This window comes from Streptomyces sp. NPDC002795 (genome assembly GCF_042888725.1).
In the GTDB taxonomy this organism is placed as follows: Bacteria; Actinomycetota; Actinomycetes; order Streptomycetales; family Streptomycetaceae; genus Streptomyces.
This window is the reverse complement of record NZ_JBIAQB010000012.1, coordinates 113,690-161,312: the sequence shown is the minus strand read 5'-3', so window position 1 is coordinate 161,312 and position 47,623 is coordinate 113,690. Positions and strand designations below refer to the sequence as shown.

At 70.8% G+C, this 47,623-nt stretch carries 44 protein-coding genes, 1 tRNA gene and 1 pseudogene (1 of these 46 only partly in view); 20 read left to right on the top strand and 26 right to left on the bottom strand.

Going from position 1 to position 47,623, the window contains the following annotated elements; genetic code table 11:
* Positions 1 to 140 precede the first annotated feature (140 nt).
* A complete protein-coding gene (locus ACFYWS_RS32045) occupies positions 141 to 605 on the bottom strand; it encodes a GatB/YqeY domain-containing protein (RefSeq protein WP_389282274.1) in 465 nt (154 codons plus the stop codon).
* A 77-nt stretch (positions 606 to 682) separates the two neighbouring features.
* On the opposite strand from ACFYWS_RS32045, the gene ACFYWS_RS32040 reads away from it, so the two are divergent.
* On the top strand, positions 683 to 1,648 hold the full coding sequence (locus ACFYWS_RS32040; protein ID WP_389282272.1) for a metallophosphoesterase: 966 nt from the start codon (positions 683 to 685) through the stop codon (positions 1,646 to 1,648).
* Between the two features lie 110 nt (positions 1,649 to 1,758).
* A tRNA-Pro gene (locus ACFYWS_RS32035) sits at positions 1,759 to 1,832 on the top strand.
* A 167-nt stretch (positions 1,833 to 1,999) separates the two neighbouring features.
* Here ACFYWS_RS32035 and ACFYWS_RS32030 read toward each other — a convergent pair.
* A pseudogene (locus ACFYWS_RS32030) lies at positions 2,000 to 2,388 on the bottom strand (VapC toxin family PIN domain ribonuclease).
* A gap of 35 nt (positions 2,389 to 2,423) precedes the next feature.
* Between ACFYWS_RS32030 and ACFYWS_RS32025 the strand changes: the two are divergent.
* The 4 genes from ACFYWS_RS32025 (at position 2,424) to ACFYWS_RS32010 (ending at position 5,596) form a co-directional block, all read left to right on the top strand.
* On the top strand, positions 2,424 to 4,211 hold the full coding sequence (locus tag ACFYWS_RS32025) for a restriction endonuclease (RefSeq protein ID WP_389282270.1): 1,788 nt from the start codon (positions 2,424 to 2,426) through the stop codon (positions 4,209 to 4,211).
* 5 nt (positions 4,212 to 4,216) lie between these two features.
* The gene (locus ACFYWS_RS32020; RefSeq protein WP_389282269.1) at positions 4,217 to 4,720 is read left to right on the top strand and encodes a histone-like nucleoid-structuring protein Lsr2; all 504 of its coding nucleotides are present in this window, start codon (positions 4,217 to 4,219) and stop codon (positions 4,718 to 4,720) included.
* A gap of 187 nt (positions 4,721 to 4,907) precedes the next feature.
* Complete coding sequence (locus tag ACFYWS_RS32015; protein ID WP_058852365.1) at positions 4,908 to 5,153, top strand: type II toxin-antitoxin system Phd/YefM family antitoxin; 246 nt, start codon at positions 4,908 to 4,910, stop codon at positions 5,151 to 5,153.
* Positions 5,150 to 5,596: a PIN domain-containing protein gene (locus ACFYWS_RS32010; RefSeq protein WP_389282267.1), complete on the top strand. Its 447-nt coding sequence runs from the start codon at positions 5,150 to 5,152 to the stop codon at positions 5,594 to 5,596. The genes ACFYWS_RS32015 and ACFYWS_RS32010 overlap by 4 nt, the downstream gene beginning before the upstream one ends.
* Before the next feature lie 333 nt (positions 5,597 to 5,929).
* Here the strand turns inward: ACFYWS_RS32010 and ACFYWS_RS32005 are convergent, their stop codons facing one another.
* The 6 genes from ACFYWS_RS32005 to ACFYWS_RS31980 all read right to left on the bottom strand — a co-directional run bounded on the left by ACFYWS_RS32005 (position 5,930) and on the right by ACFYWS_RS31980 (position 9,058).
* The gene (locus tag ACFYWS_RS32005; protein ID WP_389282265.1) at positions 5,930 to 6,181 is read right to left on the bottom strand and encodes a chaplin; all 252 of its coding nucleotides are present in this window, start codon (positions 6,179 to 6,181) and stop codon (positions 5,930 to 5,932) included.
* 95 nt (positions 6,182 to 6,276) lie between these two features.
* The gene (locus ACFYWS_RS32000; RefSeq protein WP_389282264.1) at positions 6,277 to 6,840 is read right to left on the bottom strand and encodes a vitamin K epoxide reductase family protein; all 564 of its coding nucleotides are present in this window, start codon (positions 6,838 to 6,840) and stop codon (positions 6,277 to 6,279) included.
* Positions 6,841 to 6,929: 89 nt separating this feature from the next.
* On the bottom strand, positions 6,930 to 7,433 hold the full coding sequence (locus ACFYWS_RS31995) for a DUF5949 family protein (RefSeq protein WP_389282262.1): 504 nt from the start codon (positions 7,431 to 7,433) through the stop codon (positions 6,930 to 6,932).
* Positions 7,434 to 7,577: 144 nt separating this feature from the next.
* Entirely contained in the window at positions 7,578 to 7,865 is a 288-nt protein-coding gene (locus tag ACFYWS_RS31990) for a hypothetical protein (RefSeq protein WP_389282261.1), read from the bottom strand.
* Positions 7,866 to 8,040: 175 nt separating this feature from the next.
* A complete protein-coding gene (locus ACFYWS_RS31985; RefSeq protein ID WP_389282259.1) occupies positions 8,041 to 8,280 on the bottom strand; it encodes a chaplin in 240 nt (79 codons plus the stop codon).
* Between the two features lie 367 nt (positions 8,281 to 8,647).
* The gene (locus ACFYWS_RS31980; protein WP_389282257.1) at positions 8,648 to 9,058 is read right to left on the bottom strand and encodes a rodlin; all 411 of its coding nucleotides are present in this window, start codon (positions 9,056 to 9,058) and stop codon (positions 8,648 to 8,650) included.
* A gap of 280 nt (positions 9,059 to 9,338) precedes the next feature.
* Here ACFYWS_RS31980 and ACFYWS_RS31975 point away from each other — a divergent pair, with 280 nt between their 5' ends.
* Positions 9,339 to 9,749 (top strand): rodlin, encoded by a 411-nt coding sequence (locus tag ACFYWS_RS31975; RefSeq protein WP_389282255.1) that lies wholly within the window; start codon positions 9,339 to 9,341, stop codon positions 9,747 to 9,749.
* 262 nt (positions 9,750 to 10,011) lie between these two features.
* Positions 10,012 to 10,419, top strand: coding sequence for a rodlin (locus ACFYWS_RS31970; protein WP_389282253.1), 408 nt, complete (start codon positions 10,012 to 10,014; stop codon positions 10,417 to 10,419).
* A gap of 123 nt (positions 10,420 to 10,542) precedes the next feature.
* On the opposite strand, the gene ACFYWS_RS31965 is transcribed toward ACFYWS_RS31970, so the two are convergent.
* The 5 genes from ACFYWS_RS31965 to ACFYWS_RS31945 all read right to left on the bottom strand — a co-directional run bounded on the left by ACFYWS_RS31965 (position 10,543) and on the right by ACFYWS_RS31945 (position 21,205).
* Entirely contained in the window at positions 10,543 to 10,806 is a 264-nt protein-coding gene (locus tag ACFYWS_RS31965) for a hypothetical protein (protein WP_389282251.1), read from the bottom strand.
* 381 nt (positions 10,807 to 11,187) lie between these two features.
* On the bottom strand, positions 11,188 to 14,580 hold the full coding sequence (locus ACFYWS_RS31960; protein ID WP_389282250.1) for an ATP-binding protein: 3,393 nt from the start codon (positions 14,578 to 14,580) through the stop codon (positions 11,188 to 11,190).
* Between the two features lie 63 nt (positions 14,581 to 14,643).
* On the bottom strand, positions 14,644 to 17,541 hold the full coding sequence (locus ACFYWS_RS31955; RefSeq protein WP_389282248.1) for an FG-GAP repeat domain-containing protein: 2,898 nt from the start codon (positions 17,539 to 17,541) through the stop codon (positions 14,644 to 14,646).
* A complete protein-coding gene (locus ACFYWS_RS31950; RefSeq protein ID WP_389282247.1) occupies positions 17,541 to 20,078 on the bottom strand; it encodes a S8 family serine peptidase in 2,538 nt (845 codons plus the stop codon). The genes ACFYWS_RS31955 and ACFYWS_RS31950 overlap by 1 nt, the downstream gene beginning before the upstream one ends.
* Before the next feature lie 74 nt (positions 20,079 to 20,152).
* Positions 20,153 to 21,205, bottom strand: coding sequence for a murein hydrolase activator EnvC family protein (locus tag ACFYWS_RS31945; protein ID WP_389282245.1), 1,053 nt, complete (start codon positions 21,203 to 21,205; stop codon positions 20,153 to 20,155).
* A gap of 358 nt (positions 21,206 to 21,563) precedes the next feature.
* On the opposite strand from ACFYWS_RS31945, the gene ACFYWS_RS31940 reads away from it, so the two are divergent.
* From ACFYWS_RS31940 to ACFYWS_RS31910, 7 genes are all read left to right on the top strand, one after another.
* On the top strand, positions 21,564 to 22,151 hold the full coding sequence (locus ACFYWS_RS31940) for a TMEM165/GDT1 family protein (protein ID WP_389282243.1): 588 nt from the start codon (positions 21,564 to 21,566) through the stop codon (positions 22,149 to 22,151).
* A 68-nt stretch (positions 22,152 to 22,219) separates the two neighbouring features.
* On the top strand, positions 22,220 to 22,459 hold the full coding sequence (locus ACFYWS_RS31935) for a hypothetical protein (RefSeq protein ID WP_389282242.1): 240 nt from the start codon (positions 22,220 to 22,222) through the stop codon (positions 22,457 to 22,459).
* Positions 22,456 to 22,851, top strand: a complete 396-nt coding sequence (locus ACFYWS_RS31930; RefSeq protein WP_389282240.1) for a type II toxin-antitoxin system VapC family toxin — start codon at positions 22,456 to 22,458, stop codon at positions 22,849 to 22,851. Before ACFYWS_RS31935 ends, ACFYWS_RS31930 begins: the two co-directional genes overlap by 4 nt.
* Positions 22,852 to 22,950: 99 nt before the next feature.
* Entirely contained in the window at positions 22,951 to 24,630 is a 1,680-nt protein-coding gene (locus ACFYWS_RS31925; RefSeq protein WP_389282238.1) for an FAD-binding dehydrogenase, read from the top strand.
* Positions 24,627 to 25,427 carry an SDR family oxidoreductase gene (locus tag ACFYWS_RS31920; RefSeq protein ID WP_389282236.1) on the top strand — a complete coding sequence of 267 codons (801 nt, stop codon included), beginning with the start codon at positions 24,627 to 24,629 and terminating at the stop codon, positions 25,425 to 25,427. The genes ACFYWS_RS31925 and ACFYWS_RS31920 overlap by 4 nt, the downstream gene beginning before the upstream one ends.
* A 317-nt stretch (positions 25,428 to 25,744) precedes the next feature.
* Positions 25,745 to 27,574 carry a prolyl oligopeptidase family serine peptidase gene (locus ACFYWS_RS31915; RefSeq protein ID WP_389282234.1) on the top strand — a complete coding sequence of 610 codons (1,830 nt, stop codon included), beginning with the start codon at positions 25,745 to 25,747 and terminating at the stop codon, positions 27,572 to 27,574.
* A 68-nt stretch (positions 27,575 to 27,642) separates the two neighbouring features.
* On the top strand, positions 27,643 to 28,410 hold the full coding sequence (locus ACFYWS_RS31910; protein ID WP_389282232.1) for an SURF1 family protein: 768 nt from the start codon (positions 27,643 to 27,645) through the stop codon (positions 28,408 to 28,410).
* A gap of 90 nt (positions 28,411 to 28,500) precedes the next feature.
* Here the strand turns inward: ACFYWS_RS31910 and ACFYWS_RS31905 are convergent, their stop codons facing one another.
* The 7 genes from ACFYWS_RS31905 to ACFYWS_RS31875 all read right to left on the bottom strand — a co-directional run bounded on the left by ACFYWS_RS31905 (position 28,501) and on the right by ACFYWS_RS31875 (position 35,026).
* Positions 28,501 to 29,613 (bottom strand): hypothetical protein, encoded by a 1,113-nt coding sequence (locus ACFYWS_RS31905; protein ID WP_389282231.1) that lies wholly within the window; start codon positions 29,611 to 29,613, stop codon positions 28,501 to 28,503.
* On the bottom strand, positions 29,610 to 30,284 hold the full coding sequence (locus tag ACFYWS_RS31900) for a SigE family RNA polymerase sigma factor (protein ID WP_389282229.1): 675 nt from the start codon (positions 30,282 to 30,284) through the stop codon (positions 29,610 to 29,612). Before ACFYWS_RS31900 ends, ACFYWS_RS31905 begins: the two co-directional genes overlap by 4 nt.
* A gap of 308 nt (positions 30,285 to 30,592) precedes the next feature.
* On the bottom strand, positions 30,593 to 31,672 hold the full coding sequence (locus tag ACFYWS_RS31895) for an aspartate-semialdehyde dehydrogenase (RefSeq protein ID WP_389282227.1): 1,080 nt from the start codon (positions 31,670 to 31,672) through the stop codon (positions 30,593 to 30,595).
* Positions 31,672 to 32,970 carry an aspartate kinase gene (locus ACFYWS_RS31890; protein WP_389282226.1) on the bottom strand — a complete coding sequence of 433 codons (1,299 nt, stop codon included), beginning with the start codon at positions 32,968 to 32,970 and terminating at the stop codon, positions 31,672 to 31,674. The genes ACFYWS_RS31895 and ACFYWS_RS31890 overlap by 1 nt, the downstream gene beginning before the upstream one ends.
* Before the next feature lie 280 nt (positions 32,971 to 33,250).
* Positions 33,251 to 34,009, bottom strand: coding sequence for a DUF5063 domain-containing protein (locus tag ACFYWS_RS31885; RefSeq protein ID WP_389282225.1), 759 nt, complete (start codon positions 34,007 to 34,009; stop codon positions 33,251 to 33,253).
* Positions 34,002 to 34,601, bottom strand: a complete 600-nt coding sequence (recR, locus tag ACFYWS_RS31880; RefSeq protein ID WP_389282223.1) for a recombination mediator RecR — start codon at positions 34,599 to 34,601, stop codon at positions 34,002 to 34,004. Before recR ends, ACFYWS_RS31885 begins: the two co-directional genes overlap by 8 nt.
* 80 nt (positions 34,602 to 34,681) lie before the next feature.
* Positions 34,682 to 35,026, bottom strand: a complete 345-nt coding sequence (locus tag ACFYWS_RS31875; RefSeq protein WP_389282222.1) for a YbaB/EbfC family nucleoid-associated protein — start codon at positions 35,024 to 35,026, stop codon at positions 34,682 to 34,684.
* Between the two features lie 347 nt (positions 35,027 to 35,373).
* Between ACFYWS_RS31875 and ACFYWS_RS31870 the strand changes: the two genes are divergently transcribed.
* Positions 35,374 to 36,138: an SLATT domain-containing protein gene (locus tag ACFYWS_RS31870; protein WP_389282220.1), complete on the top strand. Its 765-nt coding sequence runs from the start codon at positions 35,374 to 35,376 to the stop codon at positions 36,136 to 36,138.
* 77 nt (positions 36,139 to 36,215) lie between these two features.
* On the opposite strand, the gene ACFYWS_RS31865 is transcribed toward ACFYWS_RS31870, so the two are convergent.
* From ACFYWS_RS31865 to ACFYWS_RS31855, 3 genes are all read right to left on the bottom strand, one after another.
* The gene (locus ACFYWS_RS31865; RefSeq protein ID WP_389282218.1) at positions 36,216 to 36,866 is read right to left on the bottom strand and encodes a hypothetical protein; all 651 of its coding nucleotides are present in this window, start codon (positions 36,864 to 36,866) and stop codon (positions 36,216 to 36,218) included.
* Positions 36,867 to 36,991: 125 nt separating this feature from the next.
* Positions 36,992 to 37,675 (bottom strand): GntR family transcriptional regulator, encoded by a 684-nt coding sequence (locus ACFYWS_RS31860; RefSeq protein ID WP_389282216.1) that lies wholly within the window; start codon positions 37,673 to 37,675, stop codon positions 36,992 to 36,994.
* A gap of 1,363 nt (positions 37,676 to 39,038) precedes the next feature.
* Positions 39,039 to 40,394 carry an aspartate aminotransferase family protein gene (locus ACFYWS_RS31855; RefSeq protein WP_389282214.1) on the bottom strand — a complete coding sequence of 452 codons (1,356 nt, stop codon included), beginning with the start codon at positions 40,392 to 40,394 and terminating at the stop codon, positions 39,039 to 39,041.
* Between the two features lie 152 nt (positions 40,395 to 40,546).
* Between ACFYWS_RS31855 and ACFYWS_RS31850 the strand changes: the two genes are divergently transcribed.
* The 3 genes from ACFYWS_RS31850 (at position 40,547) to ACFYWS_RS31840 (ending at position 43,152) form a co-directional block, all read left to right on the top strand.
* Positions 40,547 to 41,050 (top strand): hypothetical protein, encoded by a 504-nt coding sequence (locus ACFYWS_RS31850; RefSeq protein WP_389282212.1) that lies wholly within the window; start codon positions 40,547 to 40,549, stop codon positions 41,048 to 41,050.
* A gap of 87 nt (positions 41,051 to 41,137) precedes the next feature.
* Complete coding sequence (locus tag ACFYWS_RS31845; protein ID WP_389282211.1) at positions 41,138 to 41,836, top strand: response regulator transcription factor; 699 nt, start codon at positions 41,138 to 41,140, stop codon at positions 41,834 to 41,836.
* Complete coding sequence (locus ACFYWS_RS31840; protein ID WP_389282209.1) at positions 41,836 to 43,152, top strand: sensor histidine kinase; 1,317 nt, start codon at positions 41,836 to 41,838, stop codon at positions 43,150 to 43,152. The genes ACFYWS_RS31845 and ACFYWS_RS31840 overlap by 1 nt, the downstream gene beginning before the upstream one ends.
* Before the next feature lie 252 nt (positions 43,153 to 43,404).
* Here ACFYWS_RS31840 and ACFYWS_RS31835 read toward each other — a convergent pair whose 3' ends face one another.
* Complete coding sequence (locus tag ACFYWS_RS31835) at positions 43,405 to 44,211, bottom strand: polyphosphate polymerase domain-containing protein (protein WP_389282207.1); 807 nt, start codon at positions 44,209 to 44,211, stop codon at positions 43,405 to 43,407.
* Positions 44,208 to 44,894, bottom strand: a complete 687-nt coding sequence (locus ACFYWS_RS31830; RefSeq protein ID WP_389282205.1) for a DUF4956 domain-containing protein — start codon at positions 44,892 to 44,894, stop codon at positions 44,208 to 44,210. The genes ACFYWS_RS31835 and ACFYWS_RS31830 overlap by 4 nt, the downstream gene beginning before the upstream one ends.
* A 182-nt stretch (positions 44,895 to 45,076) precedes the next feature.
* Between ACFYWS_RS31830 and ACFYWS_RS31825 the strand changes: the two genes are divergently transcribed.
* On the top strand, positions 45,077 to 46,759 hold the full coding sequence (locus ACFYWS_RS31825; protein WP_389282203.1) for a serine/threonine-protein kinase: 1,683 nt from the start codon (positions 45,077 to 45,079) through the stop codon (positions 46,757 to 46,759).
* A gap of 303 nt (positions 46,760 to 47,062) precedes the next feature.
* Here the strand turns inward: ACFYWS_RS31825 and ACFYWS_RS31820 are convergent, their stop codons facing one another.
* A protein-coding gene (locus ACFYWS_RS31820) for an adenylosuccinate synthase (protein ID WP_389282201.1) crosses the window boundary here: on the bottom strand, positions 47,063 to 47,623 show its end. 723 nt of this gene lie beyond the right edge of the window; 561 of the gene's 1,284 nt are visible here — the last part of the coding sequence; its start codon lies beyond the right edge, outside the window — the gene reads right to left on this strand; it ends in the stop codon at positions 47,063 to 47,065.

Below are 47,623 nucleotides of genomic sequence, written 5' to 3'. Positions count from 1 at the left end.
ACGGCCTGGCTGTGGCGCCAGGCTGAAGGCCTGGCTGAAGGGCCTGGCTGAAGGGCCTCCGCGCCCTGCCACAACCCCCTGACGCGACGGAGAGGGCGCACCCTGCGGGGTGCGCCCTCTCCGTCGTCTCGTCGGTGCGGTCAGCCCGCCAGGAGGCGCTTGACCGTGGAGGCCACCCGGCCGCCCTCGGCGCGGTCCGCGACCTTCGGCTTCACGATCTTCATGACCTGGCCCATGGCCCTCGGCCCCTCGGCGCCGGCCGCCTTCGCCTCCTCGACCGCCTGCGCGACGATCTGCTCGAGCTCGGCGTCGGACAGCTGCTGCGGCAGGTACTCGGCGAGCACCACGCCCTCCGCCTCCTCACGGCTCGCGGACTCGGTGCGGCCCGCCTTCTCGAAGGCCTCGGCCGCCTCGCGGCGCTTCTTCGCCTCCTTGGCGATCACCTTCTGCACCTCGTCGTCCGTCAGCTCACGCTTCTCCGTTCCCGCGACTTCCTGATTGGTGATCGCGGAGAGGGTCAGCCGGAGCGTCGAGGAGCGCAGCTCGTCGCGCTTCCTGATCGCGGCGTTGAGGTCGTCCTGCAGCTTGGACTTGAGCGTGGTCATGACGTGATTGTCGCAGGTGCCCGAGCCCCGACGCCCGCTGATTTCCGGGGCGTGGCCGGTCTGACACGATGGGACACATGCGCGCTCGATACGGGACTCCCCTGAAGGCTTCTCTGAAGACTCCCCTGAAGGTGACGGCAGGCATCGCGGCGGTGGGCGCCGCCGGGCTGATCTACTCGGCGGGCTTCGAGGCCCGCTCCTTCCGCCTCCGACGGGTCACGATCCCCGTACTGCCTGCGGGAATGCGCCCGATGCGGGTGCTCCAGGTCTCCGACATCCACATGGTGAGCGGGCAGAACAAGAAGCGGCGCTGGCTGCAGTCCCTCGCGGGCCTGCGCCCCGACTTCGTCATCAACACGGGCGACAACCTGTCCGACACGGAGGGCGTCCCCGAGGTCCTCGACGCGCTCGGCCCGCTGATGGAGTTCCCCGGCGCGTACGTCTTCGGGTCGAACGACTACTACGGCCCCAAGCTCCTCAACCCGGCCCGCTACCTGAAGCAGCAGATGTCGGGCAAGCACGGCCTGAACGGCAACGCCCCCGTCGTCGGCGCCATCCACAACCCGTGGGAGGACCTGCGCGACGCCTTCGACGCGGCTGGCTGGCAGAACCTCACGAACACGCGGGGCTCGCTGAAGGTGGCGGGCGTCGAGATCGGCCTCACCGGGCTGGACGACCCGCACATCAAGCGCGACCGGTACGCGGAGGTGGCCGGCGGCCCCGTGGCGGGCCCGGACTTCTCGATGGGCGTGGTGCACGCCCCGTACCTGCGCACCCTGGACGCCTTCACCGCGGACGGCTACCCGCTGGTCCTCGCGGGCCACACCCACGGCGGCCAGCTCTGCATCCCCTTCTACGGGGCCCTCGTCACCAACTGTGACCTGGACACGGACCGCGTGAAGGGCCTTTCCACCCACGAGGCGGAGGGCAACACGTCCTACCTCCACGTCTCGGCGGGCTGCGGCACCAACCGCTACACCCCGGTCCGCTTCGCCTGCCCGCCCGAGGCGACCCTGCTGACGCTGACTCCCGCGGCGCCCTGAAGCCTCGCACGGGCGGCCCCGAAAACCGGATTTCGTCTCAGGCCGACAGTCCGCTAAAGTAAACGACGTCGCCGCGACCTGCAGGACTGCAGGAGACGGAACAACGACATCGGGGTGTGGCGCAGCTTGGCAGCGCGCTTCGTTCGGGACGAAGAGGTCGTGGGTTCAAATCCCGCCACCCCGACAGCTGAAACAGCAGATCAGGCCCGGTACTGAGAAATCAGTACCGGGCCTTTTGCGTTGCGCGCGGGGCCGTTTTGGGAGCCAACTCGCTCCCCAGCCCTCACGAGACCACGCCACACCCACGTCAACCGTCAGAGCCAGCCTGGCACATCTGTGAACCGGCCCGCCTCAGATAGGCGGGCCATCGGGCATGATGCGGAACGCCTTGTGCCGCCCGAGTGGACGCACGGCTCGACAGCCGCGCCGGTCGAGCGTGAGGACGGCATCGGTGTCGTACTGGGCGGCCGAAGCCACGTTCGCAGCGTCGGCCAGGTCGAGGTTGAGGTTGAGCCCCGCGTATCGCGGTCGCACAGACTGCGCGGCTGCCACCCGGCCGCAACTTCACGGCCGATTTCACGAGTCACGACGTGGTCGATCTCCGCCAACACTGGGAGCCATCTGGGAGCCGACTTGCTCACCAACTCCCTGCCCGTCGCCTCCGACTGGCGGCGCAACACGGGGTCTAATTCACCCACCGCGCCTGATTGATCACATGCCGTAGTGATTGCAAGGCTCATCGAGCATCAAAGCCTGTCCATCACGAGGACGATCATTGAACTCATCGTGGCAGTCAGATCCCCAAAGAGGCTTCCCGGCACCGCTCTCATGGCTGACACGAGCCGGGGCCTCACCGCACGTCCCCGGCAGCCCACCAGAGATCATCAGCAATCTCCGCGCCCTCCTGGCGGAGATCGCGAGGGACGGAACGATCGATCGCCCGTTCACCTGGCCCGATGCCGGCACCTCGATTTCCTTGCGGAAGGCGGTGCATGCACTCGGCACCTGCGGGCTGGTGAAACGGGAGGGGCGCCCGACACGCCTATCCCTCACGGACGAGGCCAGTTACTTTCTGGATTCCGGCGACGAGCTCTATCTCGTCGCTCTTTTCCATGCGCACATCAGATTTTTCGGCGAAGCACTTGCTGCATTGGGCGAAGGGCTCGCCCACAACGAGCTGAATGAGATCGCAGCTGAGGTATACGGCCTTAGGTGGGACTCGCTCGACCAAGTCCGTCGGCGCGTGTACTGGCTGCGCGCAGCCGGGCTCGTGGACTACTGGACCAACGGCAAGATCGTCCCCGCGGAACGCGGCCTGAGGTTCCTCGAACGTCTGAAACTGGTAGTCCCCGATCAGCTTCCTCACCGCCATTCTGGGCAGATCCTCGAACTTCCCCCGCCACCAGCCCTGTTGGCCGTCGAACTAGCCGAGGTCGATCAGGCCGCACTGAGGTCACGCAAACGTTCACTGGGCTATGTCGCGGGTGGCACACGGATAGAAGCTCTCGCCCGCCTCGTGAACGCCGCCGTACCTGCGATCAAGCGAAGTGACTTCAGAGCCTTCTGTTCCGGAGAATTCGGCGTTCTGGAATCTTCCGCCGAACAAACGCTCGGGACCTTGCGTTCCCTCGGTCTCCTGACTCAGGTAGGCACCGATACTTTCGCGGCGACGGAACTCGCCAAGAGCTGTCTGGCGTCCGACGAGGCTCTGGACTTCGTTCGTCTGCTGCACCTCAACGTCGCCTTGCTGGGAGAGTCCCTCGACGCCTTGGACAACGAGGCACACACGGCCACACTCCTCCGCGTTCTCGCGGAGCGATACCCCGACGTGCAGCTCTCCCGGGAAGACGTCACACGCCGCATCGCACTCCTCCTGGAGACCGGCCTCGCCGAACGCATCGGACTCACGGTCCGGCGAACGGAGTTGGGGGCCTCGCTGGTCAACACTTTGCCGCTCCTCGACCGCGTGACCTCTGGCCTCCCGGAGAACATCGACCAAGGCATTCCCCGGGGAAGCTCAGCCGCAGAGCCACATGCCGTGACCGATACTGGCCAGCGCAGCTTCGGCTCGCTGGCCACCGAAGTCGTACAGGCGGCCACCGACAGCGCTGACTACCAGCGATTCGAGCAGGCTGTTGCGGCTGCCTTTCATGCACTTGGTGTCGACGTCGAGACGCACGGCGGGCCGAAGAAGACAGATGTGGTCATCGAGCTATGGCAGTCGCCGACTGATCGGCAGCGCGTCGCAGTGGAAGCCAAGACGGACGGCGCCGGACTGGTGACTGATCAGGACGTCAAATTCTGGAGGCTGGGCGAACACCGCGAACGCCACATGGTGCAGAGCACACTCTTGGTCGGACCCCAATTCGACGCCCGGGTCACCCAGGAAGCGGCAAGGGAAAAGGTGGCTCTGATCACCGCGCGAGAGCTTGCGGATGCCGTCATGCGCCACAGCCGCACACCACTCTCACCGCGCGAGATCGCCGCCATGGTGACCGCAGGAGAAGATGCAGACCGCTGGCACTCACCTGGCGGGCGGCGGAGCGACGGCAGGAAGCCCTGAGCCTGGTGCTGCACACCCTGTGGAAGAGCGGGAATGATCCCGTTGACATCCGCTACACCACCGGGGTGCTGGGGGTCAGCGACATCTGGCGAGAAACCAAGGGAGTACTTGAGACCCCTCTGGACAGCAGCGAGATTGAGGAGGCTCTGACCTTCCTGGGGTCTCCCCTCATCGCCGGAGTGGAACGGCACGGCGGCAACCATGTCGTCACGGCGCCACCCTCTTTGGCCGCCGCCCGTCTGCGGGCGCTGGCTGCTGTCATTGAATCGACCGGCCTAGAGGGACCGCCAGGGAAGCCTGGTGGAGAGGGACCACCCACTCCTCCCAGGCGATCAAGCCCTGAGTCATCTGGGAATCCGTCCGTGCCGCGGCAACAGGATTCATGTGCAGACGTCACGCCGTCTCTTGTCCGTGCATGGGCCAAGGGCCAGGGACACGCCGTCAACGAGCGGGGCAGGCTGCCACAGGACCTGATCAAGAAGTACAAGCAGGTCCACGGCCATGGATGAATGACCGAACAGGGTCGGCTGTGTCTGCGCAAGAACCTGAGGGGCTTACGCTCCGCCGTCAGCAGGCCGCTCACTTGCCGGCCGGAGGTCGTCCTGCCGTGAACAAGGCTGCCCAATGATCGGCACCGACCGGGCCCCCTGCGCCAGCAACGGATGAACGCCGCCACGAAGTAGTAACATGTAGTACATGGAAACCACTGCTCGCGATTTCAACCAGAGGTCCTCGCAGATACTCGCCGCCGCTGAGCGAGGCGAGACCATCACGGTGACCAAGAACGGCCGCCCCGTCGCCCGTGTCGTGCCGATCGACGCCGACGAGGTTCCGCCCTACTCGACTGAGCCCATGGGGGATATGGAGATTCCGGACATCGGGACAGGACCCGATCTCACCGATGAGGACATCGAAGAAGCCCTGAAGGGGATGGGCTCTTGAGCTCCGTCGTCATCGCTGACACCAATGCCCTCTATCGGCTTCTCGTCTCCTCGACGGACGACAGCGCCATCCACCGCAAAGCCTTCTCCACCGTTGGACATATGGTGATCTCACCCATGGTCCTGGCTGAACTCGACTACTTGGTGACCACGAAGATCAGTGCGCAGGCCGCATACAACGCGCTCGACTTCCTCGCCAAGGGCACTGAGAGGCGGAAGTTCTCCATCCCCGACATCGCCCCCCATGTGCGCACGGCGATGACAGTGCTCGAGGGCTACCGGGACGCAGACGGAGGGAAGGGCATCGGCATGACGGATGCCATGAACGTCGCTCTGGCCGCCGCCTACCGAACCGAGGTCATGTTCACCTCGGACCGGCACTTCCGCATGGTTCGGCCGCTGACGGGACACGGAGCATTCCGGCTGCTGCCCGATGACTTGTAGGCCCACCAATCGGACGCTTCCGTAGGGGATCACGCTCACGGCGAGGCCGGCTACCAGCAGGTTGGGAGCCATTTGGGAGCCGACTTGCTCCCGCGGCCCCTTCCGCACCACGCGGGACCACACCCCTGAGCAGGGGAAACGCCAGCCGTGCAGGCAGGATCGGCGGCCGAACCTCATTCGGAACGAATGAAACAGCAGATCAGGCCCGGTACTGAGAAATCAGTACCGGGCCTTTTGCGTTGCGGGGCGGGGCCCCCGGGGCCGATGGCAGAGAACAGCGCCCGGAACGGCCGAAGCCGTTCCGGGCGCTGTTTGTCCGAACTGGCCAGGTGACTAGCCGTTGGCGCAGACGTTGCCGGCCGCCGGGTTGAGCAGGGCGACCAGGTTGAGCGAGTTGCCACAGGCGTTGACCGGGACGTGGACCGGAACCTGGAGGATGTTCCCGGACAGCACACCCGGGCTGTTCTGGGCTACGCCGGTGGCGCTGGCGCCGTCGGGGCCGTCCACGGCGGAGGCCATGGCAGCGGATCCCAGAACTGCGGTCCCGGCCAGCACGGCCGCGGCCGCGAAGGTACGAAGACGCATCGTTGCTCCCTTGAGAGGTGAGGGGATATGACGTGCCAATCACACCGTCAAACCGTCCCGAAACCGGAGAATTGAGCCAACGGGGGGCGTGTCCGTCAACTCGTCCAGAAATCCCACCAGCGGGTCAGGATCAGCACGCCGACGATGCCGATGTGGGCGGCGGTCGGCACCCAGGGGAAGTCCGTGAAGAAGACCCGTACGCCCCGGGACGCCGGGAGGAAGCCGCTGCGGACGTTGAACGCGACCAGGTGCCAGAACATGGCGATGGTGGCCACCCAGGCCAGGCAGCACCACAGGCACAGTGAATTGATCCGGTACAGCGACTGGAACTGCAGCCAGGTCACGAATCCGACGCCGAACGCCGTGCCCGCGTTGAAGGTCAGCCAGTACCAGCGGGGGAAGCGGGACCCGGTCAGCAGACTCACGCCGACGCCGGCCACCAGCCCGTAGGCGACGAGGCCGAGCAGCGGATTGGGGAAACCGAACGCGGCGGCCTGCTCGCTCTTCATGATGTTGCCGCAGGACACCACCGGGTTCAGGCTGCACCCGGGTGTGAAGTTCGGGTCCTCAAGCAGCTTGAACTTGTCGATGGTGATGACCCACGACGCGAGCACCCCGGCGGCGCCCGTGACGACGAGGAGCCATGCGAGCGTCTTCACGCCCCCGACGCGAGGGGCCTCATCGGTGCTCCCGGTGCCCGCGGTGCTTCGGTGCCGGTTGACCAGCCGGTGCGCGGCAGGGGCCGTCGTCACGCGCGCACGCGCCGGACGGGCAGCAGGCAGTGCGCGGCGGCCATGAGGGTCTCCTCGGCGCCCGCGAACTCCTCCAGCTCCTCCTCGGTGACCGGGGAGCCAGGCGTCGCGGTGGGCCAGACGCGCGTGGTGAACAGGAAGTACGCGCTCTTGCGGGCCTCCGCCGCCGCCAGCCACTCGGGCGGCACGGGGCACTGGGCGTTCAGGAGCGGCATGGTGACGACCGCCTGGCCCGCCTCGACCAGCAGGGACACGGGGAACCGGGGGCGGCTCGCCGCGTCGTGGACGGTGGTGCCCACCGTGAGGCCGTTGGTCTCCAGGAGGCCCCGCACGGCCGCTTCCGCTGCCTCGGGTCCCGCCGGCGAATCGCCCATGGAATAGGCGAGGAGAAAGGGAGTGTCACCTTTCCCGTCGGGGTGTTCTCCACTCCAGGCGATGACCGCCAGAGTTCCCAGATCGGCTGCTCGAAATGCCGGGCCATTGCTCACTGTTGAAGTCACCGAAGAAGCCTAGCCAGACGCGGTCGGCACACCGGCCACGGTTCACTCGCTTGGCGGAACGCATTCCGAGGATGAAATACCGAAGGCTGACTCGGGAACCCGGAGTCCCGAACCAGCCTTCGACGAGTGGCCCGACGTACGAACCTACTGACCGGCGGGGAGACCGCCGAGCAGGCTGCCGGAACCGGCGCCCGAGCCGCTCTCGTTCAGCCCGTTGACGGCGCCCGAGACGGTGCTGACGGCGCCGTGCTCGTTGTTCGGGTCCAGCGCGTTGGTGTCCACCGGGGCGACGTCGAGCGTCGGCTGGCTGGTGATCGTGTTCACCGCGCCGTTCAGGCTCATCGGAGTGAGGTCCGAGGCGAATGCCGGAGCGGCGGCACCGACCATCGCGATCGATCCGGCGACAACGGCAGCGGTCTTCAGAACCTTCATTGTTTATGCCTTCCCTCGACAACTCGCGTCGTCGGTTTGGAAAATTCGCTTCTGTTTACTCAACGAGCGTCTCCACCTGGGGTTGTGCGGAATTTCCCACGACCCGAAGGAGCCGCACAACGGAAACAGCCGCCCCTCGGGGAGGGGCGGCTGCGGAAGAGTCGGGCTGTGCCCGTCAGTCGTTGACGCAGGTGTTGCCGAACGTCGGGTTCAGCAGGCCGATGACGTCGACGGTGTTGCCGCAGGCGTTGACCGGCACGTGCACGGGAACCTGCACGTTGTTGCCCGAGACCACGCCGGGGGAGTTGGTGGCAGCGCCCTGCGCGCCGGAGTCGGCGGCGGCCACGCCGGCCGAGCCGGCCATGGCAGCGGCGGCCATTGCGGAAAAGACGACTGCCTTCGCGGTACGCGACATGAAGCATGCTCCTTGGAGGTCGTTCTGTTCGGCCAGCGCGGGTGCCTGGCACGTGGTGCAACGGGGCGGCCGTGCAAGGGGTTGCGGCTCCGAACGGGTGACTGCCCGTCGCGGCGGCCCCTTTGGGGTGACGTCGTGAGCGAACGAGTGAACCGGTTCTTCCGGGGCGAAGGGCCGGTGGTCCACTGGGGGCCGTCATGAGATTGGCCGCGCCGCCTTCCTGTCAGCCGTCGGCTCCACGCCGTTGGGAGGGCGGCCCCCGACCCGGGCGCCCCGTGATTCCTCCGGCCCGGCGCCCCATGACAGAGCTCGGGCCGCCGGCGAATGAGGAAAGCCGGCGGCCCGAGCCATGTGCGCGTTGGGCCGATCAGCCGTTCTGCACACCGTTGCCGGAGAGGATCGGGAGGTCCTCCAGGATGTGCGACAGCGGCTCGTCACCCTTGGCCTGGGTGGAGTTCTCGGTGCACTGCTGGTTCTGCGGCGCCGACAGGATCGGCACGTCCTGGACGGACACCGGCACGACGCCGACGAGCGAACCGACGTTGCCCTTGACGGGCAGGCCGATGCAGGGCTTGTTCAGGGAGCCCTGGACGAGACCGAGCTGCGGGCTCATGTCACCGGCGGTGGTGGAGTTGCCGTAGCTCTGCGACGAGCCGTTGCCGCTGGTGGACGTGGTGCCCTGGTCGTCGCCGATGGCGAGCGCCTGCGGAGCGGCTGCGGCGGAGACACCGACGACGGAGACGGCGACCGCTGCGGCGGCCATGGCCTTCTTGAGCATGGTTCTGTTTCCTTTTCTGACGGGCACCGGTTACTGCACTGAGCGCAACTGCTCCGGGCCGAAATGGTTCCGCATATCCACCCGATCGGACAGACATGGGCAACCGCTCGATCACCCGTGCCCCCGCCATGCAGCCCAGACTGGCGAGATTTTCATTTCATCCAATCCGGGCCGGAAGCGGAATCGATCGGATCCACGTCCGAGTGAACGTGAGCAACCGATGGCGAAGTACGGAGTTGATACAAGTGCTCCCAGACGGAAAAAGAAGGGGAATTTCCTCATGCTGAAGAAGGCCATGGCTGCCGCGGCGGCCACCGCTTCTCTCGTCGGTATCGCGGCCGCCGCCGCCCCGCAGGCCCTGGCCGTCGGCAACGACGGTGGGACCACGTCCGAGAGCGGCAACAACGCCTCGCAGACGTACGGCAACTCCGCCACGTACGGCGACATGAGCCCGCAGATGGCGCTGATCCAGGGCTCCCTGAACAAGCCCTGCATCGGCCTGCCGGCCAAGGCCAACGTCGGCTCCCTCGTCGGCGTCGTGCCGGTCTCCGTCCAGGACATCCCGATCCTGTCGGCGCCGCAGAACCAGCAGTGCACCGAGAACTCCACGCAGGCCAAGGGCGACGAGCCGCTGTCGCACATCCTCAGCGACATCCCGGTTCTCGCCGGCAACGGCGTCGGCAACAACTGAGACCCCGTTGTATGAATCGGGCCGCCGCCCCGGCGGCCCGGTTCGCTGTTCCGGCCCCGGCCGGAAATTCAGGTAGCTGTACGAGCCTTTTGATCCGCTGCGTCCGGATGTTCGGGAGGTCGCGCACAGTGCCGAATTTCCTGCGATTGGCTCGCGCGGGAATGGTCCGAACGGGTTTCGGTCCGCAACTGCCCGGAATGCAATCCAGTTGACCACACGTAGCTCCGCATCCGGAGCGCGCGTATCGAAAGGGAACCACCCCATGAAGAAGCTCTTCGCAGCCGCCACGATCGCTGTCTCCGTCGCCGGCCTGTCGGCCGTGGCCGCCCCGTCGGCCCTCGCCATCGGCGACGACCAGGGCACGACCTCGACCAGCGGCAACGGCTCGTCGCAGACCTACGGCAACTCCGCCACCAAGGGCGACATGAGCCCGCAGCTCGGCCTCGTCCAGGGCTCCCTGAACAAGCCCTGCGTCGGCCTGCCGGCCAAGGCCAACGTTGGCTCCCTCGTCGGCCTCGTGCCGGTCGCGGTCCAGGACATCCCGATCCTGTCGGCGCCGCAGAACCAGCAGTGCACCGAGAACTCCACGCAGGCCAAGGGCGACGAGCCGCTGTCGCACATCCTCAGCGACATCCCGGTTCTCGCCGGCAACGGCACCGCCAACCACTGAGCGGTCTGAGGGGCGGTCGCCACGGCGCGCGACTGCCCCTCTCCGTACGGCATCCCGTACGCCAGGCATGACAAAGGCGGTGGACCGATTTCCGGTCCACCGCCTTTGGCGTGCGTGCTCGCGCTACTGGACCGCGGGGATCAGGCCGGTGACCGGCGCCACGAGGTCGGTGACCTGGTGCAGGTCGTTCAGGTGGTTGAGGCCGGAGAGCTGCTCCGCGGTGCTGGGCAGTTGCTCCTGCATGTCTGCCGGAACCGCCATCGTGGACAGCGAGTCGAGGGTTCCGGTGGGCGAGATGGGTTCGGCGGCCTGGGCCGCGGGGGTGGCGGTCGCCGCGGCTCCGACGGCGAGGAGGACGGCGGTGAGGGCGCGTCGAGTTGAGATCATGTCGGGTTTAACGGTGGGTGGGTGGTGGCGGATACGGGGTTGCGGGGCGCCCACCCGTGAGGGGCAATCGTTCGAGTGGGCGTCGTCCTGGTGCGGTCGATGGGTGCCTACGTCTCGGGGCTCCGCCCCGGACCCCGCTGCTCAATCGCCGCAGGGGCTTGATTTGGCTCACCCGCCGCCGGAGCCTGATTTGGCTCAGCCGTCGCAGGGGCTTGATCGGCTCAGTCGTCGCCGGAGCTTGAATTGGCTCAGCAGCCGCCGGAGCCTGATTTGGCTCAGCCGTCGCAGGGGCTTGATCGGCTCACCCGCCGCCGGAGCTTGATTTGGCTCAGTCGTCGCAGGGGCTTGATCGGCTCAGTCGTCGCCGGAGCTTGGATTGGCTCAGTCGTCGCTGGGGTTTGAATGGGTGGGGGCCGCCGGAGGTGGAGTGATGTTCAGTGACGCTTGGACCTCCGCTGCTCTCGACAGGCCCGCCGGGTACGGGAGTGTCTGGGCCAGGGCTGTCGCGTGGGTCAGGGCGTGGGTGGCTGCTGTGGGGAGGGACAGGTGGGAGAGGGTGGCCGCGTGGGCCAGGTGGGCCTCTACCTCGGCGAGGCGTTCGCCGGTGCGCGCGGCGCGGGTGGCCTCCGCCGTCGCGAGTTCCAGGGCGAGCCGGGGGCGGCCCGCGTGGAGTTGGGCCCAGGCCGTCAGGGACGGTGCCGCGTCGGGGCAGTCGGCGAGGGCGCGGAGGGCGGCTTCGGGGTGGCCGGTGTGCAGGGCGAGTTCGGCGCGCGCGGTGCTGACCTCGTAGCGGGCCTGGCGGTCGCCCAGGTGGTCGGCGGCGGGGGCCGCGCGGTCCAGGAGGTCCGCGGCCGCCGAGGGGTCCGCGGTACGCAGCCGGACCAGCGCCAGCGTGGCGAGTGCGTACGGCAGGCACCAGGCGCCGTCGCCCTCCGCGAGTGCCACGGATGCCTCGGCGAGTGCGGTGGCGTCGTCGAACTCCTCCAGCAGGAGGTGGAGTTCGGCCAGGTTCAGGCGCTCGAAGGACGCCGCCGTCGGGTTTCCCGAGCGGTCGGCGAGGTCGAGGGCGCGTTCGCCGCTCTCGACCGCCTCGCGCAGCCGGCCGTGGCGGCGCGCGTTCTCCCGCAGCGTGGACAGGACCGTGCCGAGCAGCGTCGGGTCGCCGTACGCCTCGGCCGGTGCGAGCGCGCGGTCGCCGGCCTCGCGGGCCTCGGTGAGCCGGCCCGAGAGGCCAAGGTTGGTGGCCTGGAGGGCATAGGAGCGGGCGAGCAGGCCCTGGCCGTGCGGGCCGGGGACCCGGCGCGCGGCGTCCAGGGCCCGGCGGGCGGCCGCGTACCCGTCGTCGTAGCCACCCCTGACGCTGTGCAGCATGGCGCGGGACAGGTGGTGCACGGCGAGGGGTTCGGGGGCGGTTTCCGGGGCGGCCGGGTGGGTGCGGAGCGCGTCGGCGGCGGAGTCGAGGGCGCCGGTGCGGACGAGGGACTCGGCGAGCCGGGCCGCCGTGAGCACCGCGTCGTCGTGTGCGCCGCGGCGGACGAACTCGGCGAGGGCCTGGCGCAGTGCGTCGGCCGCGTCCTCGAAGTGGCCCATTCTGGCGAGGACCTGACTGTGGGCCAGGCGGGCGCGGGCCGCGTCGACGTCGAGGCGGGCGACGAGGTCGCGGTAGTAGCGGTCGGCGGTGTCGTTGGCGTAGAGGGCGGCGGCGCGTTCGGCGGCGCGGCGCAGGTACTCGGCGGCGCGCGGGTCGTCGGCGCGGGCGAAGTGCGAGGCGAGCGCGTCGACCGCGTCGGGGCGGCGGGCGAGGACGGCCTGCGCGAACGCGCCGTGCAGCTGTCTGCGGCGGACCGCGGTCAGCCGTTCGTAGCAGGTGAGGCGGACCAGCGGGTGCCGGAAGGCGAGACCCGGTTCGGGCCGGCCGGCCACCACGACCTGCCGCTCCTCCACCAGTGAGGCACCGATGGCCCGCTCGACCCCGTCGGTGGCCGCGGCCCCGGTCACCGGCGGGTGCAGGCCCCGCTCGGCGACGTCGAGGAGTTCGGACAGGGCCGCCTCTCCCCCGGCCACGGACAGCGCCTCGACCAGGCGCCGCGCGTCGGGGTCGAGGCGTACGAGCCGGTCCGCCACCAGTTCCCGCACTCCATCAGGCGCCCGCGTCCCGGCCGGTCCTTCGGCCAGGTCGCGGGCCAGTTCCAGGGCGAACAGCGGGTTGCCGAGGGAGAGTTCCCAGACGCGGTGCTCCTGCCCGGGGCGCGGTGCCGCGTCGCGGGCCACCGCGAGGCACGCCTCGCGGTCCAGGAGCCCCAACTCCTCGCGTACAGCCAGCCGTTGACGTATCAGGAAGCTCAGAATGGCGCGCCGCGCGTCGCCCTCGGGGAGTTCCTCCTCGCGGTACGTCACCAGGAAGCGCAGCCGGATCCCGCGGTCCGCGGCGCGCCGGGCCAGATGGCTCATGAGCTGGTACGAGCCCGTGTCGGCGGCGTGCAGGTCGTCGAGGACCGCGAGGACCGGGCGGGCGCCCGCCAGGTCGCCGAGCAGGGCGGCGCTCGCCCGGAAAAGCCGGTCGCGTTCCTCCTCGGGGCTGCGTTCGCCGGATGTGCGGATCTGCCCCAACGACGGGAGGAACACCGCCAGTTCGGGGTACTCCGCGCCGACCCGGGCGCGCTCCGCCGCGTCGTGCTCGGCCAGCCACCCGTCGAGCGCGTCGGCGAACGCCCCGTACGGCGTGTGCCCCTCCGCGTCCTGGCCGCCGCCCCACAGCACGGCGGTGCCGGACGCCGCGGCCCGCCGCGCCACCTCGCCGACCAGGCGCGTCTTGCCGATGCCCGCCTCGCCGGTGAGCAGCGTGACCGGCGGGCCTTCGGCGGCGAGGAGCCGGTCGAGGACCGCGTCGCGGCCGTGCAGCGCGGTGGCGGGTGCGGCCCGCAGCGGTGCGGGCAACGTTGTCGTGACCGGCACCGGGGCGGGCGCCGCCGCGAGGGCCGTCCGGTGCAGCCGCTCCGTCTCGGGCCCGGGGCGGACGCCCAGTTCCGCGTCGAGCGCCTCGCGGCACACGTGGTACTGGTGCAGCGCGCGCCGCCGCAGGCCCTGGCGCAGCGAGGCGTCGATGAGGACGCGGTGGGCCAGCTCCTCGGCGGGGCTGGTGGCGAGGACCTGCTCCGCGGTGGCCGCCGCCTCCGCTGCCGCGCCCTGCGCCAGGTGTGCCTCGGCGAGGGCGAGCAGCAGCCGCTCCCGCAGCAGGGCGAGCCGCTCGCGGTGCTCCTCGGCCCAGTCCGCGTACCGGTCCTCGGGAAGCAGTTCGCCGGTGAACAGGCCGAGGGCGGTGGCCAGTTCGGCTCTGCCGCCCTCGGTGAGCGCCGCCTGCGCCGCTGTCTCCGCCGCGTCGGCGTCGATCCACACGGCCGCCGGGTCGAGGAAGAGCATGCCGCCTTCGGACAGGAGGTACGACGAGGCGGCGCGCGGGGCGAGTTCGGGTTCCAGGGCGTGCCGGGCGGCGTGCAGGGCGACGCGCAGGCTGCCCGTGGCGGAGGGCGGGTCGGCGTCCGGCCAGCAGATGTCCATGGCCTGTTCGCGGTGGAGGCGGTGGCCGGGGGTGACGGCGAGCAGCTTCACCAGGGTCCTGGCGCTGGGCCGCGACCAGCGTTCGGCGGGCTCGGGGCCACCGTCACGGGTCACCCGGAAACCGTCGAAAAGGTGCAGACGCAGCAGCGGGGCGCCGGAGTTGGGGCTGTTGTCCGTGCGTGCCGCGTCCATGAGGGCGACAGCGTAACCGAGCATGCCGAGGACCCCCTGGGCGCGGGCCCAGGGGGTCCCAGGGGGTCGGCTGCGGAACGGTTCGGGTCAGGACAGCTTGAACGTCGTCATCTGGTGGATGGCGTTGTTCAGGGAGAGGACTCCGCCGCCCAGCTGCTCCGCCGCCCGGTTGACGCCGAAGTCGTCGAAGTTGAGCGAGACCATCTCGTCCGTCCCGTCGCCGTCGAGGTCGGCCGCGATGTAGTTGCGGCCGCCCGCGAGCGTGGCGCTGCCGATGCTGGACTGGAACGACCAGCCGGTGGTCAGCACCGACGGGTCGTACGCGACCACGCCGCCCTCCTGGCCGCCGGCCAGGAGCTTCCGGCCGCCGGGGCCGTTGATGAACTGCACGGTGCGCAGGGGCGCGGCCACCGAGCTGCGCGTCTGGGTGCCGTCGCCGACGAAGCCGTTGAGCGTGCCGAAGCTGAGGCCGTACAGCGGGTCGCCTTCGCCGTCGATGAAGTAGTTGCCGTGCGACCAGGGGCTGCCGCCGACGAACTGGCGGAGCAGCTCGCCCGTGCGCCCGTCGCGGATCTCCGTCACGACGCGCGGCGTGGCGGTGGAGATGTCGCCGGCCGTGGTCGGGTCGGCCTTGATGATCCAGGTGTGGACGACCGCGTGCCCGTCCGCGTAGGGGATCTTCGGCGAGGCGAAGACGCCGTGGTCGAGGACCGCGCCGTGCAGCTTGCCGTCGGCCGCCCGGTCCGGGGCCTTGGGGTCGGCGGTCCACTGGACGGCGCCCTTGCCGTCGAGGGCGACGCCGTTGACGGCGGCGTCGGACGTGTTCAGCGCGTTCGTGCTGCTGTACTGCGTGTGGATCCGCCCGCCGGAGACCACCGTGTCGGAGAAGACCACCTCGCCCGCGCTCGACGGCGCTTCGTACGACCACAGTTGGGCGCCGCTCGCGTCGTACACGCGCAAGGCGTCGGTCGGGACGATGATCTCGTCCTTGCCGTCGCCGTTCACGTCGGCGACGGCCACGGTGCGGACGTAGGCGCCCTTGCCGTCGATGGTCGTGAGGACCTTGCCGGTGGCTCCGTCGAGGACGGCGGTGGCGTTGTCCGCGGCGACGACGACATCGGTCTTCCCGTCGCCGTTCACGTCACCGGTCTCGATGTTGTGCACCTCGCCGGGAACGGTCGCCTGCCACAGCTTCTTCGGCTCGCCCTTGACCAGCGACGTACCCGAGTAGGCCCACACTCCGTGCGAGGAGCCGCCGACGACGACGTCCTTCTTGCCGTCGCCGTCGAAGTCGGCCGCCTTGCCGTGGTTCAGGTCGCCCTGTAGCGGCGTCAGGCGCTTCTGGGCGCCGTTGCCCAGGGCGTAGCTGCGGATGTTCTGCGTCTGGTCGAGGACGCGTACGTAGGCGCTGCCGCCCGAGGTGTACAGCTCCTGGTACATCGGCGACGCGTCGAGGCCGGCGCGGCGCCACTTGACCTTGCCGCCGCCGGTGAACACCGTCAGCGAGCCGTAGCGCCCGCCGCCGGGGTTCTTCGCGTTGCTCATGTCCGCGTCGTCCTGCGCCGAGGCGATCAGCGAACCGCCCTTGACGGCGAGGTTCCAGGTGCTGGGCCCGTCCGCGGCGTTGTCGGCGTCGCGCTTGGTCGTGTACGTCCACCGGGGCGTGGCGCCGTCCGAGCCGTCCAGCACGCGGATCGTGCTGGAGTTCACGCTGAAGTACGCGCTGTACGTCGACTCGCTGACCGCGTACTCGGCGCCGCCGCCCTTGGCCGCGTCGCCGACGGTCAGGGCCGTGGGCAGCACGTTGACGCGGGTGTCGAGCGTGCCGCGCTTCCCGTCGGCCAGGTCGTACGTGGCGATCTCGTACTTGACCGCGTCGCTGGTGTCGGCCTGCTCCAGGGCGACGATCCGGTCCCGGGAGGCGTCCAGGCGCAGCTGGCGGCCGTACAGGGCGCTGTCCGTCTGCCATGTGACCGAGCCGTCGGCGGCGTCGAGGACGAGGGTGCGTCCGCGGGCGGCCTGGGCATCGGTCTTGCGCAGGTCCCAGACCGCGGCGAGCCTGCCGTCGCCGACGCTCTCCAGCGCGCCCCAACTGACCGCGCCGGTCTCCTTCGTGTCGTACGTCCACGTCTTCGACGGGGTCAGCGCGCCGTCGGCGTACGAGAAGCGGATCCCGGTGAGGGTGGCCGTCTCCGTGGCGTCCGAGTTCTGGTTCAGGCGCGGCGCGTTGGCGACGATCAGGGTGCCGTCGACGACCTTGACCATCGAGGCGTACGAGTACAGCTTCGACCACACCGTGTCGCCGGTCCTGCCGTCGAGGACCGTCACGAAGGTGCCGGTGGGCAGCGAGGAGCCGGGCGAGGTGAACGGGCGGTAGGGGCTGTCGCCGACGCTCGCGGAGAAGACGATGTCCTTCGTGCCGTCGCCGGTGAGATCGGCGGTGTCGTAGCCCTGGTCGGAGTACGGCGCGTGCGGGGCGACGGCGTTGTAGCCCATCACGATGCGCGCCGGGTACGGCTCCTTCTGCCACACCCGCTGGGGCTTGACCTGCCAGTCGTCGTACAGCGAGGCGTTGGTGCGCGCCCAGGCGGTGGAGCCGTCGGCCTTGTGCAGCTGGACGTTGCCCAGGCTGTGGACGGTGTAGTAGCTGCCGTCGGAGCCGGCCGGGACGGTGGCGCCGACGCCGCGGACGCCTTCGAGGGTGGACTTGCCGGTGAAGGCGACGGGGGTGCTGGGGTCCGTGGGCGCGGCCGAGTCGTCTTCCGAAGGGGTGTCGTCCGCGCCGGGCGCGTTGTCCCCGTACACGTCGACGTTGACGTTCTCGGCGAGCTTCTTGGCCTCGGCACTGGTCAGCGTCGTCGCCGTGGTCGAACCTCCGTCGGCCAGGGCGTGCGGCGCCGAGGTCAGGGCGAGTCCCGCCGCGACGAGGGCGGAGGCGAGCGTCAGGGCACGCCGGGAGGTGCGGGTACTTCTCACGTGGCTCATCACTTGGCTCCCTGCGCGATACGGATCGCCGAACCGGCCTTCAGGACGGCCTGGTTGTACGAGTACTGGAGGGCGTCGGTGCCGGCCTGGTCCTCGATGCCGACCGTGGCGGAGGCGCCGGCGCCGGGCACGGCCTTGTACTGGAAGGTGATCGCGCCGGAGGCCTCGTCGAAGACGGCCTCGAAGGTGGCGCGGCTGCCGTTCGAGAAGAGCGCGTTGTTCCAGACGACCGCGAACTTCCGGTCGCCCGTGCTGCCGGTGGTGGCCGTCTGCACGCTCGACTTCTTGTCGAGGCTCAGGTCGTCCCAGAGCGGGGCGACGATGCCGTTCGGCTCGGTCTCGGTCGGCAGCGCCTCGTTCTCGTAGTCGCCGATGCGCGGCGAGAGGAAGTTGACCAGGCCGTTGGTGGTGACGGCGGCGCTGGTGTACTTCACGCCGTAGAAGGAGACCGGGAACGGCAGCGGGACCGTCTTGGCGTCCTCGTCACCGGTCAGCGCGACCTTGCTCGAGCCGGGGATCCAGGAGTACGTGGCCGGGGCGCAGCTGTTGCCGGAGGCGTCGCTGCGGGCGGGGAGGCGGACGGTGCGGGTCTCGTCGCCGTCGACCTTCAGCTCGGCCGTGTACTCGCCGTCGCAGAGGACGGGCGCGGCGGGCGTCACCTTCAGCGTGTACGTGCCCTCGGCGACCTTCGGCAGCGTGAACGTGCCGTCGGAGCCGGAGGTGACCGGGTCGACCGGGGTGTCGGTGACCTCGACGGCGGCTTTCGCCAGCGGCTTGCCGGTGATGTCGAGGACGGTGCCGGTGACGGCGTGACGCGGGAGTGAGGTGAGCGCGATGTCCTGGGTGAGCGGGGCGCCGCCGGCCACCTCGACGCCGGAGAGCGTCTTGCTGGCGTAGCCGTAGATGCCGATCGTGAAGTCGTACGTGCCCGGGGTCAGCGACATCTTGTACGTGCCCTGGGGTCCCGTGGTCGCCGTGTGCGTGCCGTCGGCGCCGGTGGCCTTGACCGCAATGGCGGGAAGGGCCGCTCCGGTGTCCTCGTCGGTGATCTTGCCGGTGACGTCGACGGCGTCGTGCGGCGCCTTGTCGACGGAGGCGAGGATGTCGAGCTTGCCCTCGCCCCACACGTTGTTGGCGTCGGCGGTGCCGCCGCAGTGCGTGTCGTCGACGTCGCGGGCGCCCTCGTCGAGGACCTCGCGCGTCTCTTCGATGTTGCCGACCAGCGAAGGGGCGGCCGACCACAGCAGGGCCACGGCGCCGGCGACGTGCGGTGTCGCCATCGACGTACCACCGAGGCTGTTGTACGCCGAGCCGGGCCACGCGGACCGGATGTCGACGCCCGGCGCCGTGATGTTCGGCTTCATCGAACCGTCGATCCGGGACGGGCCGAAGCCGGAGAAGCCGGCGATCTTGCCGGTCGAGTCGTAGGCGCCGACGCCGTAGGCCGAGACCTGCGCGCCGGGCGGGTCGGTCGTCGAACAGGTCGCGCCGTCACCGAAGTTGCCCGCCGCGAACGCCTCGAAGATGCCCGCGGAGTTCCAGGCGTCGATGATGTCCTCGTAGAAGGGGTTGACGCCGTGCTCGTTGCCCCAGGAGTTGTTGACGATGTTCGGGGCGAGGTCGGGGCGCGGGTTCTGGCCGTTGTGGTCGGTCGGCGCGAGGATCCACTGGCCGGACGCGAGCAGGTTGCCGGACGAGCACTGGCCCGACTCGCAGCCCTTGGCGGCGATCCACTTCGCGTTCGGCGCGACACCGATGCCGTTCTTGCCGACCATCGTGCCCATGGTGTGGGTGCCGTGGCCGTTGTTGTCGCACGGAGTGCCGTCGGAGGGGCAGTTCCCGGACGGGTCGTAGAAGTTGTAGTCGTTCGTGAAGGTGCCGTCGCCGTTGTTGCCGCGGTACTGCTCCACCAGGTCCGGGTGGTCGTACTGCACGCCGGTGTCGACGTTGGCGATGACGATGCCCTCGCCGCGGTCCTGGTACTGGTCCCAGACCTGGTCGGCCTTGATGTCGGAGACGCCCCACTGCGGCGCGGCCTCGTCGCTCGCGGACTCCGCGGTGACCTCGGCGTCCGACGTCTCGATGTCGTCGAGCTCGAACGTCCGCTCCTTGACGAGCTCCTTGACGTCGGAGCGCCCGGCGAGCCGGTTCACCAGGTCCTGGTCACCGGTCACCTTGACGGCGTTGGTGATCCAGAAGTCCTTGTGCCCGACCTTCTCCTTGTCGAGGAAGGCGGTGAGCGACTTCTGGCTGTCGTCGGCGTTCGTCCTCAGCGCCTTGTACGCGGCCGTGGCGGCCTTCGCGTGCGTGCGCTGCTTCTTGGCCGTGGCCAGGTCGGCCTTGTCCTTGAGGACGACGAAGAAGGTGGCGTCGCCGCCCTGGGAGACGGCCTTCGTGAGCGCGGAGTCGACCGTGGTCGACGCGGGGGCGGGGGCGGCGACGGCGGGTATCGCACTGGTCAGCAGGGCGGTGGCCACGGTGAGCGAGGCCGCCGCCCACGCGGAGCGTCTGCGCCAGGGCGGTCGGGGGTGGGGCATCGGGCACTCCTCGGGGAAGGTACGGGGTGCCCGAAAGCTAGGAAGAGGCCGTTACTGCGCCATTACTGACCCGGTCACAGATTCAGCCCCCGCGCCCGCAGCCACGGCAGCGGGTCGATGCCCGAGCCGAACTGCGGTGTGACGCGGACCTCGAAGTGCAGATGCGGGCCGCTGACGTTGCCGGTCGCGCCGGAGAGGCCGAGCGTCCCGCCCGCGTCGAGCCGGGAGCCGACCTTGACGCCGATCCGGGACAGGTGGGCGTACTGCGTGTAGTAGCCGTCGGCGTGCCGGACGACCACCTGGTTCCCGAAGCCGTCGCCGCAGCCTGTGAAGACGACGGTGCCCGCGCCGACCGCGCGCACCCGCGTCCCGGTGGGCACGGCGAAGTCCTGGCCGGTGTGCGTGTGCGACCACAGGCGGCCGCCGGAGCCGAAGCCCGCCGAAAGCGTCGCGGGGCTCACCGGCTTCACCCAGGTCCGGCCCTTGCCGGCGCGCTTGTGCCCGCTGTGCTTGTCCATGTCGCCGCGCGCACAGTTCCCGCCCCCCGTCGGCATCGGCCCGGCGGCCGCGAGGGACCGGGCACGGGCGCGCTCCACCTCCGCCTCGGCCTTCGCCAGTTTCGCCTCGATGTCGTCGCGGGCCGCCGACCTGCGCCGTTCCTGCGCCTTGAGCCCCTTCACCAGGCGGGCGGACTCGGCGCGCCGGTCGGCGACCCGGTCCCTGGACTCGGTGACGCGGTCGGTGAGCTGCCGGGCGGCGCGGTCGCCGCGGCCCGCACGGACGGTGGCGTCGAGGGCCCGCTGCGGGGAGGACGAGGTGAGCAGCGGCAGCATCGTGCCGAGGCCCGAGGCCCCGCGGTACTCGCTGCGCGCCTGGCGGCCGAGGGTGGCCCTGAGCGCGTCGAGCCGGCGCTGCTCGGTGGCCTGCCGCCGGGTGACGTCGGCGAGCCGGCGCTCGCCCTTACGCACGGCGTCCCGCGCCTTCTCGTGCGCCGCGACGGCGCTCGACGCCTCCCGCATCAGCCGGTCGGCGCGCGCCGAGATCCGTCCGATGTCGGGCCCGTCGTCCGCGGATGCCGGGCCCGTACCGGTGCCGGGGACGAGGAGCGCGGCGATCACCGCGGCCACGCATGCGGCCGTCCCCGTACGCCCCGTTCCGTTCCGTCGTACACATCGCATCGACCGACTGTCGCAAAAAGGGGCGTATCGGGTGGGAACCCGGGGGTCGATCGGGCTCCGTGTACCCTTAATGGAGCAAGCGAAGGGGAGTAGCCCCGCAAACCGGTCGTCGACACACTGGAACCCCCGGGTTCCCGGTGGCCGGGCTCGGACCGTCTCGGCGGGCCGGGTGGGCGAGACCTTCGACCAGGCAGAAGACCGCACACGTACGCATCCCGCTTACGTGTGTCCGCTGCCGGGTCGAGTGGTCCTCCCTACGCAGCGGGGCGGGGTTCACCACGACCCGGCCCGCACAGAAAGCATCCCCATGGATCTCGATCCCCTGGCGATTCTCACCGCCTTCGGGCTGATCTTCCTCGCCGAACTCCCGGACAAGACCATGTTCGCCTCACTGGCCATGGGCACCCGGATGAAGCCCCTGTACGTATGGTTCGGCACGTCGGCGGCCTTCCTCGTACACGTCGCGATCGCCGTCGGCGCGGGCTCGCTGCTCGGCCTCCTCCCCGGCTGGATCGTGAAGGTCGTATCCGGCCTGATGTTCCTCTTCGGCGCGTTCATGCTGCTCCGCGGCGGCGACGACGAGGACGGCGAGGACTCGGCGGGCGCGAAGACCGTCACCGGTTTCTGGCCGGTCTTCGGCACGGCGTTCATGGCCGTGTTCATCAGTGAGTGGGGCGACCTCACGCAGATCACCACCGCCAACCTGGCCGCCACGAACGGCACCTGGTCGACCGCGATCGGCTCGTGGGCGGCCCTGATGTCCGTGTCGGCGCTGGCCCTGGTCGCCGGGCGCTTCATCGCCAAGCGGGTGCCGCTGAAGACCGTTCAGCGGGTGGGCGGTTTCTGCATGCTGGCGCTGGCCGTGTGGTCGTTCGTCGAGGTGTTCACCGGCTGACGCACCCTGGCACGCTTGACCGGACACCGTGCTTGACCGGACACACTGCACGCATGCAAAATGCATGCATGGTGGCTCTGCAGATTCGTGACGTTCCGGACGAGGTCCGCGCCATACTGTCCGACCGCGCCCAGCAACTGGGCCAGTCCCTCCAGGCGTACCTCCTGAACCTCGTCACCGACGAAGCGAAGCGAGCGGAAAATCTCGCGCTCCTCCGGGCTTTCGAGGGCCGTACGGACGGCAGCACCGAGCCCATGGCCGACAACGTCGCCGAGATCGAGGCCGCACGCGAGGAGCGGCTCCGGTGATCGTCGTCGACGCGTCCGTGCTCACCGAGGCACTGACCGGCGACGGCACGGCGGGCACAGCCGCGCGCGCCCGGCTCATGCGCGACGACCACTGGGCCGCGCCCGAGCACCTCGTCGTGGAGACCTTCCACGCGGTCCGCGGCCGACGACTCGGCAGCAAGATCACACAGGAGCGGGCCGACGCCGCGATCGCGGCGCTGGCCCGCATGTCGATCGAGACCGTTGACGTGCAGCGCCTCCTGCCGCGCATGTGGGAGTTGCGCGCCAACGTTTCCGGCTACGACGCCGCGTACATCGCGGCAGCCGAAACCTTCGCGTGCCCCCTGGTCACGGGCGACGCACGGCTGAGCCGCTGCAAGGTCGCCCGCTGTGAGGTCGAGGTCATCAGCTGACCGGATTCGACCGCTCTCCCTCTTGCCCCGGCCCCGATCGATGGCAGAACGTGACGTCCTGACGCCGCAACCACGGCGCACCGCACCGAGGGAGAATCCGTGAGCGCCACCAGTCGCACGAGCCAAGCCGATGTCATCGTCGTGGGAGCCGGCCTCGCCGGGCTCGTCGCGACGTACGAACTCACTCGCGCGGGCAAGCGAGTCGTGCTGGTCGACCAGGAGAACGAGGCGAACCTCGGTGGCCAGGCGTACTGGTCGCTCGGCGGGCTCTTCCTCGTCGACAGCCCCGAGCAGCGCCGGATGGGGATCAAGGACTCCTACGAACTCGCCCTCGCCGACTGGCTCGGCTCCGCCGGATTCGACCGTGAGGACGAGGACCACTGGCCGCGCAAGTGGGCCGAGGCCTACGTGCGGTTCGCGGCCGGGGAAAAGCGGGACTACCTGCTGGGGCTCGGGATGAAGGTGACCCCGAACGTGGGGTGGGCCGAGCGCGGCTCCGGGACCGCGACCGGGCACGGCAACTCCGTGCCGCGCTTCCACATCACGTGGGGAACCGGCCCCGAGGTCGTGCGGGTCTTCCGCGAGCCGGTCCTGGCGGCCGCCGAGCGCGGGCTCGTCGACTTCAAGTACCGGCACCAGGTGGACGAGTTGATCGTCGAGGACGGCGCCGCCGTCGGCGTGCGCGGCTCGCTGCTCGAACCCTCCGACGAGGCGCGCGGTGTCGCCTCTTCCCGCGAGACCGTCGGCGACTTCGAACTGCGCGCGAAGGCCGTGATCGTGACCTCCGGCGGCATCGGCGGGAACCACGAACTGGTCAGAAAGAACTGGCCTGTTGAGCGGATGGGCGGCCCCGCCCCCGAGTCCATGGTGACCGGCGTCCCCGCGTACGTCGACGGGCGCATGCTGGAGATCACGGAGGGCGCCGGCGCCTCCCTCGTGAACCGCGACCGCATGTGGCACTACACCGAGGGCCTGAAGAACTGGGACCCGATCTGGCCGGGCCACGGCATCCGGATCATCCCGGGACCCTCCTCACTGTGGCTGGACGCGGAGGGCAAGCGGCTGCCCGCGCCGCTCTTCCCGGGACACGACACCCTCGCGACCCTCAAGCACATCACCGGGACCGGGCACGACCACACGTGGTTCATCCTCACGCGCGCCATCGTGGAGAAGGAGTTCGCGCTCTCCGGATCCGAGCAGAACCCCGACATCACCGGCAAGGACCTGAAGCTGGTCCTGCAACGCGTGAAGAAGGGGGCGCCAGGACCGATCCAGGCGTTCCTCGACAAGGGCGAGGACTTTGTCGTGCGGCGCAACCTGAAGGACCTGGTCGCCGGGATGAACGAGCTGACGCCGTCAACTCCCGTCTCCTACGAGCAGGTTGAGCGCGAGATCGTCGCGCGCGACCGTGAGACCGGCAACGGGTACTCCAAGGACCTCCAGCTGATGGCGGTCCGCAACGCCCGCTCGTACCTCTTCGACCGCCTCACCCGCGTCGCCAAGCCGCACCGCCTCCTCGACCCGGCGCAGGGCCCGCTGATCGCCGTACGCCTGCACGTCCTCACCCGCAAGACGCTCGGCGGTCTGGAGACGAACCTCGACTCGCAGGTCGTGCGGCCCGACAAGTCCGTCTTCGAAGGGCTCTACGCGGCCGGGGAGGTCGCCGGATTCGGCGGGGGCGGCGTGCACGGGTACAACGCGCTCGAAGGGACCTTCCTCGGCGGCTGCATCTTCTCCGGACGCGCCGCAGGGCGCGCGCTCGCCCGGAGCCTCGCGTGAGTACGCGGGGCACGGCCCTCGTGACAGGGGCCTCTTCGGGCATCGGGGCGGCGGTCGCGGCGGCGCTCGTGCGGCGCGGCTACAAGGTGTACGGGACCAGCCGGGACCCCCGGAAGGTCGCCTCGCCGGTGCCGGGCGTGGAGTACCTGCCGCTCGACCTCGCCGACGAGGAGAGCATCGAGACCCTCGCGCGCTCCGTCGGCGAGGTCGACGTGCTCGTCAACAACGCCGGGGAGTCGCAGAGCGGCCCGTTCGAGGAGCTGCCCATGACGGCGGTGCGGCGGCTCTTCCAGCTCAACGTGTTCGGGGCGGTGCGGCTCAGCCAGCTGCTGCTTCCGGGCATGCGGGAGCGGCGGCGCGGCCGGGTCGTGATGGTCGGCTCGATGCTGGCCAGCTTCCCGCTCGCGTACCGGTCCTCCTACGTCGCGTCGAAGGCCGCGATCAAGGGCTTCGCGCACGCGGCGCGGCGCGAGTACGCCCCGTTCGGCGTCGGGATCACGACGGTCGAGCCGGGCTCCATCGCCACCGGCATCAGCGAGCGGCGCACCCAGTACGTGGCGAAGGACTCGCCCTTCCGCGCCGCCTACGACACGATGCTCGCCGCCCTCAACTCCAATGAGGCGCACGGGATCTCGGCCGAGAAGGTCGCCGCGAAGGTCGTCTCGGCGATCGAGGCGGGGCGGCCGAGGCCGCTGTACGCGGTGGGCAGCAACGCGCCCCTCGTGTTCGCGCTGCGCCGGGCTCTGCCCCGCGCGGCGGCCGAACGCATGGTGGCCAGGAGGCACGGGCTGAAGTAGGGACCCGAGGTTCCGGCGGCCACGGCCACCTGGACGCGACCGCCGGAACCGCTCCCACGGATATGCGCGAGGGCTATTCCGGGGCGGGGCGCTCGGGCGTACATTCGCTTCACCGTCGCAGCACGCACGGTCGCCCGGATGAATTGCGTCGGTGCTGTTCATCCGACGCTCGCGCGCTGCCGGAGACGGCAAGCAGGCGCAGCACAGCGGGAGCACCTGCGAAGGACGGCCCGGCCGCTCCCCTCGGAACGCACCATTGGGGCCGGGCCGTACCTGCTCCCCGGCGGATTGTCGGTGGGGGCAGGCACACTGGGGCCATGACTGAGAGCAACGGGGTCACGCCGCCTGCCACCGAATCCATGCCCGACTGGGAGAAGCGGTTCCGGGCACCGCGCGTCTCCCTGCCCGACTGGGCCGAGGACGCCCCGGACCGCTCCCTGTTCGTGTCGAACGCGACGGGGACGTACGAGCTGTACGCGTGGGACCGGGCCACGGGCGAGCAGCGCCGCGCGACGGACCGGGCGAACGGGACGACGGACGGCGTGCTCACCCCCGACGGCGCGTGGATCTGGTGGTTCAACGACACGGACGGGGACGAGTTCGGGACCTGGCTGCGCCAGCCCTTCGAGGGCGGGGACGACACCGAGGCGGTCCCCGGTCTCGCACCGTCCTACCCCGCGGGCCTCGCCCTCGGCCGCGACGGGCACACGGCCGTGATCGGCTGCTCCACGGACGAGGACGGCACGACGATCCACGTCGTACGCCCCGGCTCCGACTCCCCCGCCGAGATCTACCGGCACCGCGAGTCGGCGGGCGTCGGCGACCTGTCGCACGACGGGACGCTGATCGCGATCGAGCACACCGAGCACGGCGACGCGATGCACGGGGCGCTGCGCGTGCTCCGGCTCGACGGTTCGACGCTCGCGGAGCTCGACGACTCCAAGGGCGGCACGGAGGAGCTCGGCCTGGAGGTGCTCGGCTTCGCGCCCGTGACCGGCGACACCCGGCTGCTCGTCGGGCATCAGCGGCGGGGCCGCTGGGAGCCGATGGTGTGGGACGTCGCCACCGGCGAGGAGCGGGACCTGGCGCTCGACCTGCCGGGCGACGTGTCGGCGGAGTGGTACCCGGACGGCTCGGCGCTCCTCGTCGTGCACGAATTCGAGGCCCGCGGCGAGCTGTGGCGCTACGAGTTCGCGACGGGCGCGCTGACGAAGGTCGACACCCCCGTCGGCTCGGTCTCGGGCGCCTCCGCGCGGCCCGACGGCAGCGTCGAGTACCTGTGGTCGTCGGCCGCCGAACCGTCGGTCGTCCGCTCCACAGCTCTTGCCGAAAAGGGCGGCGTCGTCCTCGACCCGCCCGGCATGAAGGCCCCGGCCTCCGTCCCCGTCGAGGACGTGTGGGTCGAGGGTCCCGGCGGCCGTATCCACGCCCTCGTACAGAAGCCGGCGGGCGCGAGCGGGCCGCTGCCGACCGTCTTCGAGATCCACGGCGGGCCGACCTGGCACGACTCCGACGCGTTCGCCTCGGGCCCGGCGGCCTGGGTCGACCACGGGTACGCGGTGGTCCGGGTCAACTACCGGGGCTCGACCGGATACGGGCGGGAGTGGACGGACGCGCTCAAGCACCGCGTCGGCCTGATCGAACTGGAGGACATCGCGGCGGTGCGCGAGTGGGCCGTGGACTCCGGGCTCGCCGACCCGGACCGGCTCGTCCTCGCGGGCGGCTCCTGGGGCGGCTATCTGACACTGCTCGGCATCGGTACGCAGCCGGGCGCGTGGGCCGTGGGTCTCGCCGCGGTGCCGGTCGCCGACTACGTGACGGCGTACGAGGACGAGATGGAGGCGCTCAAGGCCCTGGACCGCACGCTGTTCGGTGGCTCCCCCGAGGAGGTGCCCGAGCGCTTCGAGGTGTCCTCCCCGCTCACGTACGTCGACGACGTGAAGGCGCCGGTCTACATCTCGGCGGGGGTCAACGACCCGCGGTGCCCGCTCCAGCAGATCGACAACTACGTGGACCGGCTCGCGGCGCGGGACGCGATCCACGAGGTGTACCGGTACGACGCGGGGCACGGCTCGCTCGTCGTCGAGGAGCGCATCAAGCAGGTCGCGCTCGAACTGGACTTCGCGAAGCGCCACTTGCCGAACTGAGCGGTGAGGCAGGTCCTAGGGAGGGGCCGGTGGGCGGGTCTTTATTTCGGACCCCGTACCGTGAGGGTGTGTACCGGTTCCTCCTGACCCCGCGCTGGTGGGGGATCAACATCTTCGTCCTGCTCGCGATCCCCGTGTGCATCTTCATGGGCTCGTGGCAGCTCAGTCGTTTCGAGGACCGGGTGCAGGACCACAAGACCGCGTCCGAGCAGACGAAGGTGAACGAGACGGCGGCGCCCGAGCCGCTCGCCTCCGTGCTGCCCGTGGACAAGAAGACCTCCGGGAAGCGGACCACCGCGACCGGCCACTACGGCAAGCAGCTCCTCGTGCCCGGCCGGGACCTCGACGAGCGCAGCGGCTTCTACGTCGTGACGCTCCTCAAGGTCGAGGACTCCGGGAAGGCGCTGCCCGTGGTCCGCGGCTGGGTGCCCGGCGAGGCCTCCGCCGCGAAGGCGCCGGCCGCGCCGAAGGGTGAGGTCACGGTCGTCGGCGCGCTCCAGGCCTCGGAGTCCGCGACCTCGAACGGGGTGACGGCGGCGGGTGGCCTGCCGGCGGGGCAGGTCGGCGTGATCAGTGCGGCGTCGCTGGTGAACCTGGTCCCGTACGACGTCTACGACGGGTGGGTCACGCTCGACAAGGCGGACTCCGGGATGACGGCGGTTCCGGCCACGGCGCCCGAGGGCAGCGGGCTCGACCTCAAGGCGTTCCAGAACCTTGGGTACACGGGTGAGTGGTTCGTCTTCGCGGGGTTCGTGGTGTTCATGTGGTTCCGGCTGGTGCGTCGCGAGGCGGAAGCGCTTCGCGATGCGGAGTTGGGGATCGCGGCGTCGGTTTAGCGGCGCCGTCCCGTTTGCGGTCGACCGTGCTCACGACTCGGGGCTCCGCCCCGGACCCCGCGCCTCAATCGCCGGCGGGGCTTGAAAGGCTCACGACGCGGGCAGCAGGCCCGTCCGGTAGATCGTGCCCTCGCAGGCGTTCGAGATGGTTGTCGCCGCCACGGGCGCGCCCGGCTCCGCCGTGTGGGACACCGCGACGCTGCCTTCGTCGCCGCCTTCCGAGCCGAGCTGCGTGGTCGTCTGGGGGGCGGCGCCGGTCGTGGCGTCACCACTGTCGGTCCCGTCCCCCGTGGGCGAGGGCGAGGGAGTCGGGTCGCCGCCGCCACTGCCCCCGCTGCTCCCACCCGTCGCGGAGCAGGACGCGGAGGGCACCCACGCGAACCGCACCTCGTACGCCTTGCCCGGTTCCAGGATCACCTGGCTCGGCTCGGTCGACGGGTCGGGCAGCCCCGAGCCGTCGCCCGAGGTGTGGTCGACGACGCTCACCTTGGCCGGATCGGCCGCGCCCTGCGCGACGGTGACCACGGACCCGGCGCTGTCCATCGTGCAGTTGGAGCCCGAGACGTTCGCGACGCGGAACGTGCCGTAGACCTTGCCGTCCCCGTCGGGCGCGCCGACGGTGGCCTGCGGCCTGCCCAGCTCGCTCGCCTCGCAGGTGGGCGAGGTGGCCGCCGCCGTGGAGGCCGGGTCGGCCCCCGCTGTGGCGCCGCCCGCGGCCCTGCGCCCGTCGCCCTTCTTGCCCTTCTTGGCGCCCTTGTCCTTGCCCTTGGCGTGCGACGGCTTGCCCGCGTCGCCCTGTCCCGCGCCACCGGACGCCGTGCCCGAGGTCGCCCCGCCGCGCGTGGCGTCGCTGCTGTTGCCCGCGATGGCCGGCCGGTCGCCGGAGGGGTCGGGGTTCGTCACGTGCAGCACCGCGGGCACCGCCATGGCCGCGAACACGCCCACGGCGATCGCGCCGACGGCGGCCTGCCGCTTGCGTGCGCGGCGGGCCGGGACGGCACGGTGCAGCTCGTCGAGCGACTGCTCCGAGGGCTCGAGATCCGCGACGGCCTGCCGCATCATCCGCCGCACCGCGAGCTCGTCGTCACCGAGTCCGGGGTCATCGGATCCGGCGTCATGGGGGCCGATGGATCCGGGAGCGTCCACAGGATCACTCACTTCGTCGGCCGCCCGGCCCGGGCCGCCGTCGAGATGGTGGTTCATGCCGGCTCCTCCATGGCGACGCGCAGCGCCGCGATCCCACGCGATCCGTACGCCTTGACCGAGCCGAGCGATATCCCGAGCGACTCGGCCACCTGCGCCTCCGTCATGTCCGCGAAGTACCGCAGGACGAGGACCTCGCGCTGGCGTCGCTGCAGCCCGCGCAGCGCCTTCTTCAGGGCATCCCGCTCCAGGAGGTCGTACGCGCCTTCCTCCGCGCTCGCCATGTCCGGCATCGGCTTGGTGAGCAGCTTCAGGCCGAGGATGCGGCGGCGCAGCGTGGACCGCGACAGGTTGACGACGGTCTGCCGCAGATACGCGAGCGTCTTCTGCGGGTCGCGGACACGCTTGCGTGCCGAGTGCACGCGGATGAACGCCTCCTGCACGACGTCCTCGCAGGAGGCGGTGTCGTCGAGAAGCAGCGCCGCGAGCCCCAGCAAGGAGCGGTAATGGGCGCGATAGGTCTCGGTGAGATGGTCGACGGAGGTACCGGCCTGCGTCATCGACTCGTCAGCACCCTGGGCCGGAATGTGCGCCGGCCGCGCCGCTGGCATGGGGGCGATCACCGGCATGCCGCCGGCCACCCGGGCGCGCCGGGTGCCAAGGGGTGCGAGGGGTGGACGAAGAGCCGCGCCCGTCGCCCGTACTGCTGTGAAGTCCAGTACTTCTGCCACGCCTGTTGGACAAGCTTCCCCCCGTCAAGGTTGTACGCGTCAGGCGCCCTCTTTGCGACGGGCCTCGTCATCCCCACCGATGACGCCGTCTCCCATGCCGACATGCGCACCACACTCTTCCCCTATGCCCCGTAATGCCCGATGCCGGTCGACGCTTCAGCAGGCGACCGCAAAGACGCTCCCCGCCCTGCGCACGGTTGCAGGACGGGGAGGAAAACCCGCTTACACAAAACTCACACAGAATCTTATGAGCGGATCCACGCTTGGGAAGGGTCTTGCCGCATCGCGGACACCGAAAGAGCCGCAGCTCACATCGCGGTGAGCTCGGCCGCCACCAGTTCGGCGATCTGCGCGGTGTTCAAAGCCGCGCCTTTACGCAGATTGTCCCCGCACACGAAGAGTTCGAGCCCGGCCGGATCGTCGAGCGAACGCCGCACGCGGCCCACCCACGTCGGATCGGTGCCCACCACATCGGCCGGCGTGGGGAACTCACCGGCGGCCGGATTGTCGAAGAGCACGACGCCCGGCGCGGTCGCGATGATCTCGCGCGCCCGGTCGACGGTGACCTCGCTCTGGAAACGTGCGTGCACGGTGAGGGAGTGCGTGGTGACGACGGGCACCTGCACACACGTGACCGCGACCTTCAGGTCCGGCAGGCCGAGGATCTTGCGGGTCTCGCCCCGCACCTTCATCTCCTCCGACGACCAGCCGTCCTCGCACAGCGTGCCCGACCAAGGCACGACATTGAGCGCCACGGGCTCGGGAAAGGGCCCCGTCCGGTCGCCCACGGCCCGCCGCAGGTCACCGGGGGTGGTCCCGAGTTCGGAGCCGGACACGAGGGAGAGCTGCGCCCGCAGCGTCTCGACCCCGGCGCGGCCCGCCCCGCTCACCGCCTGATAGCCGGACGCGACCAGCTCACGCAGGCCGAACTCGGCGTGCAGCGCCCCGATCGCCACGATCATCGACAGCGTCGTGCAGTTGGGGTTGGCGATGATGCCGCGCGGCCGCACGCGCGCGGCGTGCGGATTCACCTCGGGCACGACGAGCGGCACTTCCGGGTCCATCCGGAAGACGGGCGAATTGTCCACCACCACGACGCCCTTGGCGGCGGCGATGGGCGCCCACTGCGCGGCCACCTCGTCGGGTACGTCGAACATCGCGACGTCGACCCCGTCGAAGACGGACTCCGTCAGGGCGACGACCTCGACCTCCTCGCCGCGCAGGGTGAGCTTGCGCCCCGCCGAGCGCGGGGAGGCCACGAGCCGGATCTCGCCCCAGATGTCCGCGTGCTGCGAAAGGATCTGCAGCAGAACGGCGCCGACGCTCCCGGTCGCTCCCACGACCGCGAGCGTCGGACGCCGCACGGGGGCCCCTGAAGGAGCGCCCATCAGCGGCCGGTGCCTCCGTAGACCACGGCCTCGTCGGAGTCCGAGTCGAGCCCGAAGGCGGAGTGCACGGCGCGCACGGCCTCGTTCACATCGTCGGCGCGCGTGACGACCGAGATACGGATCTCGGAGGTCGAGATCAGCTCGATGTTCACGCCCGCGTCGGTGAGCGCCTCGAAGAAGCCGGCCGTGACGCCCGGGTTCGTCTTCATGCCGGCGCCGACGAGGGAGATCTTGGCGATCTGGTCGTCATAGCGCAGCGAGTCGAAGCCGACGCTCGCCTTCTGCTTCTCCAGGGCGTCGATGGCCTTGCGGCCCTCGGTCTTGGGAAGCGTGAAGGAGATGTCGGTCAGGCCCGTGGACGCGGCCGACACGTTCTGCACGATCATGTCGAGGTTGATCTGGGCGTCCGCGACGGCCCGGAAGATCTTCGCGGCCTCGCCCGGCTTGTCCGGTACTCCGACGACGGTGATCTTCGCCTCGGAGGTGTCGTGCGCGACACCGGAGATGATGGCCTGCTCCACGCCCATTTCCCCTTGCTGGTTCTTCTGCTGGTTCTTCTCGATCGGCTCGTTGCTGACCCACGTGCCCTTCAGCCCACTGAAGCTGGAGCGTACGTGGATCGGGATGTTGTACCGACGGGCGTACTCCACGCAGCGGTGGAGCAGCACCTTCGACCCGGAGCTGGCCAGCTCCAGCATGTCCTCGAAGGAGATCCAGTCGATCTTCCGCGCCTTCTTCACGACGCGCGGGTCGGCGGTGAACACGCCGTCGACGTCCGTGTAGATCTCGCAGACCTCGGCGTCGAGCGCGGCGGCGAGGGCGACAGCGGTGGTGTCGGACCCACCACGACCCAGGGTCGTGATGTTCTTGCCCTCCTGGCTGACGCCCTGGAACCCGGCGACGATGGCGACATTGCCCTCGTCGATGGAGGTCCGGATGCGCCCCGGCGTGACATCGATGATCCGTGCTTTGTTGTGGACCGAGTCGGTGATGACACCGGCCTGACTGCCCGTGAACGACTGGGCCTCGTGGCCCAGGTTTTTGATCGCCATCGCCAGCAAGGCCATGGAGATCCGCTCTCCGGCGGTCAGCAGCATGTCGAATTCGCGCCCGGCAGGGATCGGAGATACCTGTCCGGCGAGATCGATCAACTCATCCGTCGTGTCACCCATCGCGGACACCACGACAACCACCTGGTTGCCGTTCTTCTTGGCGTCGACGATCCTCTTGGCGACCCGCTTGATGCCCTCGGCATCGGCTACGGAGGAGCCTCCGTACTTCTGCACGACAAGGCCCACGTGCGCTCCTCGCTCAGTCCGTCTGTCACCGCACGTACGTATGCGCACTGCGGTCGGCTCAGTTTAACGAGCGGCCGAAATCCGCCCCGGCTATATCACATCGTGAGATGTCCCGCCCACGACCTGATCACCAGGTTTTCCGTTTGCCGACGTCCGGCCGCTCGGACAGTCGCATGCCCGACCCTCGCCGGGGTAACCGGGGAAGTGGGACGGGTCACACTCATGGCGCGGTCGGCCGGGGTGGGCGTTGCGCAGTTCCCCGCGCCCCTGTCGAAGCCGGTTACTTGACCGGGCGCAGCCCCAGGGGGCCCGCGATCTCCTCGGCCATGACCTGGCCCGCCTCTTCCTCCAGGGTGCCTTCGGCCGTCGACAGGTCCTCGTCGGTGTCGAGGCCGTCGAGGTCGTCGAGCGGCTGGTTGAGGCGGACGTGGGCGACAAGGGACTGCAGGGCGCGCAGCGTCGCGGACGCGGTCGACCCCCAGTTGGAGAAGTACGAGAACTGCCACCACCACAACGCCTCGGTGATCCGGCCCGCGCGGTAGTGCGCCATACCGTGGCGCAGATCGGAGACGACGTCCGCCAGGTCGTCCGAGATCCGCGCGGCGACCCGCGCCTTGCGCGGCTCGTACGGGTCGAAGACCTCGGAGTACACGTCGACCGGGTCGAGCATCGCGGCGAGCCGCTCCCGCAGGTCGTCGGCGTCCATGTCGTCCTGCTCGGCGCCCAGGTCCGGCTCGTAGCGCTCGTCCGGGAGGATGTCCTCGTGCGCGCCCAACCGGCCGCCGGCGAGCATCAGTTGGGAGACCTCCAGCAGCAGGAAGGGCACGGCCGAGTCCGGCTCGTCGCCCTTGGCGATCTCGGTCACGGCCACGATGAACGACTCGACCTGGTCCGAGATCTGGACGGCGAAGTCGTCGGGGTCCTGGGTGGTGGAGTGCAGCGTGACCGCGTCGGGCGCCGACGGCTGCTGAGCCTTCGGCGGCTGCTGGGCCGGCGACGGCTTCGCTTGCGCCGGCGACTTCTGTGGCGTCTTAGACATCTAGGAGTCTTCTCCCCTCGAAGGCGCGGCCGAGGGTCACCTCGTCCGCGTACTCCAGGTCGCCCCCGACGGGGAGGCCGCTGGCCAGGCGGGTGACCTTCAGGCCCATGGGCTTGATCATGCGGGCGAGGTACGTCGCTGTGGCCTCGCCCTCGAGGTTCGGGTCCGTGGCGAGGATGAGCTCGGTGACCGTGCCGTCCGCGAGGCGGGCGAGAAGCTCCCGTATCCGCAGATCGTCAGGGCCCACGCCCTCGATCGGGCTGATCGCGCCGCCGAGCACGTGGTACCGCCCGCGGAACTCACGGGTGCGCTCGATCGCGACGACGTCCTTCGACTCCTCCACGACACAGATGACGGACCCGTCACGCCGCTGGTCGCGGCAGATGTTGCACAGCTCCTCCTGCGCGACGTTGCCACACGTCGCACAGAAGCGGACCTTCGCCTTGGCCTCCATCAGGGCCTGCGCGAGCCGCCGTACGTCGGTGGGCTCGGCCTGAAGGATGTGGAAGGCGATCCGCTGCGCGCTCTTGGGACCGACGCCGGGCAGCCTGCCCAACTCGTCGATGAGGTCCTGGACCACGCCTTCGTACACGGATTGCCTTCGCCTTCAGGTCGTCTTCTGCTGGTTGTGCCGGTGCTGCGTCTTGGTACGTACGGTAGTTGGCGGCGGGGTCAGAAGGGGAGACCCGGAATGCCGCTGCCGCCGCCGAGCCCCTGGGCGAGCGGGCCGAGCTTCTGCTGCTGGAGGTTCTGCGCGTTCTCGTTCGCCGCCTGGACCGCCGCGACCACCAGGTCGGCGAGGGTCTCGGTGTCTTCGGGGTCGACCGCCTTCGGGTCGATCACCAGATTGCGCAGCTCACCGCCCCCGGTCACCGTCGCCTTGACGAGACCGCCGCCCGCCTGGCCCTCGACCTCGGTCTGCGCCAGCTCCTCCTGAGCCTGCGCGAGGTCCTGCTGCATCTTCTGGGCCTGCTGGAGCAGCTGCTGCATATTGGGCTGGCCACCACCGGGGATCACGATCAGCTCCTGTTCCGGTCCGCTTCCGGTCCGTGCACGTCGTCGGTACGGGGCGGAAATCCACGGCGGTCGTCCGCCGATGCCCCTGGATCCGAGCCTACGTGGTCGGGGGTCCGCCTGCCCCGGTGACCTGAAGCCTCCTGGGGCATGCGCGGCCTCATTTCCGGTCTGCACTCTTTCGAGTGAGATGGGTTGCTTTCTATACCTGATGCGGGACCACTTCCGGGCGGAGATCCGGTGAAAACTGGGGTTCGGCCACCCGTTGAGCGGTAGGAAGATGCTGCACATCAGGCCCTGACGACGAGTGCGGGCCTGGCCCCAGCCGTGATCTGTCGAGGGAGTTCCGGGTGAGTCAGCCGGAGATGCAGCCCGAAGGTGCACCCCAGGAGGGCTCGGGCGCCGGCGAGGACGGCGACCGGGGCGGCCGCGGCAAGAAGGCCCCCCGGCAGAACGATCTCACCGGCCGCACGCTCCCCCTCGGTGACTGGGGCGAACCCGCCGAGCGGCTCGACGAGCTGTACCGCTGGGTCGAGCAGGGCGCCCTGCGCACGGCGGACTGGTACCTCTCGGACCGCGTGTGGAAGCGCAGGGGCGCGCGGGCGCTGCGTACGGGCACGGTGCTGGGGGCGGTCTGCGGCGGTGTGCTGCCGCTGCTCGACCTGACGGGCGTGCTCGCCGGTGCGGCTCCCTGGGGGTATCTGTCGCTGCTGCTGGCGGTGGCGTGCGTCGGGTGCGACCGGTATTTCGGTCTGACGTCCGGCTGGATACGGGATGTGGCCACGGCGCAGGCCGTGCAGCGGCGCTTGCAGGTGCTCCAGTTCGACTGGGCCTCGGAGAACGTACGAGAGGTGCTCGGGCCCACCGAGGGCACCGCCAGTGAGGCGGCTGAGCGGTGCCTCGGGGTGCTGCGGCGGTTCTCGGACGACGTGACGGAGCTGGTGCGGGCCGAGACGGCGGACTGGATGGTCGAGTTCAAGTCCGGCCCCGCGCCCCTGACCATGCAGGCGTCCGTGCCGGCCGCCCGCCCGGCGGACCAGCCGAGCAGCCGCTTTCCGCTGCCGCCGGGGACCCGCCCGAACATGCCGCGCCAGCGTCCGCCGGAGCCCCGATAAAGCCCCGCCGGCGATTGAGGCGCGGGGTCCGGGGCGGAGCCCCGTGGCGTGGGGACGGTCGGCCGCAACGGTTCCGGTCAGCTGAAGATGAGCATGGAGCTTTGAGCCAGGCTCCGGGTAGCCGCCTGGTGCAGCCCCAGCCACACGTGCCGCTCCCGGGCGAACGGACTGTCATCCAGGGGCACCGCCGCCGCCGGCTCCTCCAGGGACGTCGGCGCGACCGGCGGAGCGGGCGGCCGCGGCGGATTGGCCGGGTCGATACCGATCGCAGGGCCTACGAACTCCAGCTCCCGGAGCAGCGCGTGGGACGAGCCCAACGGGCCGCCTCCCGCCAGGAGTTCGTCGTTGGAGAGCGGCTCTGGGAAGTCCACGGGAACGTACGCCCCCGCGTGGTCGTAATGCCAGACCAGGTGGGAACCCTGGGCCGTCGACTCGAACATTTCCAGCAACTGCTCGTAGTCACCGCCCAGTTCGTCGACCGGTGTCACCGCGAGGCCACAGATCTGCAGGAGGTACGCCCGGCGCAGGAAGTGCAGCGCGTCGTAGTCGAAGCCGGCGATCGGCGCCACGTCCCCGGACAGGCCCGGCATGTACGCGTGGACCGGAACCGGCGGCAGCCCCGCCTCGTTCAACGCCTTGTCGTAGAGCGCGAGTTCGTCGGCGAACGGATTGTCGGGGCTGTGGCACAGCACGTCGACCAGGGGGACGAGCCACAGGTCACAGGCCAAGGGGGCTCCTCAGTGCTCCGGAGTGCTCCGGCGCGGTGGGCGGTATCGGCGTCGTATCCAGGGTAGTGCGATGCGCGGCAGGGTTGACCTGTCTTGCGCCTACCCGTTGCCCGCGCTCCACCCGCTCAATGGCCTGTCAGAGCCTCGATCAAGGAGAGCGAGTCGTCGTTGTACGAGGCGATGAGCGCGTGCGCGGCATCCGGGTCGCGGCCCACGAGCGCGTCGACCAGGTCGCAGTGGCCCGCCCACAGCCGGCCCCTGAGGTCGCCCGCGGCGCGCAGGTGCGGGACCGCGCACATCCAGGACTGGACGCGCAGGCGGTGGAAGAAGTCGGAGAGATACGGGTTGCCGAACAGGGCGGAGAGCTCGCGCCAGAACCGCAGGTCGTAGCCGATGAGCACGTTCAGGTCACCGGCTCCCGCCGCACGGGACGCCTCCTCGCCGCGGCGGCGGACCCCGGCGAGATCGGCGGCGGTCTGCGGGGCGCGGGACGGGTCCGCGGCGAGGCCGCGGAAGATTCCGTCCGCGACGAGGCTGCGGGCCTCGATCATCGCCCGGTAGTCCGTGAACGAGTACTCGTGGACGCGGAAGCCGCGGTGCTGCGCGGAGTCGAGGAGCCCCTGGGCGCTCAGGTCGACGAGGGCCTCGCGGACGGGGGTGGCCGACACCCCGTAGCCCTCGGCGATCTCCTTGACGGTGAATTCCTGGCCGGGACGGAGGCGTCCCGCCAGGATCTCGTCGCGCAGCGCGTCCGCGATCTGCTGGCGCAGGGTGGAGCGGGTGACGGCGGGGCCGTCAGATACGGGCACGGATCGGGTCCCCCGGTTCGGCTGGCGTGGTCGTACGGTCTGGTGTGGCTGGTCAGGTTACGCCTGCGGGGTTTGGGGCGGGGGCGGGGTTGGCGTCTTCGGTGATCGTGGCGGGGGGCCGGGGTTTGGGGCGGGGGCGGGGTTGGCGTCTTCGGTGATCGTGGCCGGGCCGGGGTTTGGGGCGGGGGCGGGGTTGGCGTCTTCGGTGATCGTGGCGGGGGCCGGGGGTTTGGGGCGGGGGCGGGGTTGGCGTTGTCGATCCGCGGCACCGGGGTTCCGGACTTGCCGGGGCCGGCGTCTGCCGTCATCCATGCGCCGTACCGGGGTTCCAGGGGTTCGCCGGGGCCGACGCCTGCCGTGATGGGCGCACGGCACCGTCCCTTACCCGGCTGCGCCGGCCCCGCTCATCTCCCACCCACCCGCCCCCTCCGGGGGCTCCGGCCCCGAGCGGGGTGACGCCTGGGTGCGCAGCACCGCGGGGTGTGGGCTGTGCCGGGGACGGCGCCTGCGGCCATCGATACGCCGCACAGGGGCTCCGGAACGTGTCGCCGGGGACGATGCCTGCGGCCGTCAAGACGCCGCACCGGGGCTCCGGAACGTGTCGCCGGGGACGATGCCTGCGGCCGTCAAGACGCCGCACCGGGGCTCCGGAACGCGTCGCCGGGGACGACGCCTGCCGCCATCGATACGCCGCACTGAGGTTGCGGGGCCTGATCGTGCCCTGTCCGGCTGGGCCGGGCCTCGGTCATCTCCCACCCGCCGGCTCCCGGAGGGGGAACCTGTTGTGCGGCACCGGAGTTGTGGGGATTCGCCGGGATCGGCTTCCGTGGTGCTGGGCCGCGGCGCCGGGTCTTGTCCGACCGCGCTGGTTGCGCGGTCGTCTCCCTGCCGCCCGCCCAGTCGGTCTCGGAGGTTGCGGTGCCTGTTGCTTCGTGGGGCGGGAGCCGGGCCGGTGGCCGTAGGCCTGAGACGGGGGCGGGGGCGGGGACGGTGTCGACCGTCGTGGGCGGGGAGCCGAGGTGCCCGAGGCGGGGTGGCCCCCCCGCTGGGCCGCAGCCCCCGGAGGGGGCGGGTGGGTGGGAGATGGGCGAGGAAACCGGGCCAAGCCCCGGCCCCCGATCAAGCCCCGGCCAACGCCGGTCACTCCCCCGGCACCCCGCCCCCGGCGCCGAAACCCGGCACCCGGCCCCCGGCCCCGGTCACCCGGCACCCCGGCCCCTGGTCACCCCGGCACCCGGCCCCCGGCCCCGGTCACCCGGCACCCCGGCCCCTGGTCACCCCGGCCCCCGGTCACCCGGTCACCCGGCACCCAGGCCCTCGGCCCCCGTCACCCGGTCGCCCCGCCCCCCCGGTCACCCGAGTGTCACGCCACGTGCTCGTCCGCTACAGCCAGCGCAGCGTCCAGCGCCGAGAGGCCCTCCTTCGTCTCCGACTCCGTGATGTTGAGGGCCGGGACCACGTGGGTGCGGTTCATGTTGATGAAGGGCCACAGGCCGGCCCCCTTGGCGGCGGCGCCGAACGCGGCCATCGGCGCGTTCGCCTCCCCCGCCGCGTTGTACGGGACGAGGGGCTCACGCGTGGAGCGGTCACGTACGAGCTCCAGCGCCCAGAACATGCCGACGCCTCGCACCTCGCCCACCGACGGGTGCCGCTCGGCGAGGTCGCGGAGGGCCGGTTCGATGACCTCGGAGCCCAGCTTCGCGGCGTGGTCGACGATGCCCTCCTCCTCCATCACGTTGATGGTGGCGACCGCGGCCGCGCAGGCCAGCGGGTGCCCCGAGTACGTCAGGCCCCCCGGGTACGGCCGCTTCGCGAACGTCTCCGCGATCGCGCCCGAGATCGCCACGCCGCCCAGCGGGACGTAACCCGAGTTCACGCCCTTCGCGAAGGTCATGAGGTCCGGCGTCACGTCGTAGAGGTCGGCGGCGAACCACTTGCCCGTACGGCCGAAGCCCGCCATGACCTCGTCGAGGATGAAGACGATGCCGTAGCGATCGCAGAGTTCGCGGACGCCCGCGAGGTAGCCGGCCGGCGGGAGCATGATGCCCGCCGTGCCCGGCACCGTCTCCAGGATGATCGCCGCGATGGTCTGCGGGCCCTCGAACTGGATCGTGGACTCCAGGTGCTCGAGCGCGCGCTCGCACTCCTGCTCCTCCGTCTCCGCGTAGAAGCGGGAGCGGTACAGGAACGGGGCCCAGAAGCGGGTCACACCCGCCGTACCGGTGTCGCTGGCCCAGCGGCGCGGGTCACCCGTGACGTTGATGGCCTGCTGGGTGCCGCCGTGGTACGAGCGGTACGCGGAGAGCACCTTCGGGCGGCCCGTGTGCAGGCGGGCCATCCGCAGGGCGTGCTCGACGGCGTCGGCGCCCCCGTTCGTGAAGAAGATCTTGTCGAGGTCGCCGGGAGTGCGCTCGGCGATGAGGCGTGCGGCCTCGGAGCGCGACTCGATGGCGAAGGCCGGGGCGAAGGTCGTCATCTTCCCCGCCTGCTCCTGGATCGCCGCGACGACCTTCGGGTGCTGGTACCCGATGTTCGTGTAGACGAGGCCGGAGGTGAAGTCGAGGTAGCGGTTTCCGTCGTAGTCCCAGAAGTAGGAGCCTTCGGCGCCGGCGACGGCCAGCGGGTCGATCAGCTCCTGTGCCGACCAGGAGTGGAAGACGTGCTTGCGGTCCGCGGCCTTCACGGCGGCGCCGACCTGGGGATTCGGCTGAGGGGTCATGAGGCCGAGGGTAAGGGGGCGATGCATCGGCACACCATCGGCGTCCTGTCTGTGGGACGCCGCCGAACCCGACACCCTGTCGCCCCGCTCCGGCCCCACCTCTGAGCTGCTTTTAGCGTGGCGTTAGGAAACGGTCGGGCAGGCTTGTCGGCATGAGACAGCCGATCACCCACCGCTGGCGCAACGTTGCCGTGACCGCGGCCTGGGTCGCCGTGGGAACGGCCGCGGGCGCCCTCGGCGCCTGGCAGCTGGCGGGCACCGACGCGAGCGCCGGGACCGGCACGCACGGCCACCCGCTCGACGACGCCGCGGTGCACCGCGCCCTGGCCTCCGCGCAGGCGTCGACGCCCCGCGCCGACGCCTCGTCCGCCACCCCGGCCCCCGCCGACCAGCGCCGCACACTCCGCTTCACGGGCGGCTCCGCGACGGTCGAGTGCGGGGCGGACGGCAGCGTCTACCTGGTGTCGTGGAGCCCGTCGGACGGCTACGAGATCGATGACGACGTCGTACGCGGCCCGGGCCGCGTGGCCCGGCTCGAAGCGGAGCCCTCCGACGACGATGACGGCCCCGACCGGCACTACGAGATCCGCTGCGCTGGAGCCTCCGGCACTCCTCGGGTCACGGAGACCGCGGAACCCGACGACGAGGACGACTGACAGTTGCAGCACCCCGGCGTTGCGCTCCCGGGGCTCTGCCCCGGACCCGGCTGCTCAATCGCCGCAGGGGCTTGATTGGGTGGTCAAATGTCCCATCTCCTCGTCGTCGAAGATGATCCCGCCCTGCGGAACGCCCTGGTCCGCGCCCTGCGCGACCGGGGTCACGCCGTCGCCACCGCGGCCACCGGCATGACCGGCCTCGACGCCGCCGTCACCGACCGGCCCGATCTGGTCGTGCTCGACCTCGGCCTGCCCGATGTCGACGGCGCCCGAATACTCCGGATGCTGCGCGCGGTGAGCGACGTACCGGTGATCGTGGCGACGGCCCGCGACGAGGAGGGGGAGATGGTCGCGGTGCTCGGGGACGGGGCCGACGACTACATCGTGAAACCGTTCGGCGCCGCCCAGTTGGACGCCCGGATCAAAGCGGTGCTGCGCCGCCTCGGGCTGCCCGCCGACGCCGACGAGCCGCTCACGGTCGGCGGGCTCGTGATCACGCCCGCGTCCCGCGAGGTCACGCTCGACGGACGGCCACTCGATCTGACACCGCGCGAGTTCGACCTGCTCGCCCATCTCGCCCAACGCCCGGGCCAGGTCGTCTCGCGCCGCGAGCTGCTCGCCGAGGTGTGGCAGCAGCCGCTGGGCGGCGCCGACAAGACGGTGGACGTCCATCTGTCGTGGCTCAGAAGGAAGTTGGGCGAGTCGGCACAGTCGCCGCGCTATCTGCACACCGTACGCACGGTGGGTGTGAAGCTGATGGCCCCGGACGACCAGGCGGCTTCGTAGTGCGCCGCACCCTGCTGCTGCTCACAGCCGCCACCACCGCCCTCGTCCTCACCGCGCTGCTCGTCCCGCTGACCCTGCTCACCCGCAGCCACGCCGCGGACCGGACGACCGCGGAGGCGACGGCCCGCGCCCAGTGGGTGGCCGCCGCGATGGGCCCCTCCCTGCACAGTCCCGGCGAGCGGGCGGGCGCGGAACAGGCGGTGGAGAGCGTCAACTCGCCCTCCCAGCCCGACACCTCCCTCGTCTTCGCCGACGGCCACGTCATCGGCGCCCCCACCGCCGTCACCGACGCCGTGCGCCTCGCGCGGGCGGGGCGCGCGTTCACGTACGAGCCGCCGAGCGGGGGGCGTCAGGTCCTGGTGCCGGTGCAGGGCGCGGAGGGCGGCACCGCCGTCGTCCAGGTGAGCCTGAACAGTCGCCAGCTGTACGACGGGGTGCTCTCGTCCTGGCTGACGCTGGCCGGTATCGGGCTCGGCCTCGTACTCATCGGGCTGCTGCTCGCGGACCGTCTCGGGGCGCGGCTCGTCGGGGCGACGCGGGCGCTGGCCGGGACCGCGGACCGGCTCGCGGGCGGCGATCTCACGGCCCGCGCCGAGCCCCAGGGGCCGCCGGAACTGCGTTCCGTGGCCGGCGAGCTGAACCACCTCGCCGCCCGCATCGACGAGCTGCTCACCGCCGAGCGGGAGAACGCGGCCGACCTCGCGCACCGCCTTCGTACCCCGGTCGCCGCGCTCCGTCTGGACGCGGAGGGGCTGCGGGACGCGGAGGAGGCCGAGCGGATCGCGGCGGGGGTCGCGGCGCTCGAACTGGGCGTGGACGACGTCATCCGCAAGGCACGCAAGCCGCTCCGCGATACGGCGGGTGCGGATCTGGCGGCCGTCGCCCGGGACCGGGCGGCGTTCTGGGAGCCGCTCGCCACGGATCAGGGGCGGATCCTGGAGGTGTCCGTGCCGGAAGCGCCGGACGCGCCGGTCCAGGTTCCCGTGCCCGAGGACGAGCTGGTCGCGGCGCTCGACGCGATGATCGGCAACGTACTGGACCACACCCCGCAGGGCGTCGACTTCCGGGTCTCCGTCCGCGTGGACGGCTCCGCCGCGGAGCTGGTGGTCGCGGACGACGGTCCGGGGCTCCCGCCGGAGTCCGAGACGCGGGGGGCCTCCGGCGGCGGGTCCACGGGTCTCGGTCTCTCGATCGTGCGGCGCACGGCGGAGGAGACCGGCGGCACGGTCTCCTTCGGAAACGGGGGGCCGGGGGCCGTGGTCAGTTTGCGCTGGCACAAGCCCGGCTCGGCAAAATCCAGCCCCGCCGGCGATTGAGGCGCGGGGTCCGGGGCAGCGCCCCGAGACCGCGCCCCCGTGCTACCGCCCGGGGGGGGGGGGGGGGGGCGGCGGGCCGGGGGGGGGGGGGCGGCGGCGGGGGGGGGGGGGGGGGGGGGGCGGCCCCCCGCCCCCCCCGCGCCCGCCCCCCCCCCCCCCCCCCGCCGGGGGGGCGCGCGGGGGGGCGGGCCCCCCCCCCCGAGACCGCGCCCCCGTGCTACCGCCCTGGGGCTCCGCCCCAGACCCCGCTCCTCAAACGCCGGAGGGGCTGGGATTGGGGAACGCCTCCCGGACCGCCCGGGACCATCGGTTCACGCCCAGCTCCGGCCGCAGCGCCGCGAACCCGCCGCAATACTTCGTGAACTCGGCCGCCCGCACCCCGAAACGATGCAGCACCCGGTCCGCCTCGGTCAGCGACCCCCGCGTCTTCGTCTCCACCAGCACAAGCCCACCGTCCGCCCGGACCGTCCGCCCGTCGGCGAGGTCCCGCACCACGAGCCCGGCGTCACACGTGATCCGCTGCCCGTCGGCGACGAACGTGGCGCGCTGGTAGTCCGTGACCAGCGAGGGCTCAAGTCCCTCCGGCGCCTCGATCCCGTACGCCCCACCGAGCACACCGGCGAGAAAGCCCTGCTGCGCCGCGTCGAGCGGCCGCTCCTCGCCCTCCAGCCTGCGACGGTGCTTGACGGTCTCGCCCCGCCCGTTCTTGAGCTTGACCTCGAACTGCCGCTCCCCCGTGTCCTGGTAGAGCCGCTCACGGATCTTGTAGCGGAGCCGCCGCCCCTGCCGGTGGTCGTGGTACATGCGCAGGTCGGTGGTGTCGTAGTAGGTCGATCTGTACGAGAACCAGCGCCGGCCGTTCACCGAGAGCGAGCGGAAGGGGCCCTCCGGGCGCCGCGGGTCGGTCAGCAGCGCCGCGAAGTCCTCGAAGACCTCCACCGGCACCAGATAGCTGTTGTCGTAGCGGGCCAACAGCTCTGCCCTGTTGTTCAGTTCATCGAGCGACAACGGCTTGGCGGCGAGTGCGGCGCGCCCGATGGCGCGTACGGCGGGGATCACACGGTCTCCTGGTGATAGGCGGCTGCGGTCTTCGTCGTACTGCGAGGCTCATGACGGTCATGAGCGCCCCTGTGGGTACGAGAGGTACGTATGGGCGCCTCCGATCGTTCCCGTGCCTCCGGCTGCCGGAATCGAACTTCCACGACCATCAGGTCGCGTACGTAGTCGATCTCCTGCACCGTCCAACCATGCGGCTGCCCCACCCGCCTCGCCAGTTCGGCCCGCAGCGCGTCCTCGTCCACGTACACGGCGTCGAGGGTGACGACGGCCCGGCGGTCACGGGCGTACAGGCGCGGATGGTCGGCCACGTAGACGACCACGAGCAGCAGCGCGGCGAGCGCGGCGGTCACTCCGAGGCCGAGTGCGCGCAGCCCGCACAGCAGCCCGAGGACCAGCGTCACGAAGTAGTACGCCACTTCCTGGTGCCGCAGCGCGTCCGAGCGCAGCCGCACGATCGACAACACCCCGAACAGGCCGAATCCCAGGGCGAGCCCGCCGCCCTTGCCGACCTCGCCGAGTGCGGCGACGACCGCGAACAGGGCGACGTTCAGCGCGAGATACGCGGGCACGAGCTCGCGCCTGCGATGCCGTGGATAGAAGATGCCGAAGGTCAGCAGGGTCACGGCGAGCAGATCGAGGCCGAGATGGGCGCCGAGCTCTGCCACAGGTGGGAGGTTGTCCATGACCCCGACGCTACGAACGTCCGGGTTAACGCCGCGCTTGGTGACAGTTAACGATCGGCGTCAACGTCCCCCGTCAACGTACGTCGACGGCCGGAACCGTTGCGCCCGCGGGACGCCTCTCTGTCGTATGTCCGCACTATTCTCGAATTCGTTGCACACACACCGGGGGAGGGTGGCGCGACATGGAGGGTATGCAGCGCATCGGCGCGTACCGACTGCTCGGCCGGCTCGGCGCGGGCGGCATGGGCGAGGTGTATCTGGCGCGCTCGGAGCGCGGTCGTACGGTCGCCGTGAAGGTCGTACGCGAAGAGCTCGCGGAGCAGGAGGAGTTCAGGAACCGGTTCCGGCAGGAAGTGGCGGCCGCGCGGCGGGTCGGCGGCGCGTGGACGGCTCCGGTGCTCGACGCGGACACGGACGCGGACATTCCCTGGGTGGCGACCGGGTACGTGGCGGGACCCAGCCTTCAGCAGGTCGTCTCGCACGACTACGGCGCGCTGCCCGAGCGCTCGGTGCGCATCCTCGCGGGCGGCCTCGCGCACGCGCTCAAGGACATCCACGCGGCGGGCATCATCCACCGCGACCTCAAGCCGTCGAACGTGCTGATCACCATCGACGGCCCGCGCGTCATCGACTTCGGTATAGCGCGCGCCCTGGAGACGGTGGCCGACGGCGGCCTCACCCGCACCGGGGCCCTTGTCGGCTCGCCCGGTTTCATGGCGCCCGAGCAGGTGCGCGGCGACCGGATCACCCCGGCGTGCGACGTGTTCTGTCTGGGCTCCGTGCTCGCCTACGCGGCGTCCGGGCAGCTGCCGTTCCGTACGGCCGACAGCGGGGCGCACGCCCTGATGTACCGCATCGCGGAGGAGCCGCCCGAGCTGACGGAGCTGCCCGAGGGCTTGCAGGACCTCGTCCGCGACTGTCTGCACAAGCAGCCCGGTGACCGCCCCACACTCGACGAGATACTCGAACGGACCGGTGTCGACGACGCGCTGGGCGACGGCGGCCGCACCCGCGACCCGTGGCTGCCGGGCGCCCTTGTCGCCCAACTCGGGCGGCACGCCGTGAAGTTGCTCGACACGGAGAACCCGGAGCACACGGCCCGGACCCCGTCTCCGCCGCCACCACCACCGCCCGGCGCCGCCTCGCTGAACCATCTGCCGACCGTGATCTCGCACGAAGCACCTGCGGCCCTGCCGCCCGCGCCCGCACCTGCGCCGCAGTACGGCTACCCGCCCGGCGGTTGGGGCCAGACCCCGGCCTACGGCCCGCCGCCTCCCGGCCCCCCGCAACGCAACCGCTCCACCCCCGCGCTCATCGTGGTCGCGCTGATCGTGGCGCTCGGGGCGGGCGGTTCGGTGTACGCCTTGATGAACGGCGGGGACAAGCCGTCCGGCCGTGCGGACGACAAGGTCTCGCCCACGTCCGTGACCTCCGCCGCGTCCGCCCCCGCCGCGTCCGTCCCGAGCCAGGACGCGTCCTCGCCTCAGGTGGAGTCCCCACGGTCCGCCGCGGGCGACATACCGACCAGGTTCCTCGGCACCTGGGAAGGCGCGATCGACAACGCAGGCGGCCACCACCCGCGCAGCATCACGCTCCAGCAGGGCGCGACCGGCGACACGGTCTTCTCCCTGACGGCGGACGGCTACCAGAAGAACGGCGCCCCCTACCACTGCGTGTTCCAGGGCCAGTTGGAGTCGTCGACGTCCTCCACGGTCCGCATCGGCCCCACCGACCCGACGACCGCCCAGCCGAGCGGCGCCTGCAACCCTGGCGAACCGAGCACGATCACCCTCACGCCCGGCGGCGAACTGAAGCGGGTCATGTCGGGGGGCGAGGCGCCGGTGACGTACGACAGGTCGGGCTGAGGGCGAGGCACGAGGGGGGAGGGAGGCGCTTCCACGCAAGCGGCCCGACAGTCTGAGGCGCCCCCTCGCGTGCTGCACGTGGCCCGTGACGCGCCCGCACCGCCGCCGTCGCCCCGGTGCTGCGCGGTCCACTCGGTCGTGCGCGCCGCGCGTCTGCTGCGGGAGCACCCCGGCGTCGGGGCCATGGCCCACACCGACCCGTCGCTCGTCCACTCGGCGACGAGCGGGACGCCCTCACTCTCGCGGTGCCCCGGTCCACCGAGGCGGACCGGGGCACGAGCGCGTGCAGGAACAGCTACCGCCCTACAGGAACGAGTTGACCTGGATCGTCTCGTCGCGGCCGGGGCCGACGCCGATCGCCGAGATCGGGGCGCTGGACATTTCCTCCAGCGCCTTGACGTAGTCCTGCGCGTTCTTCGGGAGGTCCTCGAAGGTCTTGGCCTTCGTGATGTCCTCCGACCAGCCCGGCAGGTACTCGTAGACCGGCTTCGCGTGGTGGAAGTCGGTCTGCGAGTACGGGAGCTCCTCGACGCGCTTGCCGTCGATCTCGTACGCGACGCAGACGGGGATCTGCTCCCAGCCGGTGAGCACGTCGAGCTTCGTCAGGAAGAAGTCGGTGAGGCCGTTGACGCGCGTCGCGTAGCGGGCGATCACCGCGTCGAACCAGCCGCAGCGACGGTCACGGCCGGTGGTGACACCGCGCTCGCCACCGATACGGCGCAGGTCCTCGCCGTCCTGGTCGAAGAGCTCCGTCGGGAACGGGCCCGCGCCGACACGCGTCGTGTAGGCCTTGAGGATGCCGATGACGCGGCTGATCTTCGTCGGGCCGACGCCCGCACCCGTACAGGCGCCGCCCGCGGTCGG

Bases quoted from the DNA above. Each gene is read 5' to 3' on its own strand.
- ACFYWS_RS32045 (WP_389282274.1), bottom strand. From the start codon at position 605: ATGACCACGCTCAAGTCCAAGCTGCAGGACGACCTCAACGCCGCGATC.
- ACFYWS_RS32040 (WP_389282272.1), top strand. From the start codon at position 683: ATGCGCGCTCGATACGGGACTCCCCTGAAGGCTTCTCTGAAGACTCCC.
- ACFYWS_RS32015 (WP_058852365.1), top strand. From the start codon at position 4,908: ATGGAAACCACTGCTCGCGATTTCAACCAGAGGTCCTCGCAGATACTC.
- ACFYWS_RS32005 (WP_389282265.1), bottom strand. From the start codon at position 6,181: ATGCGTCTTCGTACCTTCGCGGCCGCGGCCGTGCTGGCCGGGACCGCA.
- ACFYWS_RS31990 (WP_389282261.1), bottom strand. From the start codon at position 7,865: ATGAAGGTTCTGAAGACCGCTGCCGTTGTCGCCGGATCGATCGCGATG.
- ACFYWS_RS31985 (WP_389282259.1), bottom strand. From the start codon at position 8,280: ATGTCGCGTACCGCGAAGGCAGTCGTCTTTTCCGCAATGGCCGCCGCT.
- ACFYWS_RS31980 (WP_389282257.1), bottom strand. From the start codon at position 9,058: ATGCTCAAGAAGGCCATGGCCGCCGCAGCGGTCGCCGTCTCCGTCGTC.
- ACFYWS_RS31975 (WP_389282255.1), top strand. From the start codon at position 9,339: ATGCTGAAGAAGGCCATGGCTGCCGCGGCGGCCACCGCTTCTCTCGTC.
- ACFYWS_RS31970 (WP_389282253.1), top strand. From the start codon at position 10,012: ATGAAGAAGCTCTTCGCAGCCGCCACGATCGCTGTCTCCGTCGCCGGC.
- ACFYWS_RS31965 (WP_389282251.1), bottom strand. From the start codon at position 10,806: ATGATCTCAACTCGACGCGCCCTCACCGCCGTCCTCCTCGCCGTCGGA.
- ACFYWS_RS31960 (WP_389282250.1), bottom strand. From the start codon at position 14,580: ATGCTCGGTTACGCTGTCGCCCTCATGGACGCGGCACGCACGGACAAC.
- ACFYWS_RS31955 (WP_389282248.1), bottom strand. From the start codon at position 17,541: ATGAGCCACGTGAGAAGTACCCGCACCTCCCGGCGTGCCCTGACGCTC.
- ACFYWS_RS31950 (WP_389282247.1), bottom strand. From the start codon at position 20,078: ATGCCCCACCCCCGACCGCCCTGGCGCAGACGCTCCGCGTGGGCGGCG.
- ACFYWS_RS31940 (WP_389282243.1), top strand. From the start codon at position 21,564: ATGGATCTCGATCCCCTGGCGATTCTCACCGCCTTCGGGCTGATCTTC.
- ACFYWS_RS31935 (WP_389282242.1), top strand. From the start codon at position 22,220: ATGGTGGCTCTGCAGATTCGTGACGTTCCGGACGAGGTCCGCGCCATA.
- ACFYWS_RS31915 (WP_389282234.1), top strand. From the start codon at position 25,745: ATGACTGAGAGCAACGGGGTCACGCCGCCTGCCACCGAATCCATGCCC.
- ACFYWS_RS31905 (WP_389282231.1), bottom strand. From the start codon at position 29,613: ATGAACCACCATCTCGACGGCGGCCCGGGCCGGGCGGCCGACGAAGTG.
- ACFYWS_RS31895 (WP_389282227.1), bottom strand. From the start codon at position 31,672: ATGGGCGCTCCTTCAGGGGCCCCCGTGCGGCGTCCGACGCTCGCGGTC.
- ACFYWS_RS31885 (WP_389282225.1), bottom strand. From the start codon at position 34,009: ATGTCTAAGACGCCACAGAAGTCGCCGGCGCAAGCGAAGCCGTCGCCG.
- ACFYWS_RS31855 (WP_389282214.1), bottom strand. From the start codon at position 40,394: ATGACCCCTCAGCCGAATCCCCAGGTCGGCGCCGCCGTGAAGGCCGCG.
- ACFYWS_RS31850 (WP_389282212.1), top strand. From the start codon at position 40,547: ATGAGACAGCCGATCACCCACCGCTGGCGCAACGTTGCCGTGACCGCG.
- ACFYWS_RS31845 (WP_389282211.1), top strand. From the start codon at position 41,138: ATGTCCCATCTCCTCGTCGTCGAAGATGATCCCGCCCTGCGGAACGCC.
- ACFYWS_RS31830 (WP_389282205.1), bottom strand. From the start codon at position 44,894: ATGGACAACCTCCCACCTGTGGCAGAGCTCGGCGCCCATCTCGGCCTC.
- ACFYWS_RS31825 (WP_389282203.1), top strand. From the start codon at position 45,077: ATGGAGGGTATGCAGCGCATCGGCGCGTACCGACTGCTCGGCCGGCTC.